General features: G+C 70.3%; 52 protein-coding genes and 1 pseudogene (1 of these 53 only partly in view). 35 read left to right on the top strand and 18 right to left on the bottom strand.

What is annotated here, in order from left to right; translation table 11 throughout:
- From GGQ91_RS05160 to GGQ91_RS05120, 9 genes are all read left to right on the top strand, one after another.
- On the top strand, positions 1 to 247 hold the end of the coding sequence (locus tag GGQ91_RS05160) for a hypothetical protein (RefSeq protein ID WP_182591517.1). 1,838 nt of this gene lie to the left of the window's left edge; 247 of the gene's 2,085 nt are visible here — the last part of the coding sequence; the start codon falls outside the window, past its left edge; it ends in the stop codon at positions 245 to 247.
- A 31-nt stretch (positions 248 to 278) separates the two neighbouring features.
- Positions 279 to 536: a hypothetical protein gene (locus tag GGQ91_RS05155; RefSeq protein ID WP_182591516.1), complete on the top strand. Its 258-nt coding sequence runs from the start codon at positions 279 to 281 to the stop codon at positions 534 to 536.
- Entirely contained in the window at positions 533 to 883 is a 351-nt protein-coding gene (locus GGQ91_RS05150; protein ID WP_182591515.1) for a hypothetical protein, read from the top strand. Before GGQ91_RS05155 ends, GGQ91_RS05150 begins: the two co-directional genes overlap by 4 nt.
- Positions 884 to 887: 4 nt before the next feature.
- Positions 888 to 1,151, top strand: coding sequence for a hypothetical protein (locus tag GGQ91_RS05145; RefSeq protein WP_182591514.1), 264 nt, complete (start codon positions 888 to 890; stop codon positions 1,149 to 1,151).
- 7 nt (positions 1,152 to 1,158) lie between these two features.
- The gene (locus tag GGQ91_RS05140) at positions 1,159 to 1,902 is read left to right on the top strand and encodes a hypothetical protein (protein ID WP_182591513.1); all 744 of its coding nucleotides are present in this window, start codon (positions 1,159 to 1,161) and stop codon (positions 1,900 to 1,902) included.
- A 36-nt stretch (positions 1,903 to 1,938) separates the two neighbouring features.
- On the top strand, positions 1,939 to 2,604 hold the full coding sequence (locus tag GGQ91_RS05135) for a glycoside hydrolase family 19 protein (RefSeq protein WP_182591512.1): 666 nt from the start codon (positions 1,939 to 1,941) through the stop codon (positions 2,602 to 2,604).
- 2 nt (positions 2,605 to 2,606) lie between these two features.
- Positions 2,607 to 3,017: a 3TM-type holin gene (locus GGQ91_RS05130; RefSeq protein WP_043384555.1), complete on the top strand. Its 411-nt coding sequence runs from the start codon at positions 2,607 to 2,609 to the stop codon at positions 3,015 to 3,017.
- A gap of 94 nt (positions 3,018 to 3,111) precedes the next feature.
- Positions 3,112 to 3,450 (top strand): hypothetical protein, encoded by a 339-nt coding sequence (locus tag GGQ91_RS05125; RefSeq protein ID WP_043351545.1) that lies wholly within the window; start codon positions 3,112 to 3,114, stop codon positions 3,448 to 3,450.
- A 1,035-nt stretch (positions 3,451 to 4,485) separates the two neighbouring features.
- Positions 4,486 to 4,761 (top strand): hypothetical protein, encoded by a 276-nt coding sequence (locus GGQ91_RS05120; RefSeq protein ID WP_182591511.1) that lies wholly within the window; start codon positions 4,486 to 4,488, stop codon positions 4,759 to 4,761.
- Positions 4,762 to 4,876: 115 nt separating this feature from the next.
- Here GGQ91_RS05120 and GGQ91_RS05115 read toward each other — a convergent pair whose 3' ends face one another.
- Together GGQ91_RS05115 and GGQ91_RS05110 are read right to left on the bottom strand one after the other, a co-directional pair.
- Positions 4,877 to 5,182: a hypothetical protein gene (locus tag GGQ91_RS05115; protein ID WP_182591510.1), complete on the bottom strand. Its 306-nt coding sequence runs from the start codon at positions 5,180 to 5,182 to the stop codon at positions 4,877 to 4,879.
- A gap of 917 nt (positions 5,183 to 6,099) precedes the next feature.
- Positions 6,100 to 6,870 carry a class I SAM-dependent methyltransferase gene (locus tag GGQ91_RS05110; RefSeq protein ID WP_182591509.1) on the bottom strand — a complete coding sequence of 257 codons (771 nt, stop codon included), beginning with the start codon at positions 6,868 to 6,870 and terminating at the stop codon, positions 6,100 to 6,102.
- Between the two features lie 380 nt (positions 6,871 to 7,250).
- Here GGQ91_RS05110 and GGQ91_RS05105 point away from each other — a divergent pair, with 380 nt between their 5' ends.
- A complete protein-coding gene (locus GGQ91_RS05105) occupies positions 7,251 to 7,517 on the top strand; it encodes a hypothetical protein (RefSeq protein WP_246410583.1) in 267 nt (88 codons plus the stop codon).
- Between the two features lie 3 nt (positions 7,518 to 7,520).
- Here the strand turns inward: GGQ91_RS05105 and GGQ91_RS05100 are convergent, their stop codons facing one another.
- Both GGQ91_RS05100 and GGQ91_RS05095 read right to left on the bottom strand, forming a co-directional pair.
- Positions 7,521 to 7,772 carry a hypothetical protein gene (locus GGQ91_RS05100; protein ID WP_043350800.1) on the bottom strand — a complete coding sequence of 84 codons (252 nt, stop codon included), beginning with the start codon at positions 7,770 to 7,772 and terminating at the stop codon, positions 7,521 to 7,523.
- Between the two features lie 16 nt (positions 7,773 to 7,788).
- Positions 7,789 to 8,034, bottom strand: a complete 246-nt coding sequence (locus GGQ91_RS05095; protein WP_182591508.1) for a DUF6894 family protein — start codon at positions 8,032 to 8,034, stop codon at positions 7,789 to 7,791.
- A gap of 151 nt (positions 8,035 to 8,185) precedes the next feature.
- Here GGQ91_RS05095 and GGQ91_RS05090 point away from each other — a divergent pair, with 151 nt between their 5' ends.
- From GGQ91_RS05090 to GGQ91_RS05070, 5 genes and pseudogenes are all read left to right on the top strand, one after another.
- Positions 8,186 to 8,380, top strand: coding sequence for a hypothetical protein (locus tag GGQ91_RS05090; RefSeq protein ID WP_342462038.1), 195 nt, complete (start codon positions 8,186 to 8,188; stop codon positions 8,378 to 8,380).
- Positions 8,359 to 8,604: pseudogene (locus GGQ91_RS05085) on the top strand (LexA family protein); the annotation flags it as partial. The gene GGQ91_RS05090 and the pseudogene GGQ91_RS05085, both read left to right, overlap by 22 nt.
- 580 nt (positions 8,605 to 9,184) lie before the next feature.
- Positions 9,185 to 9,514 carry a hypothetical protein gene (locus GGQ91_RS05080; RefSeq protein WP_124263042.1) on the top strand — a complete coding sequence of 110 codons (330 nt, stop codon included), beginning with the start codon at positions 9,185 to 9,187 and terminating at the stop codon, positions 9,512 to 9,514.
- 31 nt (positions 9,515 to 9,545) lie between these two features.
- Positions 9,546 to 9,800 (top strand): hypothetical protein, encoded by a 255-nt coding sequence (locus GGQ91_RS05075; RefSeq protein WP_236961604.1) that lies wholly within the window; start codon positions 9,546 to 9,548, stop codon positions 9,798 to 9,800.
- A 35-nt stretch (positions 9,801 to 9,835) separates the two neighbouring features.
- Positions 9,836 to 12,403, top strand: a complete 2,568-nt coding sequence (locus tag GGQ91_RS05070) for a CheR family methyltransferase (protein WP_182591506.1) — start codon at positions 9,836 to 9,838, stop codon at positions 12,401 to 12,403.
- A 1,085-nt stretch (positions 12,404 to 13,488) separates the two neighbouring features.
- Here the strand turns inward: GGQ91_RS05070 and GGQ91_RS05065 are convergent.
- A complete protein-coding gene (locus tag GGQ91_RS05065; protein WP_158713268.1) occupies positions 13,489 to 13,635 on the bottom strand; it encodes a hypothetical protein in 147 nt (48 codons plus the stop codon).
- A 560-nt stretch (positions 13,636 to 14,195) separates the two neighbouring features.
- Here GGQ91_RS05065 and GGQ91_RS05060 point away from each other — a divergent pair.
- From GGQ91_RS05060 to GGQ91_RS05035, 6 genes are all read left to right on the top strand, one after another.
- On the top strand, positions 14,196 to 14,627 hold the full coding sequence (locus tag GGQ91_RS05060; protein ID WP_182591505.1) for a helix-turn-helix domain-containing protein: 432 nt from the start codon (positions 14,196 to 14,198) through the stop codon (positions 14,625 to 14,627).
- Positions 14,628 to 14,882: 255 nt separating this feature from the next.
- Entirely contained in the window at positions 14,883 to 16,454 is a 1,572-nt protein-coding gene (locus GGQ91_RS05055) for a putative bifunctional diguanylate cyclase/phosphodiesterase (RefSeq protein WP_053610277.1), read from the top strand.
- A gap of 254 nt (positions 16,455 to 16,708) precedes the next feature.
- Complete coding sequence (locus GGQ91_RS05050) at positions 16,709 to 17,374, top strand: SCO family protein (protein ID WP_075380308.1); 666 nt, start codon at positions 16,709 to 16,711, stop codon at positions 17,372 to 17,374.
- An 88-nt stretch (positions 17,375 to 17,462) separates the two neighbouring features.
- Positions 17,463 to 19,052, top strand: coding sequence for an OpgD/OpgG family glucan biosynthesis protein (locus GGQ91_RS05045; protein WP_182591504.1), 1,590 nt, complete (start codon positions 17,463 to 17,465; stop codon positions 19,050 to 19,052).
- Between the two features lie 119 nt (positions 19,053 to 19,171).
- Entirely contained in the window at positions 19,172 to 19,402 is a 231-nt protein-coding gene (locus GGQ91_RS05040; protein ID WP_043353127.1) for a hypothetical protein, read from the top strand.
- A 4-nt stretch (positions 19,403 to 19,406) separates the two neighbouring features.
- Entirely contained in the window at positions 19,407 to 19,778 is a 372-nt protein-coding gene (locus tag GGQ91_RS05035; RefSeq protein ID WP_182591503.1) for a hypothetical protein, read from the top strand.
- Positions 19,779 to 20,337: 559 nt separating this feature from the next.
- Here the strand turns inward: GGQ91_RS05035 and GGQ91_RS05030 are convergent.
- Complete coding sequence (locus GGQ91_RS05030; protein ID WP_043353123.1) at positions 20,338 to 21,057, bottom strand: Crp/Fnr family transcriptional regulator; 720 nt, start codon at positions 21,055 to 21,057, stop codon at positions 20,338 to 20,340.
- 427 nt (positions 21,058 to 21,484) lie between these two features.
- Here GGQ91_RS05030 and rpoN point away from each other — a divergent pair, with 427 nt between their 5' ends.
- The 4 genes from rpoN (at position 21,485) to GGQ91_RS05010 (ending at position 27,804) form a co-directional block, all read left to right on the top strand.
- On the top strand, positions 21,485 to 23,059 hold the full coding sequence (rpoN, locus tag GGQ91_RS05025; RefSeq protein ID WP_182591502.1) for an RNA polymerase factor sigma-54: 1,575 nt from the start codon (positions 21,485 to 21,487) through the stop codon (positions 23,057 to 23,059).
- Between the two features lie 74 nt (positions 23,060 to 23,133).
- The gene (gene glmU / locus GGQ91_RS05020; RefSeq protein ID WP_053610270.1) at positions 23,134 to 24,510 is read left to right on the top strand and encodes a bifunctional UDP-N-acetylglucosamine diphosphorylase/glucosamine-1-phosphate N-acetyltransferase GlmU; all 1,377 of its coding nucleotides are present in this window, start codon (positions 23,134 to 23,136) and stop codon (positions 24,508 to 24,510) included.
- A gap of 147 nt (positions 24,511 to 24,657) precedes the next feature.
- Complete coding sequence (gene glmS / locus GGQ91_RS05015; protein ID WP_043380577.1) at positions 24,658 to 26,484, top strand: glutamine--fructose-6-phosphate transaminase (isomerizing); 1,827 nt, start codon at positions 24,658 to 24,660, stop codon at positions 26,482 to 26,484.
- Positions 26,485 to 26,652: 168 nt separating this feature from the next.
- Complete coding sequence (locus GGQ91_RS05010) at positions 26,653 to 27,804, top strand: M20 family metallopeptidase (RefSeq protein WP_182591501.1); 1,152 nt, start codon at positions 26,653 to 26,655, stop codon at positions 27,802 to 27,804.
- Between the two features lie 195 nt (positions 27,805 to 27,999).
- Here GGQ91_RS05010 and GGQ91_RS05005 read toward each other — a convergent pair whose 3' ends face one another.
- The 5 genes from GGQ91_RS05005 to GGQ91_RS04985 form a co-directional block, all read right to left on the bottom strand.
- A complete protein-coding gene (locus GGQ91_RS05005) occupies positions 28,000 to 29,130 on the bottom strand; it encodes a serine hydrolase domain-containing protein (protein WP_043380573.1) in 1,131 nt (376 codons plus the stop codon).
- A 144-nt stretch (positions 29,131 to 29,274) separates the two neighbouring features.
- Complete coding sequence (locus GGQ91_RS05000) at positions 29,275 to 30,252, bottom strand: FAD:protein FMN transferase (RefSeq protein ID WP_182591500.1); 978 nt, start codon at positions 30,250 to 30,252, stop codon at positions 29,275 to 29,277.
- On the bottom strand, positions 30,249 to 32,402 hold the full coding sequence (locus GGQ91_RS04995) for a 4Fe-4S binding protein (protein WP_343066756.1): 2,154 nt from the start codon (positions 32,400 to 32,402) through the stop codon (positions 30,249 to 30,251). Before GGQ91_RS04995 ends, GGQ91_RS05000 begins: the two co-directional genes overlap by 4 nt.
- A 340-nt stretch (positions 32,403 to 32,742) precedes the next feature.
- Positions 32,743 to 33,750 (bottom strand): YVTN family beta-propeller repeat protein, encoded by a 1,008-nt coding sequence (locus tag GGQ91_RS04990; protein WP_043351755.1) that lies wholly within the window; start codon positions 33,748 to 33,750, stop codon positions 32,743 to 32,745.
- A complete protein-coding gene (locus GGQ91_RS04985) occupies positions 33,747 to 34,982 on the bottom strand; it encodes an ABC transporter substrate-binding protein (RefSeq protein ID WP_043387968.1) in 1,236 nt (411 codons plus the stop codon). Before GGQ91_RS04985 ends, GGQ91_RS04990 begins: the two co-directional genes overlap by 4 nt.
- A 218-nt stretch (positions 34,983 to 35,200) precedes the next feature.
- On the opposite strand from GGQ91_RS04985, the gene pedF reads away from it, so the two are divergent.
- The 9 genes from pedF (at position 35,201) to GGQ91_RS04940 (ending at position 43,991) form a co-directional block, all read left to right on the top strand.
- Complete coding sequence (gene pedF / locus GGQ91_RS04980; protein ID WP_236961383.1) at positions 35,201 to 35,629, top strand: cytochrome c-550 PedF; 429 nt, start codon at positions 35,201 to 35,203, stop codon at positions 35,627 to 35,629.
- Entirely contained in the window at positions 35,619 to 36,479 is an 861-nt protein-coding gene (locus GGQ91_RS04975) for a substrate-binding periplasmic protein (RefSeq protein WP_053610267.1), read from the top strand. The genes pedF and GGQ91_RS04975 overlap by 11 nt, the downstream gene beginning before the upstream one ends.
- 493 nt (positions 36,480 to 36,972) lie before the next feature.
- A complete protein-coding gene (locus tag GGQ91_RS04970) occupies positions 36,973 to 38,742 on the top strand; it encodes a PQQ-dependent methanol/ethanol family dehydrogenase (protein WP_053610266.1) in 1,770 nt (589 codons plus the stop codon).
- Positions 38,743 to 38,917: 175 nt separating this feature from the next.
- Positions 38,918 to 39,577 (top strand): response regulator, encoded by a 660-nt coding sequence (locus GGQ91_RS04965; protein ID WP_043353911.1) that lies wholly within the window; start codon positions 38,918 to 38,920, stop codon positions 39,575 to 39,577.
- A gap of 391 nt (positions 39,578 to 39,968) precedes the next feature.
- The gene (locus tag GGQ91_RS04960; protein ID WP_081948821.1) at positions 39,969 to 40,460 is read left to right on the top strand and encodes a MarR family winged helix-turn-helix transcriptional regulator; all 492 of its coding nucleotides are present in this window, start codon (positions 39,969 to 39,971) and stop codon (positions 40,458 to 40,460) included.
- Positions 40,457 to 42,508 (top strand): FUSC family protein, encoded by a 2,052-nt coding sequence (locus tag GGQ91_RS04955; protein WP_182591499.1) that lies wholly within the window; start codon positions 40,457 to 40,459, stop codon positions 42,506 to 42,508. Before GGQ91_RS04960 ends, GGQ91_RS04955 begins: the two co-directional genes overlap by 4 nt.
- Complete coding sequence (locus GGQ91_RS04950) at positions 42,505 to 42,714, top strand: DUF1656 domain-containing protein (RefSeq protein WP_043355775.1); 210 nt, start codon at positions 42,505 to 42,507, stop codon at positions 42,712 to 42,714. Before GGQ91_RS04955 ends, GGQ91_RS04950 begins: the two co-directional genes overlap by 4 nt.
- Positions 42,711 to 43,637, top strand: a complete 927-nt coding sequence (locus GGQ91_RS04945) for an efflux RND transporter periplasmic adaptor subunit (RefSeq protein WP_182591498.1) — start codon at positions 42,711 to 42,713, stop codon at positions 43,635 to 43,637. The genes GGQ91_RS04950 and GGQ91_RS04945 overlap by 4 nt, the downstream gene beginning before the upstream one ends.
- Positions 43,638 to 43,703: 66 nt before the next feature.
- Positions 43,704 to 43,991, top strand: a complete 288-nt coding sequence (locus GGQ91_RS04940; protein ID WP_043757663.1) for a hypothetical protein — start codon at positions 43,704 to 43,706, stop codon at positions 43,989 to 43,991.
- 76 nt (positions 43,992 to 44,067) lie between these two features.
- On the opposite strand, the gene GGQ91_RS04935 is transcribed toward GGQ91_RS04940, so the two are convergent.
- From GGQ91_RS04935 to GGQ91_RS04910, 6 genes are all read right to left on the bottom strand, one after another.
- Positions 44,068 to 45,540, bottom strand: a complete 1,473-nt coding sequence (locus tag GGQ91_RS04935) for an NAD-dependent succinate-semialdehyde dehydrogenase (RefSeq protein ID WP_182591497.1) — start codon at positions 45,538 to 45,540, stop codon at positions 44,068 to 44,070.
- Positions 45,533 to 47,545 (bottom strand): acyl CoA:acetate/3-ketoacid CoA transferase, encoded by a 2,013-nt coding sequence (locus tag GGQ91_RS04930; RefSeq protein WP_043387975.1) that lies wholly within the window; start codon positions 47,543 to 47,545, stop codon positions 45,533 to 45,535. Before GGQ91_RS04930 ends, GGQ91_RS04935 begins: the two co-directional genes overlap by 8 nt.
- Positions 47,546 to 47,920: 375 nt before the next feature.
- Positions 47,921 to 49,051 carry a class III poly(R)-hydroxyalkanoic acid synthase subunit PhaC gene (gene phaC, locus GGQ91_RS04925; protein ID WP_182591496.1) on the bottom strand — a complete coding sequence of 377 codons (1,131 nt, stop codon included), beginning with the start codon at positions 49,049 to 49,051 and terminating at the stop codon, positions 47,921 to 47,923.
- Positions 49,044 to 49,874, bottom strand: coding sequence for a poly(R)-hydroxyalkanoic acid synthase subunit PhaE (locus tag GGQ91_RS04920; RefSeq protein ID WP_182591495.1), 831 nt, complete (start codon positions 49,872 to 49,874; stop codon positions 49,044 to 49,046). The genes phaC and GGQ91_RS04920 overlap by 8 nt, the downstream gene beginning before the upstream one ends.
- 179 nt (positions 49,875 to 50,053) lie before the next feature.
- On the bottom strand, positions 50,054 to 51,229 hold the full coding sequence (locus tag GGQ91_RS04915) for an iron-containing alcohol dehydrogenase (RefSeq protein ID WP_182591494.1): 1,176 nt from the start codon (positions 51,227 to 51,229) through the stop codon (positions 50,054 to 50,056).
- A 43-nt stretch (positions 51,230 to 51,272) separates the two neighbouring features.
- Entirely contained in the window at positions 51,273 to 52,925 is a 1,653-nt protein-coding gene (locus tag GGQ91_RS04910; RefSeq protein WP_053610259.1) for an acetolactate synthase large subunit, read from the bottom strand.
- A 263-nt stretch (positions 52,926 to 53,188) separates the two neighbouring features.
- Between GGQ91_RS04910 and GGQ91_RS04905 the strand changes: the two genes are divergently transcribed.
- Complete coding sequence (locus GGQ91_RS04905) at positions 53,189 to 54,673, top strand: DUF2252 domain-containing protein (protein WP_081948867.1); 1,485 nt, start codon at positions 53,189 to 53,191, stop codon at positions 54,671 to 54,673.
- Positions 54,674 to 54,696: 23 nt separating this feature from the next.
- Here GGQ91_RS04905 and GGQ91_RS04900 read toward each other — a convergent pair whose 3' ends face one another.
- Positions 54,697 to 55,635, bottom strand: coding sequence for a LysR substrate-binding domain-containing protein (locus GGQ91_RS04900; protein ID WP_182591493.1), 939 nt, complete (start codon positions 55,633 to 55,635; stop codon positions 54,697 to 54,699).
- Between the last annotated feature and the right edge of the window lie 390 nt (positions 55,636 to 56,025).

Here is a 56,025-nt window from a genome sequence, read left to right as displayed (position 1 = left end):
CCGGGCGATCGGCCCGGGCGGCGCGGGCCGCGCGGGCCTGATCCAGCTCAGTCCCCTGGGCGACCTCGTGCTGCCGCCCCACCGGGGCAGCGGCGTCAACGTCGTCGACACGGCCGGGTCGGTCGCGCTCCAGGCCGCCGCCGGCCTGTTCAAGGTCAACGCCGACGGCAGCGGCGCCCGGCCGGTCACCTACGGCGCCCCCGACAGCGCCGGCGCCGGCTACCGGGCCCTGCGCGTCCCGAACTGACCGCTCCGCAATCCGCAACCGGAGATTCGCCATGGCCCAGCTGATCGAGACGGCCGAGCAGCACGTCGCGCTGCATCTCGGGACCCTGACCGCGCAGAACTTCGCCCTCGCCTGCGCCCTGGAGCGGCGCGACCGGCTGCTCGCCGAGGCGCAGGCGCGGATCGACGCCCTGGAGGCCGAGCTCGCCGCGTCGAAGCCGTCGGCGATTGACCCGAAGGAATCGGTGGAGCGGAGGCCGCGATCAGCCGACGCCGGCTCTGCCCCGACGGACGCCGGCCGCGCCCCGTGAGCCCGGCGCCGCTCACCTACGCGTGGCGGATGGCGCGGGCCGACGCCGCGCCGCTCGGCCTGATCCTGCGGGGCCTCGACGTCGCGTCCGGGCAGATCGTCCCGCTGCCCGCGGGCGGGCAGGTGATCGCCTGGAGCGTCGGCCTGCCCGGCCGCCCGCGCGCGCTGACCACGGAGGCCGGCGGCGGCCTCGCGACGGATGCCGACGGCGTCCTGCGCTTCCCGCTGGCGCAAGCCGACCTCGCCGGCGCCGCCCCACGGGCCGCGATGCCGGTGGTCGTGCGGATCCGGGAGGGCGACGGCACCGGCCGCACCGTCCTGCTCGGCACCCTCGAACTGCTGGACTGAGCCGATGACCGTGGAGACCACACCCGCAGCCGACCTCGCCCAGCGCTTCGCCGGGCGGGTGATCGAGTCGGTGATCCCGTACACGGTCGAGGTGGTGCTGCCGTTCTCGACCGGCACCGTGACCGAGGCGCTCGCCGCGATCCGCGACGGGGTCGACGGAAGCCGCAACACGCTGCGCCTGCTGTCGGACGCGCTCGACGCCAGCGCCGGCGAGACCCTGCGCGCGGCGGACGCGCAGGCCTTCGTCGACGCGCTCCTGTTCGGTTGAGGCCCCGATGAAGAGACCCCTGTTCGGCGGCGTCGCCTTCGCGCCGGCGCAGCGCACCCTCGACTTCTCGGGCGTGGCCGGGTTCGACGTGCGGGCGTTGCTCGCCGTGATCGACCTCAGCCGGTCGGCGCTCCTCTACGCCGCCGGCAAGCCGGGCTGCGGCTACACCGCCCTCGACGGCTCCGTGCTGACGCTGGCGGTCGACACCACCGAGATGGCGGCGTCGGACACGCTGCTCGTCCTCTACGACGACGGCACCGCCGTCCTGCCGACGGGGGCGGCGATCGCGGCCCGGCAGCCGGCGTTCGGCACCGCCGGACGTGCGAGCCCCGACGTGCTCTCGGTCCAGGGCGTCGCGGCCGGCACGCCGATCCCGGTGGCGCTGGTGGCGCAGGCCCCGGGCGAGGGCGGGGCGATCGCCCGCACCGCCTACGCCGCGTCCGCGGCGGCGGCCGGCCAGCTCGTCAAGGGCGCCCCCGGCCGCGTGCTCACGCTCACGGCCTGGAACGGCGACACGGCCCCGGTCTGGGTGAAGCTGTTCGACACCGCCGCGCCGCCGGGCTTGGGCACGGATGCGGCGGCCTGGGAGGCGATGGTGCCCCCCGGCGGCACGCTCGTCGTGCCCTTCGGCGCTCTCGGCCTGTCCTTCGGCGCCGGCATCGCGGTCGGCTTCTCCGGGGCGCAGGGCCGCACCGACGCCACCGCCCTCAAGGCCGCGAACAAGGCGGGCGTCAGCCTCGCCCTGGCGTAGCCGCTTCCCCTCCACCCGGACCCTCGTGAGGCCGACATGACCGCTCCCCTCGTGCGGGCGACCTTCTTCGCGCGGCTGCGCGCGACGGGGTTGCTCGGCGCCACCCTCGCGCAGACCGAGGTCGACGGGCTGACCGGCCTCCTCGACGCCTGGGAGCGCCTGGGCTGGCCCGCCGATCTCCGCCACGTCGCCTACACCCTGGCCACCGCCTGGCACGAATGCCGGCTGAACCTGTCGATCCGCGAGGACGGTCTCGGCCGCGGGCATCCCTACGGCGTGCCGGTGGACGGCCGGGTCTATTACGGCCGCGGCGCCAGCCAGCTCACCTGGCTCGACAATTACCGGCGGTTCGGCCGGCTACTCGGCCTCGACCTCGTCGGCGATCCGGACCTGGCGCTCGTGCCGGAGACGAGCGCGGCGATCCTGATCGTCGGCGCGCGCGACGGCCTGTTCCGCCCCGGCCATACCCTCGCGCGCTACTTCGACGGCGGCACCGACGATCCGGAGGGCGCGCGGGCCATCGTCAACGGCGACGGCGCGCGGAACGGCGCGCGGATCGCGGGCTATCACGCCGTCTTCCTCGCCTGCCTCCAGGTGGCGTGCGCCGCCGCGCCGCTATCGACCGCCCCGGCCCCGCCAACGACCGCCTGGTGGCCGCGCCTGCGCGAGGCCGTCCGCCGCAACATGCAGAAGGGGGCCTGACCATGGGGTTCCTCGCCCTCCTGCCGGCGCTGCTCGGCGCGCTCGGTCCGATCCTCCAGAAGGTGCTGCCCGACGAAGGGCAGCGCCTCCAGGTCCAGCTGGAGCTGCAGAAGGCCCTGATCGAGCAGCAGGACGATCTCGGCCGGGCCATGGCCGAGGTGATGAAGGCCGATGCGGGGTCCGAGAGCCCGCTCGCCCGCAACGCCCGACCGATCACCGTGCTGTGGGCACTGGCGATGATCACCTGGGTGGGCGTGGTGGCGCCGATGATCGGCCTGCAGGTCGAGGTTGTGGCGGCGCTCAAGGGCGTGCCGGCCGAGCTGTGGTCGCTGCTGACCGTCGGGATCGGCGCCTACATGCTGGCCCGCTCGGTCGACAAGATCGTGCCGCAGGTGCTCGGGCCGAAGGGCTGAGCCTCGCGGCCGCGGGCGCGCCCCGATGACGGACGAAACCCCGCCCCGGGCCCGGACGGCGCGGCCGGGCCGCGGCGAGCGAAGGACCGGACCCATGGCCGACCATCTGCCCGAATGGATCGGGCGCCTGATCGAGCGCGTCGAGGCCACCGGCCGCCAGATGGATGCGCTCGGGGGCAAGCTCGACCGGATGGACGAGAAGCTGGAGGGCGTGGCCTACCGGCGCGACATCGAGCACTTCGTGGCGCGCGACGAGATCGAGCGGCGGATCGACAAGGCGGTGGACGGGGCGAAGGCGGAAGCCGCCAAGGGGCTGGCCGAGGTCGCCGGACAGGTGCGCGACCTGCGCAAGATCGGCTGGGGGCTGGCCTCGGCGGCGCTGCTGGCCTTCGGGGGGATCGTGCTGGCGAAGATCGGACTGGCGGGGCGTTAATGGGGGGCTCGATGCCGATAGGGCCGTCAGGCGCGCTTCGATCCAGCCTTGTTTCGCTCACCGATCAAGGTGCCCGCGGAATGATATCAAGCTCGCGAGCGTTGATCATCTGATAGCGACATTGCCTCGGCATCGCGGCGCAGAGCGTTTTTTGTGATTTTGTCGCCGGTCGCAACCACTTCAATGATCTCACGCAGCACAAGAACGAGGAATTATATTGGAACAGTGAGTGAAGCCGTCGAGTTTGTTTAGGCGACGGACGCATGCCCGCGGACGTGGCCAGGGATACGCATTTGTTCAACGTACCGACACTCACCGCCGGTCTATTCGCAGCCAGCATGTTTCTCACACCTGTCCAGGCATTCGCGGCTCAGTTTGGCATCGGAGCTGTCCCCGAGGCGGCGAACACGGTCCAGGACGTCCAGTATGGCTATGGCGGAACCCGTTTCGGCCCCAACTTCGGCGGTGGTCGCCGCGGCTATGGTGGCCCGCGCTTCCGCGGCCGCGGTGACGGTTACAGGCGGGGGTACGGTCATGGCTACGGGCGCGGACATGGCCAAGGCTATGGGTACGGGCGCCGAGGGGGTTTCTGACACTTCCCGCTAAGCTGAGCCACGCAAGCCCGCCCGGTCCTCCGGCGCGGGCTTCTTTGTACGCTGCTGCAGGCTACCGGCCCCGCAGGAAAAAGAACCAGATCAGAATGAGGACGGGGATCGGCACGCCTAAGAGCCACAGCAGGCTACCAGTCAGCATGTCTTACTCCATGAACTGATCGGGCAATCCGCGGGCCACTCTGCTGTTCCTCGGCCGCTGGTCGGCGTTGGCAACCCCTACTGCGACTTCGTCAGAGCCAAGGGCGGTCGATGGAGAACGTGGATCGAAGCGTCCGCGAACGCGTGTTGCTGTTCATGTCTGGCGTGCGCGGGCGCACACCGGTGTATCGTCGCCCCACCCATGCCGGATCGATTGCGCGCAATCCGAGTTGCCGAACGCTACAGGAGTTTCCTGCCGCACCCATTCCGTCAGGAGATCAGCATGAACAAGCTTGCTTTCGGCGTCGTTGTGATCGCGGCCATGGCAAGTCCGGCTTTCGCCCAGGTGATCGAGACCCCCACCAGCACCACCGTCATCGTGCCGCCTGGCGCTCCCGGTGTCGTAACGCGCCAGCCTGGCTCGACGGGCGATGAAGGCGCTGCAACCTATTCGCCCACTGGCCGCGCGGCCGACGGCATCGCTACGGACTCTGCGGCGGCCGGCAACGAGGCGCAGCCCTCGCGCATTGGCTCGACCGGCAGCGGTGGCGGGAAATAGTCAAGTCGCCGCAGCTTAGGAACGACCTTTGCCACAGTCGCGACGCGTTCGTTCCTGAGTCCACGAACCTCCTCGGCCCGCCCAGCCTCACGCTGTGGCAGGCTTCTCTTTATCCTCAGCGCGTCACCGCCTCGATGTCGTCTTCATAGATCGAATCCGGCTGGCAGGCGTGCCATTCCATTTTTCCCTCAGCTTGTCCCTTCCGGCCATAACAGTAGCCGGCCTGAGCAAGGCGGCCGCTGAGCCGATCGCGGAGCCGGCACTGTTCCCGTATGATGGCCGGATCTCCAGAGCCCTCGCAGGCCTGCGCGGCCTTCACCTCAGCCGTCAGCAGCTCGGGGACAGTCGGAAGCTGCTGCTGAGCTTGCGCCCCATCGGCGGCGGCGACGAGAGCGAGGGTGGCGAGGGCGGCTGCCTTCATTCAAATGTGCGATGCCTCACTGATGTGCTTCGAGCCACAGCGTACTCCGAAGCGTGCGTTAGGCGGAAAGCGTAGGTTGTCCGCCGCGGATCTGACGGATGTCTACTCGCATCACCGCCGCCTCGGTCAACCTAGGAGGCGCTCTGCATCGGCGCGCGGTCGCCCTAGCCAATATCCGATGGTTCCGTGCTTTGGCTCGACGCGCTGTTCGTGACGGCGGCCCGCAGGCTCATCTGCGCGCCGCTAACGCTCATGCTGCAGCCCGCATCATACTGCGTCAAGCGAAGCGTGAAGCTATGGTCAGCCGGATGGCCCGCGATGCTCTCGCACTTGATCAATAGCTTACCTACGGCCGCCCGCCTTCAGAGCCTCTTCCACGAGGCGGCAGTTGGGATCAGTGCGACGGCGCAAGCCCCTCGATGCTGTGTCGGTAACGCTCCATTCCCTTCTCGTCCGGCATAGCCCCTTCATGCTCGCATTCCTGCTCGATGATGAACGACGTCGCGTTTTGCGGCCCCGCCTGCGCCGTCCGTGAGGCAATGAGCCCACGGCTTGCGACGCTCTGCCCGCCTCTTCCCGGACCAATCTTCAGCCTCGCCGCCGCGCTGGGCTGCTTCGTGCCCCGATACCCGGTGCGGTACTATCCTGAGCCCGGCCGGTATGGCCCGGTGACCGCCGCGGACGTCCTGAGCCCGAGCCGCCTTGCGTATCGGCCCGGCCCAGACGTTGGTGAGATCAGGCTCTCCCTGTCCAGGGAGCCTATCGGGGCCTGGCGAGCCGGTGCTCCAAATGGGGGACGGCCCCCAGATCGCGCCCGTTTGATAGCCCCGGCTTCGGCCGAGGCACTCTTCTTTGTTTCAGTTCCGCCGGCAGCCGCCGCGTGGCGCTTTCACTGTGACGGCCCCTTAGCCGCAGCCCTAGGCCTTGTAGAGCACGAGAGCGTCTTGGCCCGCGTCGGTCGCTGACGATGGGAACAGCCCAGACCATGATCCGAACAGGATCGGGTATCGAAATTTGAGTTCGCTCGCCTCGACGATCTGCCTGACCTTCGGCACGGTGTAAGCAACAGCACCCATCGGGTGAACAGGATCGTTGATGAAGCAGCCATCGGCGTAAAGATGCTCGAAGCGCAGATCGAAAATCGTCCGGTTCGTCGCACGCGCCGATGCGGCGATTTCGTCGTTAATGATGAAGAAGGTGGCGAAGACCAACCCGCCCGGCTTCAATACCCGCCTGAATTCCTTGAGGTAAAATGAGATATCATGTTCTGCCATGTGCGTGAACACCGACCACAATATTATTCGATCGATCGAGTCTGATGCGCAAGGAATTTCGAACTCGTCCAGGGTTCGTGTTCCATGAGGATTGTGCAACTGGTCCTTGATATCGAAATGTACGAATTTGAAATTTGAATACTTTGCGTTAATATTTTCGTTGCACCAGTTGATTGATCTTTCGATGATGTCAATGCCAAGATATCTGCTTTGATCACTCAGGACCTTCGTCAATGGAATGGCATCGCGACCAATGCCGCAGCCGATCTCCAAGACATTGTGCTTGCTATCAAGACGCAACATTTCCCTCAGGAGATATATATGACCGTCGGAAATAGCCTCGAAGCTGTCGGTCCCACCTCCCGTCATGTTCAATAGATCGATAGGGATATTGTAGCCTCTGAATTCGAACATGAGTTCTGCCAAATATCCAACATCGAACCAATTTCGGTTGCGACTGATAATACTGCTATACACTCACAGGGACATAGTTCCGCAAGCCTGAAATTGCGCATCCAACTCGGAGAGCACGCGGCGCGTGACCTTTAAGTCTCAGGTGGCTGACCCGTCCCGATCTCTGCGAGCAGATCGCATCCGGGCGGCATCACGAACCATCGCGCCGCGCAGGGTCCGAACCGTGTTCGCTCCTCGACAGGCCCGAGCCCCTGAAGCGCCCGCACCGACTTGATCGGCGCACCGTACTGCCCGCCACCTTCTGCTGGCGCGATCAAATCGCGCGCCTGTTCGAGGGCGCCTCGCCGTGCCGGTATCTCCTGCCGGCGAGATGGTCGGCGATGCGGACGAGCGCGCTGGCCTTCCTCGACCGGCACGGCGCAGAGGCGCCTCGGCTCGGCTGGACGGCCGAGCCGTTATTCGGCGGTCACCCGGAGCACGGCGTCCTGCGCGTCGTGTATGCGGGCACCCTGATGGTTAACGACCGGCCGGCGATCGCCGTGGAGCCCAACCGGATCGTGTTCGACCGCTTCTGCGTCGACCGGACCAAGCCGGGTCAGACCTGGGGACCGCCGGTCTGGGAGTTCGCCGCCAAGCGGCGCGGCTGACGCTCAGCCCTGCAGGCTCTCGGCGAAGTCGTCCGGCACCTCGCCCCACTGGCCGAGGATCGTGACGCCCTCCAGTTCGCCGGTCTCGTCGTCGGCCACCACCTTCAGCGCCGCCGCGCCAGGCATCCGCTTGGCCAGGGTCTCGGCCTTCTTCAGCGCGCCGCTCTCCGTCTGCGCCGGCTCCTGGCGGGCCGGGCGCAGGCGCTTGCGGTGGATCTCGAACGGCTGCACCACGAAGCTGGTCGTCATCGCCATGGTGCGGCTCCCGTCCTTACGCCGACTTGCTGCCGACCCGTACCGCAGTGAACGCGCGGAACAGCACGGGCCGGCCTGCGGCATCGCGCACGTCCACCGACCACACGGTCCAGTCCTGACAGCCGCCCCCCTCCATCAGGCCCAGCGCCACCCGGTCCGCGTGCTGCCGGATCTCGCGGATGCTCGACAGCCACCGCCCCTGCAGGTCGAACACGGCATCACCGCCTCCCAGGCAGTGGAAGCGATAAAGCCTCCGCGGCATTGGCGTTTTCCCGACCTCTCCACACGTGCCCACTGCGATCTCCGCGGGATCCGACACGGCCATTGAACCACGCCCCACCATCGGGCTTTGTTCCCGATGTGTTCTAGTCGAGGTTGTGATCCGGATGCATGCCCAACGGCACGAACCGTCTGTGGAGATCCGTCTGTCCGAGGCCGAGGTGATCGCCCTGGCCTATCACCGGGCCGCCTCCGGCGATGCCTGGGCCGCCCTCGTTCGGGCGGTGGAGGATGCGCTCACCGACCTGCAAGACGCCGAAGCGCGCGTGCTCGCCCAGGGCCGGCTGATATCCCGCGGATACGCGCGATGCCGCGCCGGGACGGCCTGAGCCCCGTGCCGATCCACCCGATCGACGTGCTGCTGGTCGAAAGCCCCGACGCCGTCCGCGTGCCCCTGATCGGGCAGGCGCTGTGCGCCGGCTTCCCGTCGCCCGCCGACGATTTCCTGGAGGGCGCGCTGGAGCTGCCGCGCTGGCTCGTGCCGAACCCGCCCGCCACCTTCCTGTGGCGGATCAGGGGCTCGTCCATGGAGGGCGCCGGCATCCACGACCGCGCCTCGCGCCACTGTCGCACTCTCCGCGTGCGTCGGCGCGCTGGACCGGACACGGTCCGCTGATGGCGGCTCTGGACGCCTACAACGCGCGCTGGGGCCGCGGCGCAATGGTGCCGGCGCGGGCGGAGCTGGAAAGCCGGCGCTGCGCACAACGTTCGGGATACGGGCACCGGGCTACACGACGCAGGTGGAGGGAGCTGCCGGTGGCGTACGCATCGGGTGCGTGCCATCCGTCTTCACGACGGTTTGGGGTGGATTTCTGCCGGTCCGTTTTCGGGCGGTTTGGCGATGTATGAGACATCGCCGTCCCACCCGTCCTCGACCCTAGGCAAACCCTGGAACGGTCCGCTTTGCGGTGGTTGGCGAAGAGGTGACCTGGAAATTTGACGCGTATCCTCGCATCCCTTCGCCTCATGCGAAAAGCTGGAAGAACCAACTTATGATGGATGCTGACGATTGATCCCTCTTATTGCGATCGAAATCGATCTTCGGATTGATGCACCCAGAAATTGAGTGCACGATACCAGGCTCCGCGCTGAAGTCGTCCACGCGCGGGCATGCAGTGCAACTCGGAGCGCCCATGACCGACCGCCCTCACGCAGATCGGTACCTTGAGGTTGCCCGTGAGCTGCGTGCGGCAGCCGAGGAGACGCGGCGGACGCTCCAGGCTTCCCGCGATCTCGTGCGGCGCGCCCGCGAACAAGACACCGCTCGACCGCAGGCACCCAATGAGAGCGACCACCCAGGCCCCTCGAAACGGTTGGTAACAAGCCTGATCGATGCCTACGAGGCCGCGGAAGACGATACCGACACCCAGACCCGCCTGCTTCTCGGGCGTGTGCTCAATCATGTCGGGCGTCGCGTCGCTGGCGTGATTGGACCGCGGTCGGCCGGGATCGCTATGCATTGATCGACGCGACGCAGGGATCGGCGGAAAGGTCATGATGAACGGTGACGATCCGCAAGACGACGCCCGCGGCTCTCTATTCCGCATCGCCCAGACCCTGGGCGTCCCGGTCGCGACCTTTCTGACGCCCGATCCTGCCGATATGCCGGCAATCGAAACTGTCGATGAGGGCGCGAATCATCTCGCCGAAGCGGTGGCGCTGCTGCGGTTGTTCGTGCGGCTGAAGAGCCCCGAGGCCCGGGCACGCTGCCTCGCCTACGTCGTGCAGGAAGCCACGCACCAAAGTTGATCCGCGCGGCCATCCTCGACGTTGGGCGAGAACGCATGATGCCGGGACCCAACGAACGGCGCGGCCTCGATCCGAAGGTTCAGAACGCGGTGATAGATCAGGACCACTTTCCGATCGTCGGCATCGGTGCATCCGCGGGCGGCATCGAGGCGATGCGGGGCTTCTTCCGCGGAGTGCCGGAGACGCTCAGGGCCGCCTTCGTCGTCGTCACGCATCTCGGCCGGGAGCACAAGAGCCTGCTCCCGGACGTGCTGGCGCGGCTCACGCCGCTCAAGGTCGAGGCCGCCGCCGACGGTGTGCCGGTCGAGCCGGGCACCGTCTACGTCATGCCGCCCGGTTGCGTCATGGGCATCGCGAACGGCCGGCTGACCTTGACACCGCTCGGGGCGGCCCGCGAGACCAAGCCGATCGACATTTTCCTAACCGCCCTGGCCCTCGACCAGGGCGAGCGCGCGGTCGGCGTCATCCTGTCCGGCGGCGACGGCGACGGCGCCATCGGCGTCAAGGCGATCAAGGAGCACGGAGGCCTGACCCTGGCCCAGACCGCGGATGGCTACGGCCCCGAGACCGCCGACATGCCGCTCAGCTCGCTGCGGACCGGCTTCGTCGATTTCGGCGAGATGGCCGAGCATATGGGCGACCGGATCGCCGCGCATGTCGCTGCGCACGTCGCCGCCGCGCCGGACGCGCAGGTCGACGCGGTCCCGCGGGAGCACGACGCCGAGTTCCTCACCGAGATCTTCACCATCCTCCGCCGGCAGGTCGGCCACGACTTCTCGGGGTACAAGCCCAGCACCTTCGTGCGGCGCCTGCAACGGCGCATCAGCGTCGTCGGCGCGGCCGGGCCGGACGGCTACCTCAAGCTTCTGCGTGCCGACCCGGCTGAGGTCGGGGTGCTGTTCCGGGACCTGCTGATCGGCGTGACGAACTTCTTCCGCGACACCGCGGCCTTCGAGGCCCTGACCACCCAGGTCATCCCCAAATTGCTCGACGCACGCGCGGCGACCGATGTCGTACGGATCTGGGTGCCGGCCTGCTCGACCGGCGAGGAGGTCTACTCCCTGGCCATCCTCCTGCGCGAGCACATGCTCACCCTGGCGGATCCGCCGCGCGTGCAGATCTTCGCCACCGACATCGACGAGCGCGCGCTCACAGTCGCGCGGACTGGCCGCTACCCGAGCGCCTACCTGTCCGCCGTCTCTTCCGAGCGGATCGCGCAGCACTTCGTCGTCGAAGGCGACAGCGCGGTCGTCGCGAAGGCCGTACGCGACCTGTGCACCTTCGCCCCTCACAGCGTGCTGCGGGACCCGCCGTTCTCACGCCTCGATCTCGTCTCCTGCCGCAACCTGATGATCTACCTCGGCATCGAGGCCCAGCAGCAGTTGTTGCCGGTGCTGCACTACGCCCTGCGTCCACGCGGCTACCTGTTCATCGGCATGTCCGAGAACGTGACGCGGTTCGAGGACCTGTTCGAGACGATCGACAAGCAGCACCGCATTTTCCAGGCTCGCGACGCGATCCCGCCCGTCCGGTTGCGGCCGATATCCGGGGCGGAACCGCCGATCTTTGGGAGTGTGGGCCAGGCGCAGCGGCGGAACGTGACGACGCACGCGGCCCTGCGGCACGCGGTCGAGACGCAGATGCTGTCCGAGTTCACGCCGCCCCACGCGGTCGTGACGCGGACCGGCGAGGCCGTGCACTATTCGTCGCGGATCGGCGATCACCTCGAGGTCGTGCCTGGCCAGCCGACCCGGGAGCTGGCCGCGATGGCGCGCAAGGGCCTGCGGCTGGATCTCCGGACGGCCCTGCGCGAGGCGATCGAGGGCAACACCCTGGTCGTTCGGGACGGCATAGGCGTCGAGCTGCCGGACGGCCGTTTCCAATCGATCTCCCTGGTGGTCAAGCCGCTGAACACGCCCGGCGCAATCGAGCCACTGTTCCTGGTCGTGTTCAAAGAGGCCGCCGCACCCTTGGAGAAGGAACGCCAGCAAGCGCTCGAGGCGAACGAGCGGGACACGGCGCTCCAAGGCCTGGAGCGCGAATTGAGCGTCACGCGCGAACGGCTTCAAGCTGTGATCGAAGAATACGAGACCTCCCTTGAGGAGCTCAAATCCTCGAATGAGGAACTCCACTCCGTCAACGAGGAGATGCAGGCCGCCAACGAGGAGCTCGAGGCTTCGAAGGAGGAGACGCAGTCTCTGAACGAGGAGCTTCAGACGGTGAATTTCGAGCTCGCGTCCAAGATCGAGGCCATCGACCAATTGATCGACGATCAGGCTACGCTGTTCGAGGGCATGAACGTCGCGAGCGTGCTATTGACGTCGGATCTCCGCATTCGCATGTTCACCAGCGCAGCGGCGCAGATCTTCGGCTTGCAGCCGAGCGACGTCGGCCGGTCCCTGCGCAACTTCTCGGCGCCGATCCCCCTGACATGGCTGCTGGACGAGATCCCGGCGGTGCTGAGGGCAAACCGGCCCTCCGAGCGGATAGTCGAGGGGGCGGACGGGGCGCGCTACAGGGTCCGGTTGATTGCCTCGTCCCGCAAGGGCAGCCAGATGCCCGGGATTGTCGCCAGCTTCACGAACTTGCTGGAGCAGGAATGACCGGCCGGTCCGCACGCCGTGCCCAGGATGTCGGCTGCCAGCACGCCGGCGTGACCGGACACGGTCGACCGAGTGATCGCGGAGAGGGTCGGCACGGCTTTGCAGGGCCCGGCCGTCTCGTGTCCTCGGTAAGAGCGGATCGCATCGCCAACCAAGGCTTGAGGTCGGATGTCCTGTTCAGGGCGATGAGACGGGGGCCGCTTGCTGCCTCGAGCGCAAGTTGCCCGTCCGCCGACGAATGACCGGTTTCGGACAAGGCCGAGGGTGATCGGGGCGGCCGGCTAGGGTTGCAAGGGGCCTTCAGCCGAGCGTCTCACACCGTAGCGATTCAGGTTCAGCGCCGCATTCCCTTCATCGCGGCATCACTTACCTCAGGCGGATCTCGCCACATTGGGAACGCTCGCAGTCCGGTCTCACACCAATGCGATTCGTTTGCAGCGGGGCCAGAAAACGCTGTTTTTTCAGTACGCTTCTAGTCCGGCCGTTGGCAAAATTGTTGTGGAATTTCAACGGGCACGGCCAAACTGGGGGACAGGGGGTCGTCGGTTCAAGTCCGGCCACTCCGACCATTTTTCTTCTGCGACGCTCAGCCGGTCGCGGACTTTCTGTAGCGGCCGCCGTGCCCGCAGGCTCCCTCCATCAAGCCCGACCGAAGTGACGCAGGACGAGCGGCTCGCTCCGGGAGAGCGGAACGCCGCGCGGCTGCGATCGGACCGTGCGTCCGGCGACGAGGGCAATGCCGACCAGGCCGACCGATCCGGTCATCGCCACGGCTACGCACCACCAGAAGGCGACATCAAGCATGGCTGCTCATTAAGCTCCGACTGAGTTCGGAACTCTCGAGCCGCAGGGTAAACGGACGCTTAAACATCTGCTCAACTGAGGATTGTTTATCCCGGTGACCGCCGGGCCGCACGACTGAACCCTCGTCACGGGTTGGGCGGCCCGGATTCAACGGGACGCGAGCCGTGAGGGTCGCGACGCGACATCCCCGCTCCGGTCAGCCTCCGCGCCCCGCCTGCAGGGTTGAGGCAGAGGGTCGCAGGGCGCACGCGCCGGCGCCCAGGCGGGCACCCGGGACGCACTCAGCCGATCCGCCGCGTCGACTTGGCCGCAGCGAGTTTTCGCAGGATTCGCCGGATATGGGCGCGCAGGGCCGAGGTCTCGGCCATCGCATCGGCCCGCAGGACGGAATCGGCAGTCTCCGAGAGGGTGGTCAGAGAGTCGGTCATCGACGCGGGCGCTGTGAATGGACGGCGAACCTACCGCTGGGGTCGGTCAATGAATACATCATTTCATAGATTTCTTTATCTCAAATTTAAAGTGTTCACCCCGCCACATAGGGAAAATCCCGACACCGGCACGGTCCTTGAGCGCGGCTTCAGCGGGCTCATGATCCTCCTGCCGCACCATTAAAGTCCTGAGACGGCACGGTCGGCACCATCCCGGCTACGTCGCCGGCAGTTTCCGCGCCTGATCAGCCCGGTCCTACGCAATTCAACACCTCAGTACTCTTCATCGCTTCCGATTTCCGCTAAATCGTCGCCCGAATAGACTCAGAGTCTCGGTCGATAGCGTTTCGAGGCTGATCTAAACCGCTATTCATTGGAGCCGACAACGCGGCGTGCGCGCGACGAATGGCCCAGCCGCGCCCGGCCAATGGCCAAGGTATGCGTCCCACGCAGACTTGGCACGCGCAACTTGTTGGTGCACTAAGCATTTCTCGGTTGTGTTTTTCGCCGCCACGGCGAGTTAACTCGCGATCAATCCACCACGCCGAAAGCTCTCATCCATGTCATCCTCCCCGAAGCCCAAATCCGCCACCGACGCCGACCGCACGATCGGCGGACGCATCGCGGCGCTCCGGGTGGCGCAGGGGCTGAGCCAGACGAATCTCGGCCAAGCGATCGGCGTCAGCTTCCAGCAGGTTCAGAAGTACGAGAAGGGCCGCAACCGCATCGGTGCCGGCCGTCTCCAGGCCATCGCCGACCTGCTGAAGGTGCCGGTGGATACCTTCTTCGCCGATCTGCAGGAGAGCGGACGGGATAAGGCCGGACCTGCGGCCCTGTTCGATGATCCGAAGGTGCTCGAACTGGTCCTGGCCTTCACCAGCATCCCCGACGAGACGACCCGCAGCGGCATCCTGTCGATCGTCAAGGCGGCCGCCGCCCTTCAGGAGAGCCGCGCGAGTGCGCAGCGCGCGGAAGCCGCGGCCCCGGAGTGAGGGCGCCGGTCCGGCACCCCGAACCGGCGAAACGTCCGGACGGTCGCCGTTCGGGCCGCCGGCGGGATCCAGAGAAGGCGGCGACCCTGCCGACGGCATGATTCGACAGGCGCGATAGAGATACGCGCCTTAATTCAAATTAAACCAAGACCTTCGTGCGCAACGATGTAAATAGCCGACCACATTGGACATGACATTTACGCCGCCTTAGCGGACAGCATGCTTCAAGATCGTTTCGGGAACCGGGTCCAGAACATGCCGATCGAGACGCCGACCACGTGGGGTCGCGGCGAGCTTTACGAGACCCTGTGCCTGCTCGTTATCGGCGTCGGGATCTGGTTCGTCGGCGTCACCCTCGGGACCTTCGACTACCTCAACGGTCTTGTTGCCGCCTACAACCTCACCGACCTCCTGCTGCTGGCCGCCTGCATGGGCGTCGCCCAATGCGGCGCCAGCATCCGCAAGTCGATCATCCTCCGCCGGCTGATGCTCGAACGCGCCGCCGCCGCCGCGCAGGCCGAAGCGATCGCTCGACATGACGGGCTGACGGGCCTCGCGAACCGTCGCCGCTTCATCGATGCCGTGGAGCGCGCGCATGCCTCGGCTACCGGGGATTCGGCGGTGCTGCTGATCGATCTCGACCGGTTCAAGCCGGTCAACGATCTCTACGGCCATGCGGCGGGCAACGCCGTCCTGTGCGCCGTGGCCGAGCGTCTCCAGCAGCTTGTCCCGCCGGGCGGCCTCGCGGCTCGGCTGGGCGGCGACGAATTCGCCATGCTGGTCCCGCTGCGCTACGAGAGCGAGGGACTGAGGCGCCTCGCCCAGACTGTCATCGCGCGGATTGCCGAGCCGGTGACGTGGAACCAGAACGACCTCAAGGTCGGCGCGACGGTCGGGGTCGCCGCGGTATCGGCCGACCATGGGGATGCCGACGCGGTGCTGCATGCGGCCGACCTCGCGATGTACCAGGGCAAGAAGGACGGGCGCGGCAAATTCCGGTTCTTCCGCAGCGCCATGGACGCGGAGCTGCGCGCCCGGGCCCGCATGGAGACGGAGCTCCGCAGCGCCATCGAGACCGGGGCGATCGAACCCTTCTACCAGCCGGTGGTGTCCTTGCCCGAGCGGGAGATCGTCGGCGTCGAGGTGCTGGCGCGCTGGCGCCATCCGACGCGCGGACTGGTCGCCCCCAGCGAGTTCATCCCGGTGGCGGAGGAGACCGGGATGATCGGCGATCTCAGCTACAACCTGATCCGTCGCGCCTGCCTGGATGCCCGGGCTTGGCCGCCCCACCTGATCCTGGCGGTCAACATCGCTCCGCAGCAGTTCCAAGACGCGTGGCTCGCCCAGCGGATCCTGGGGATCCTGACCGAGACCGGCTTCCCACCGCAGCGCCTCGAGGTCGAGATCACCGAGAGCGCCCTGATCCAGGACCTGGAAGCGACCCGGATGACCCTGCTGTCGCTGCGTGAGCTCGGGGTGCGCATCGCGCTGGACGATTTCGGCACCGGCTATTCGAGCCTGTACCACCTGCGTGAATTGAAGTTCGACAAGCTGAAGATCGACCGCAGCTACGTCGACGCGATCACGATGAGCGACGAGCGGGCCAAGCTGGTCGATGCCATCATCAAGCTCGGGGCGAGCCTCGGCCTCTCCACCACCGCCGAGGGGATCGAGACGGACGCGAGTTTCGACTGGCTGTCCGACCAGGGCTGCCAATTCGGCCAGGGCTATCTCTTCGGTCACGCCATGCCGAAGTCCGAGATGGACGAGATCCTCGCCACCGCGCAATCCGCGCTCCCGCTTCGGCCTCTGGCGCAGGCCTCGTAAGGGCAGTTGGCCGTCCGAGCGTCGCGGCCTCCCGTCGGCTGGCCCGAGCGGGTGGTCCCCGGGACGGCCAGGCTTCGGGGCGGCGCTCCGGCCCCTGCGACGCGCGGCCTCGCGCCGCTCCGGGTGGCCGACCGAAGCCTGGCCAACCGGCTCGGCCCGGACGTAAGACTGGCGCGGCACGGCGCGCCGCGGCCTCACGCCGGTCGACACGAACCCCATATGGGCAGTATCGACGCGCCGTCGCAGGTCACAGCATGGCACCGAGCCCCCTCGCACTCATCGCCTCCGCCGCCCTCGTTGCCGTGGTCGCCACCGGAACCGGGGCGATCGTCCTGCAGCAGGGCTCGCGGTTCAGCCATCCCCGAAAGGTGGGCGGCCCGTTCACGATGGCGGATCTCGAGGGCCGCCCGGTGACTGAGGCCGACCTCCGCGGCAAACCGGCCGTCCTGTTCTTCGGCTTCACCCACTGCCCGGATGTCTGCCCGACGACGCTCGCCACCCTGTCGACCGCCCTCGGCCGGATGGGCCGCGATGCGGATCGCCTCAACGTCGTCTTCGTCACCCTGGACCCGCAGCGCGACACGCCCGACACCCTGCGGGACTATCTCGCCTCCTTCGATCCGCGCATCCGCGGCTTCGTCGGCACGCCCGAGCAGGTCGCCCGCATGGCCGACGCCTATCACGTCGCCTACAAGCACGTGCCGACTAAGGACGGCGACTACACGATGGAGCATTCCGCCACCGTGGCGCTGTTCGACAAGTCCGGCCGCATGGTCGGCGAGATCGGCTACGGCGAGGACGAGGCCAGCGCCTTCGCCAAGCTGATAACCCTGGCGCTGCCGGGCCAATGCCCGCCGGGGGGCGGCGCCAATCTCTGGGCCACCGACGGCAGCACCGGCAGCTGCGGCCCGCGGAGCTGAGCTGCAGCCCGGGAAATTGCGCCGTGGCGCCCGCGTGGCTAGAGGGCGGCGCGGGTCGCGAGGCCCGGCCGAATCCGGGGGTCCCAGCTTGATCACGCGCCGCGTCCTGACTGCCATCGGGCTCCTCGCTCTCGCGCCGTTCCCCGGCCTCGCCAGGGCCGCCTCCGGGGGGCCGCGCCTCGCGCCGCCGGAACCCATGGATCTCGACCGGCTGAACGCTCTCGCCCGGACGCTGCGGGACCGGCCCTATGCGCCGCCGCCCGAAGCCCCGGCCTTGGCCGCCCTCGACGCCCTGACCTACGGACCGCTCCAGGAGATCCGCTACCCGCCGGGCCACGCGCTGTTCGCCGAGAGCCCGTACCCGGTGACGTTCTTCCACCTCGGCAACTTCTTCCGCCACCCCGTGAAGGTCTATGCCCTGGAGGGCGGACAGGCGCGCGAGGTGCTCTACGCCCACGACCTGTTCACCTATCCGGCCGGCAACCCGGCCAAGGACGTCCCGGACGGGGCGGGCTTCGCGGGGTTCCGCTTCCAGAAGGCGCCCGCCGGACAGCCCGGCGACGACGGCGACTGGCTGGCCTTTCTGGGGGCCTCCTACTTCCGCGCCGCCGGAGACGGCGCGCAGTACGGCGCCTCGGCCCGGGGCATCGCCATCGACACCGCGCCGGCACCGGGCAGAACCGAGGAATTCCCGGTCTTCACGCGCTTCTACGTGAGCCCGGCCGCGGACGGCGCCGTGACCGTGCTGGCGCTCCTCGAAGGTCCGAGCTTGACGGGCGCCTACCGCTTCGTCGCCCGGAAGGAGCCGCATGTCGTCATCGACGTCGCCTGTACGGTCTACATGCGCAAGTCGGTGGAGCGGTTCGGCATGGCGCCCCTGACCTCGATGCTCTGGTACTCGGAGGGCATGAGCCGCTTCCTCGCGAGCGACTGGCGGCCCGAGGTGCATGATTCCGACGGTCTGCTGATGCAGACCGGGGCCGGCGAGCTGATCTGGCGGCCGCTCAACAACCCGCACCGCCTCAGCGTCAGCGCCTTCGCGGACCGCGCTCCGAAGGGCTTCGGCCTGCTCCAGCGCGACCGCGCGTACGAGAACTACATCGACGACGGCTTCGAGGAGAACAGGCCCGACATCTGGGTCGAGCCGCAGGGCGACTGGGGCCGGGGCAGCGTCCAGCTCGTGGAGATCCCGACCCATCAGGAAACCGACGACAACATCGTCGCCCTCTGGGTACCGGACGACCCGCCTCAGGCCGGATCCGACCGCAGCTTCGCCTACCGGCTGCGCTGGACCGTGGAGGAACCGGTCGCCACCGATCTCGCCCGCTGCGTCGCCACACGGGCCACCAAGGCCGCGTGGCTCGCGGACGGGGACCGGCGCCCGGGCCGCGCCAATCTCGTGCGGCAATTCGTGCTGGAATTCGCGGGTGCGGCCCTGTCGGGCCTCAATCCCGAGACGGCCACGGTGGCGTTGACCCTGTCGCGCGGCAGCGCCGAGGAGGTCGGCGCCACCTGGGCGCCCTACGGCAAGCCGAGCCCCTGGCGGGTCTTCTTCAAGGTCTATGCCGAGGGCCCGGAGCCCGTGGAGATGCGTCTGCAGCTCAAGTCCGGAGACCGGCTGCTCTCCGAAACCTGGGCCTACCGGTACGACCCGCAGGCGCCCGGCACGGTGCTGTGAGCCGGGCGCGGCGGATGCGGGATGCGGCGCGTGGGTCTTGAGGGCCGCAGGGCCTGCGCCCATGTCCGTCTGCGTGCCGCTTCGCCCCGCACAGGCCCCCCGCCGCATCCGAGACCGTCATGACCGGCGAGGGACCGCCCGGCCCGCATCTTCCGGAGGCGCTGACGCGGCTCCTCAAGGCGCCCAGAGCAGCGATCTGGCCGACGCCGGAGGACCGCCATCGCCTGCGCCCCGGCCGGCCGAGACCCCGCCAGCCGAGCCGCGCCGTGCTGGGTGTCTGGATCTGGGCAATCCTCTACAACGTCCTCGGCTTCGCGATCCTCGCGGCCCTGTGGTGGACGATGCGCTGACCCGATGAGCCGATTTGCCCTGATCACCTGCCGGACACTCGTCGCGGCGGCCCTGCTGCTCGGCCCGGGCGTCCGGCCCGGCGCGGCGCAGAGCCCGGGCGATGCGCTCAACGCCGATGACGGCACCGGGGCGGTCAAGGTCTGCTCGCCCGTGGCGATGCCGCGCTGGCGCTCCATGACCCCGGTGCCCAAGACCTGGACGTTCCTGGACTGCATGGGCTTCTCGGGCGAGATGGGCGCGACGCACTTCCAGCTCGGCTGCCTCTTCGCCAACGTCACGCCCCACGCCCAGAAATACGCCTGGGGCGCGATGGTGCCGATCGAGAAGTCGGCGATGGCCAAGGCCCAGCCGCCGGTCCCGAACTGCGGCTGGTAGAGCCGGGTCTCGCCCGTCGACCTCCTGGCCGATCCGGCGTGCGGGCGGGTCAACGCGGAAGAGGATGGCACCGAGCGGGCTTCCGGGCCCGCGTCGCCTGCACCGCGCCGTCCTCTCCGACGGCCGGCCGGTCAGCCCTGAGGCGGAGCGGGGCCTGCCCGGTTTCGCCCGGCACTGCCGCCGCCGCGCGACAGGCCTGGTGACGATCGCCGAATCGCGGCCCTTCCGCGGTGCGGGACAGCCGGCCCTGGCGACGTCCCGTGCAAGCACGCCTGGAGGTCCGAGGGGCATGGGCCGGTCTGAGGCCGGCGGCTGCCCGGCCCGGTCCAAGCCGGTCCGACGCGGATTGCGGGGCAGAGACGGCGATCGCGGTGCGGACAGGGCCGCGTGTCCCTGACAGCGGGCCACCGCCTACGCGGCGGAACGCGGCGCATCGGCACCGATACCCGGCCGGCCTCTCTCCGGTGGGGACGTGACCGGCGCGTCGGCACGCCGCGGACCTGGCGTTCGGATACGGTCGGTATCACCGATGAACCGGCCTCGTCGGCGCAGAGGTGCCTTACGCCGGCGAATCCTCAGACCGCCGCAGCGGGCCGATCAAGCGCTCGTATTCGGTTTCGGCCGGCCCGTAGGTCTGGCCGGCGGCCTCCTCCAGGCGGGCACGGCTCAGGACCCGGATCCGCCCGCGCCGAGCCCGGATCAGGCCGGCCCCCTCCAGCGTGTGGATCGCCACCGTGACGGTCGGGCGACGCACACCCAGCATGATCGACAGGAACTCATGCGTCACGGACAGGTCGTCGCCGTCCTGACGGTCGTGATACATCAGCAGCCACCGCGCGAGCCTTTCCTCGGCAGGCGCCCCCGCGTTGGCGATGGCGGTCTGGGCCACCTGAACCAGGAAGGTCTGGACGTAGCGCAGAAAAAGAGTGCGCAGCGAAGCGCTGGCTTTCACCGCGTCGCGCAGCGCCGGCACCGCGATCCGGTGCCCGTGACCGGCAACCTGCATGAAAAGTTGGTACGGGATCGTGTCCGTCCCCAGCAGCAGCGCCGGCGTCGCCATGCCGTCGCGGCCCACCAGGCCCACCTCGATGCGCCCGCCCTGGTCGAGCGTCGACACCATGGAACACAGGCCGGTGTCGATGAAGATCGCGTACGGGATCTCGGCCGCCGGTTCGACGAGCACATGGCCCAATGGGAGGTCGATCGCCTCGAGATGCGGTCCGAGCAGCGCGCCATCCGCCTCGGATAGGGCAGCCAGAAGACGGTTTTGGTGTCGCATCGGCCGCAAGCGTACGCAGAATTCGGCATTGGCACGCCAGCTCAAGTCCGCGAGCCATTGTGCCCAGGGAGCCATGCTCGGATCATCGGACAATAGCGAGCGGATATCGCATCCCGTCGCGGAACCGTCCGCAACCGAACAAAGCAACGCGCAGCTTAGTCGGACATCTCGGCAGACACGCCGGGATAAAGGGGAACACAGCGGCCCCCGAGACCTGCTCTCAGACTGACCGTGGCCTCCTGGCGATGGAGCGGGAGCGCCACACCCCCGGAACTTCAGCGCAGTTGCCAACACGCCTGTGCAAGGCCGCGCTTTGACCCGCGCCACAGATCGGGCTAGAGAAGGCCTGGCGGAGCAAGCAAGAACCATGCCGTGAGCAGCGTGGCTCAGGCTGGCGAACCGCGCCGGAAGGGCATCGAGGCCTCACATGAGTTTGGTGCAACGGCTGGAAGTGCGTCAGGGCCAGGCCCTGGTGATGACGCCGCAGCTTCTGCAAGCGATCAAACTCCTGCAATTGTCGCAGCTCGATCTCGCGGCCTATGTCGAGGCCGAGCTGGAACGCAATCCGCTGCTGGAGCGCGCCGAGCCGGAACTGCCCGGCCCCGGCGAGACCTCCGAATCGAGCGGCCATTCGGACGATGCCTCCTCCGACGGCCTGGAGGTTACGGAACCCGAATCATGGCTGTCCGCCGACCTTAACCCGAGCCGCGGCGAGATCGAGAGCGATTTCGACACGCGCCTCGACAACGTCTTCCCGGACGAGACACCGGTCCAGGCGCGCGAGGCGGGTGGGGGCGACATGCTCTCGCTGACGCCGCCGCCCTACGGCAGCACCGGGGGAAGCTTCGACGCCGAGGCGCCCGATTTCGAGGCGACCCTCACGGCCGAGACCTCGCTGCGCGATCACCTCGCGGGCCAGCTCGATCTCGCGACCCGCGATCCCGCCGAGCGGCTGATCGGCGGCTTCCTGATCGACGCCGTGGACGAGGCCGGCTACCTGCGCGAGACCGTGGCGGACGTGGCCGAGCGGCTCGGCGCCGACCCCGCCCTCGTCGGCCGGATGCTGGCGCTGGTGCAGACCTTCGATCCGCCCGGGATCGCGGCCCGCGACCTCGCCGAATGCCTCGCGATCCAGTTGCGCGAGCGCGACCGGTTCGACCCGGCGATGCAGGCGCTGGTCTCGCGTCTGGACCTCGTCGCCAAGCGCGATTTCGCGGCTTTGCGCCGGCTCTGCGGCGTCGACGACGAGGACCTCGTCGACATGCTGGGCGAGATCCGCCGCCTGGATCCGAAGCCGGGCCGCGCCTTCGGATCGAGCGCCGTCGAGGTTCTGGTTCCGGACGTGTTCGTGCGCGCCGCGCCGGATGGGTCCTGGCTGGTCGAGCTCAACAGCGAGGCGCTCCCCCGGGTCCTGGTGAACCAGAGCTACTACGCCCGCGTCTCGCGCAATGCCGCCGCGGAGGGCGACAAGGCCTTCCTGTCTGAGGCCCTGCAGAACGCCAACTGGCTGACCCGCTCGCTGGAGCAGCGGGCCCGCACCATCCTCAAGGTCGCCACCGAGATCGTCCGCCAGCAGGACGGGTTCTTCGTCCACGGCGTCTCCCACCTGCGGCCCCTGAACCTCAAGACCGTGGCGGAGGCGATCGGCATGCACGAATCGACCGTCTCGCGAGTCACCTCCAACAAGGCCATCGGCACGAGCCGGGGGACCCTGGAGATGAAGTACTTCTTCACCGCGGCGATCCCCGGTGCGGCCGGCGCGGCCGCGCATTCCTCCGAGGCGGTGCGCCACCGCATCAAGCAGCTGGTCGACGGCGAGACGCCGGACGACGTGCTGTCCGACGACGCGCTGGTGCAGAAGCTGCGCGGGGAGGGCGTCGACATCGCCCGACGCACGGTGGCGAAATACCGGGAATCCCTGCGGATCCCGAGCTCGATCGAGCGCCGCCGCGAGCATTTCGCCCACGGTTCGGGCCAGCACGCCGCCCTGGCGCTGCGCTGATCGCCCGGATGGGGTTGCGCCGGGCGCGCGTCCGGCCCATCCGTCGTGCCGTTTGCTCGACGCCTGGACCTGCGATGACCCCGACCGGAACGCCCCCGCGCAGCCTCACCGCCATCGTGCTCGCGGCCGGGAAGGGCACGCGGATGCGCTCGGACCTGCCGAAGGTCCTGCATCGGATCGCCGGGCGCAGCATGCTCGGCCATGTCCTGGCCGCCGTACAGGCGGCGGGGGCGGGCCGGATCGCCGTGGTGGCCGAGCCCGGCCGCGACGACGTCGCCGCCGAGATCGCGCGGGCGGCCCCCGGCGCCCGGGTCTTCCCGCAGGCCGAGCGCCTCGGCACCGCCCACGCGGTCCTGGCCGCCCGGGAGATCCTGGCCGAGCCCGACGACGACGTGGTGATCGCCTTCGGCGACACGCCCCTCGTCTCGGCCGAGACCTTCCTGCGCCTCCGGGCGCCCCTGGCCGACGGCGCCGCGGTGGCGGTGCTGGCCTTCGAGACGGCGACGCCCACCGGCTATGGACGGGTTCTGACCGAGGGCGACCGCGTCCTGGCGATCCGCGAGGAGAAGGACGCCAGCGCCGCAGAGCGGGCCGTGACCCTGTGCAATGCCGGGCTGATGGCGCTCGCCGGACGGCACGCCCTGGCGCTGCTCGCCCGCATCGGCAACGACAACGCGGCCGGCGAGTACTACCTGCCCGACGCGGTGGCGCTGGCGGTGGCCGACGGGCTTCCGGTCACGGTCGTGCCGGTGGACGAGGCCGAGGCGCAGGGCGTCAACGACCGGGTGCAGCTCAGTGTTGCGGAAGCCGCCTTCCAGGCGCAGCTGCGTCGCACCGCCATGCTGGGCGGCGCCACGCTGATCGCCCCCGAGACGGTGTTCCTCAGCCACGACACGGTGCTGGGGCGCGACGTGATCGTGGAACCGAACGTGGTGTTCGGGCCGGGCGTGCGGGTGGCGGACGGGTGCACCGTGCGCGCCTTCGCGCATCTCACCGAGACCAGCCTGGAGGCGGGGGTGAAGATCGGGCCGTTCGTCCGGTTGCGCGGTCACGCCGTGCTGGAGGCCGGCGCGGAGCTCGGCAATTTCGTGGAGCTGAAGAACGCCCGGATGGGTGCCGGCGCCAAGGCCGCGCATCTCACCTATCTCGGCGACGCGGAGATTGGGGCCAAGGCCAATATCGGCGCCGGCACGATCACCTGCAATTACGACGGCGTCCTCAAGCACAAGACCACGATCGGCGCGGGCGCGTTCATCGGCTCGAACTCGGCGCTGGTGGCCCCCGTCACGGTGGGGGAGGGCGCCTACGTGGCTTCGGGCTCGGTGATCACCGACGACGTGCCGGCGGACGCCATGGCGGTGGCCCGCGGCCGGCAGGCGGTGAAACCGGGCTGGGCCGGGAAGAAGCGCGCGGCGCTGCAGGCCGAGAAGGCGCGACGCGGGAAGAGCTGAGGCCCGACGGACCGAACGGGCCGGGGCTGGCCCTGCGCCGCCCCGATCCGGTACAAGTCGCGTTTGGCCCCGCATGAAGCGGGGCGGCCTGGACCTTGCGCAAGACCCTCGCGCGGCCAGCCGGGCACGACAGCGAGAGACACACCCATGTGCGGCATCGTCGGCATCGTCGGGCGCGACGCGGTGGCGGGACAGGTGATCGAGGCCCTGCGCCGGCTCGAATACCGCGGCTACGACTCCGCCGGCATCGCCACCCTGGAGCACGGCCGGCTGGCGCGCCGCCGGGCCTCGGGCAAGCTCGTCAACCTGGAGGCCAAGCTCGCTGAGGAGCCGCTCACCGGCACGCTCGGCATCGGCCACACCCGCTGGGCGACCCACGGCCGGCCCAACGAGACCAACGCCCACCCCCACGCCACCGCGCGTCTGGCCGTCGTCCATAACGGCATCATCGAGAATTTCCGCGAGCTGAAGCAGGAGCTCGAGGCCGACGGCGTCGTGTTCGAGACCGAGACCGACACCGAGGTCGTCGCCCAGCTCGTCAGCCGCAACATGGACCGGCAGATGGGCCCGGTCGAGGCCGTGGCCGCCGCCCTGCCGCGGCTGCGCGGCGCCTTCGCGCTGGCCTTTATCTTCGCCGGCGAGGAGAACCTGCTGATCGGCGCCCGCCACGGCGCGCCGCTGGCGGTCGGCTTCGGCCAGGGCGAGACCTATCTCGGCTCCGACGCCCTGGCGCTCGCCCCCTTCACGGACGCCATCACCTATCTCGACGAGGGCGACTGGGCGATCCTGAACCGGGCGGGCGCCGAGATCCGGGACGCCTCGGGCGCCACGGTGGAGCGGCCCCGGCAAAAGATCGCCACGCAGGCCTACCGGATCGACAAGGGCGAGTACCGCCACTTCATGGCCAAGGAGATCCACGAGCAGCCCGAGGTCGTGGGCCGCACGCTCGCCCACTACGTCGACATGGCGCAGGGCCGGGTCGTGCTGCCCGAGTCGCTGCCCTTCGACTTCGCCAAGCTCAGCCGCGTCTACATCACCGCCTGCGGCACCGCCTTCTACGCCGGCCTCGTCGCCCGGTACTGGTTCGAGCAGGTGGCCCGCCTGCCGGTGGAGATCGACGTCGCCTCCGAGGCCCGCTACCGCGAGGCGCCCCTGGAGAAGGACGGGCTGACGCTGGTGATCTCGCAATCGGGCGAGACCGCCGACACCCTGGCCTCCCTGCGCTATGCCAAGAGCCAGGGCCAGCACACGCTGAGCGTCGTCAACGTGCCGACCTCGACCATCGCGCGGGAATCCTCCGTGGTGATGCCGACGCTGGCCGGGCCGGAGATCGGCGTCGCCTCCACCAAGGCGTTCTCGTGCCAGCTCACCGTGCTGCTGTGCCTCGCCATCGCGGCGGGCCGCGCCCGCGGCACCCTCGACGCGGCGGGCGAGCGTCGGCTGGTCGACGCGCTGATCAAGGCGCCGGGCCTGATGGCGGAGGCGCTGACCCACGAGGCGGCGATCGAGGGCCTGGCCCGGGAGGTCTCCAAGGCGCGGGACGTGCTCTATCTCGGCCGCGGCACCAGCTACCCGATGGCGCTGGAGGGCGCGCTGAAGCTGAAGGAGATCAGCTACATCCACGCGGAGGGCTACGCGGCGGGCGAGCTGAAGCACGGCCCGATCGCCCTGATCGACGAGAGCGTGCCGGTGATCGTGATCGCCCCGCACGACGCGGTGTTCGAGAAGACCGTCTCGAACATGCAGGAGGTGGCCGCGCGCGGCGGCCGCATCGTGCTGATCGGCGACGCGAAGGGCGCGGCCGAGCACGGCCTCGACACGCTGGCGACCTTCACCATGCCGGCGGTCAACGCCACCGTGGCGCCGATCGTGTACGCGGTGCCGATCCAGTTGCTCGCCTACCACACGGCGGTGTTCATGGGGAAAGACGTCGACCAGCCCCGGAACCTCGCCAAGTCGGTCACGGTCGAGTAGGCGCACCGCCCCCCGTCCGGGCTACGGATGCGCGGCGCCGTCCTTGCCTACCCGGCGAGGCACCTTCGCCGCGGGAAACCGGGGCTCGCTCGAAGCCGGCCCGCAACACACCGCGCACGCTGGCGGGCGCGGCGACCGGGTCCCATCACCCTTGCCCAGGATCGATCCATGACCGCACGCGACGCCGACGTTCTCCAGTGGCTCGACGGGCAGGAGGGCGCGATGCTGTCGCTCCTCGAGGAGCTGGTGAACATCGATTCCGGCTCCTACGACAAGCCGGGCGTCGACGCGGTCGGCATCCGCATCGCGGAGTTCCTCGCCGGCCACGGCATCCCGGTCACGACGATCCCGGTGGAGGGCTACGGCGACGCGGTGAAGGCGAGCGTGGCCGGGTCCGGCGGCGGCAACCGGCCGGTCGTGCTCATGGGCCATCGCGACACCGTCTTCCCGAAAGGGGAGCCGACGCGGCGGCCGTTCCGGGTCGCCGACGGCCGCGCCTACGGGCCCGGCGTCGCCGACATGAAGGCGGGCCTCGTGATGAACGCCTTCGTGCTCGCCGCCTACCACCGGGCCGGCGGCGCCCCGGTGCCGCTCGTCGGCCTGTTCACCAGCGACGAGGAGATCGGCTCGCCGGCCTGCCGCCCGATCATCGAGGAGACCGCCCGAGGCGCCCGCGCGGTGCTGAATTCCGAGCCGGGGCGGCCGACCGGCAACGTCGTCACCGGCCGCAAGGGCGGGGTGTTCATGCATCTCGAGGTGCTCGGCAAGGCGGCCCATTCCGGCGGCAACTACGCCGACGGGCGCAGCGCCATCCTGGAGCTCGCCCACAAGACCGTCGCGTTCCACGCCCTCACCGACCTCGACCGCGGCACCACGGTGAATGTCGGCCTGATCGCCGGCGGCCAGTCGGTGAACACCGTGGCGCCCCGGGCGACCTGCGAGATCGACCTGCGCTACGTGACCCCACCCGACCGCGAGGCGGCCATGGGCCGGATCGCCGCGATCGTGGCCGGATCGACGGTGCCGGACACCACCGCGCATCTCACCATCAAGGGCGAGTTCCTGCCGCTCGTGCAGGACGACGCCTCGCGGGCGCTGTTCGAGACCTATGCCCGGGTGAGCGCGCAGGGCGGCCATCCCGTCACCGGCGAGTTCGCCGGCGGCTGCGCCGATTCGGGCTTCACCGCCAGCGTCGGCTGTCCCACCCTCTGCGCGGTGGGCCCGGTGGGCGGCAAGGCCCACTCGCTCGAGGAGTACCTGGAGGTGGGAAGCCTCGTGCCGCGGGCGCGCGCGATGGCCGAGACCATCGCGGCGCTCTGACGATTCAGAGGCCGACCGTCGCCAGCCCGGCCGCGCCGCGGCGGTCGCCGTCTCCGGGCGGACGCCGCGGCGCCGGACGCGCCTGTCCGTTCGAGGCGCAGGCGGCGGCCAGGATATCGCGGCCGGCCGCCAGATGCGGCCGGTGCTCAGGAGCTTCGGCGATCACGTCCTGGGCCGCTAGCGCCGCCGGCGCGCCTACGGGCGCAGGGCCGCCACGAGGCGCAGCAGGAACCCGTCGAGGGCCGCCTTGTCGATCCAGCGCAGCACCGCGACGAGGTCATGCTCGGGATCGCACCAGATCACGTTGTTGCCCGCCCCGAGGGCGCTGAAGGCCGAGGCCGGCAGTTGCGGCCTGGCGGCCGCGCCGCGGTTCAGCCACCAGAGGTAGCCGTAGCTGTCCAGCGTCGGGGACGGCGTCAGCATGGCGCGGATCCAGCGCTCCGAGAGGAGCTGCCGCCCGTTCCAGGCGCCGCCGCGGGCGACGAGGAGGCCGAAGCGGGCGTGGTCGTCGGCCCCGATGAACAGGCCGCCGCCCCAGTGGCCGCCGCCGGGGACCGACTGGACCCGCGCGCCCGCGACCTCGACCCAGGCCGTGTCGTAGCCGTGCCACGCCCAGTCGCGGGAGGCGCCGATCGGATCCATGATCCGCTCGCGGAGCACCTCCGGGAGGGCCCGGCCGAAGCGGCGCATCAGGCCGTACGACAGCAGGTTCACCCGGACGTCGTTGTACTCGTAGTAGGTGCCCGGGCGCCGCAGCGCGCGGGCCTCGCCCTTGCGGCTGTTGTCGGCGCCGGGGCCGATCTGCCGGAAATGGTCGACCTGATCGGACTTGCCGAACAGCGTGCCCTGCCACTCGCTCGATTGCTGCAGGAGGTGGCGCCACGTGATCGCGCCATTGTGCGGGCCGTCGAGCAGCGGGTCGGGGACGCTGTCCCGCACCGGCGCGTCGACGTCGGGGATCAGTCCGTCGTCGTGGGCGAGGCCGGCCAGCACCGCGAGGTAGCTCTTGGCGATCGAGAAGGTCATGTCCGGGCGGGCGGTGTCCCCCCAGGCGGCGACGCGCCGGCCGCCCTTCAGGATCACGCCAGCCGGGCCGCCCCGCGGACGCACCGGCCCGTCGATGGCGCTCCAGGGCCCCGTCTCGTTCCACTCGACGATCCCGACGTAGCGCCCGTCGGGATAGTACAGGCTGCGCGGCCACGCGCTCTCGTGGGCCTCCGCGAAGGCGACCGCGTCCGCGAGCCGCCCGGCATCGAGCCCCGCCGCACCCGGGTCCTGCTCGGCCCAGTCCTGCGTCGGCCAGTACGGCCCGGTCGCTTCGGTCACGCGCGTTCTCCCGACGGTCCTCTCCGGTGCGGACGCATGCAGGGCCTGCGCCGCGGATCGGACCATCCGTAGAGCCATCGCCCCCGCGGGGGCAGAGCGCGTGGCGCGGTTCGGGCCTCGCCCCGCGCACCGGAGCCGGATGTGTCAGCCCTTGCCGGTGAAGCGCACGGCGCAGCCCGGACGGGCCGCGACGAGGCCCGCGCCGCGCGCGCGGCCGAGGACCATGCAGGCCGTCGACAGCCCGTCGGCGGCGAGCCCCGTCGGCGCGGTCACCGTTACGGACGACAGGGCGCGCGGCGACCGGCCGGTGGCCGGATCGAAGATGTGATGGTCGGCGCGGTCGTCCGAGAAGCTCATGTTGTAGTCGCCCGAGGTCGCGGCGAAGCCCGTGAACGGGGCGATGACGGCGGCGACCGCGCCGGGATGGCGGGGATCGGCCAGCCCGAGGCGCCAGGGCGTGCCGTCGGGATGCGCGCCGGCGGCGCCGAACTCGCCGGTATCCACGAAGGCATCCGCGATCCCGCGCGCCCGGAGCGCCGCCATGACCTGGTCGGCGGCATAGCCCTGGACCAGGGCGTTCAGGGTCAGGGCCGTCCCGGGCTCCAGGACGACGCGGTCCGTCCCCACCTGCACTCGCTGCCAGCCGACCCGCGCCAGGGCCGCGCGCAGGGCTTCCGCCCCGGGGCGCTCGCCGCGGGCGGCGGCCTGGGCCCAGACCGGCCAGAGCGGCTGGACTGTCGGGTCGAAAGCGCCGCCGGTCTCGGCCGCGAGGGCGAGGGCGAACCGCAGCAGGACGACGAGGTGCGGGTCGGGGGCCTCGAGAACGCCATCGCGATTCAGCCGCGCCAGGGCGCTGTCGGACCGGAACAGGCTGGCGGCGTCCTCCACGGCGCGCATCGCCGCGAACCCGTCGCTCAGCGCCGCCTCGATGGCGGATGGGTCGGGCCCCGCGGCGGTCAACGCCACGGTGGTGCCGAAGGCGAGGCCGGCGCGGGTGCGCAGCGCCAGCCCCCTTGACGCCGCGTACGCGCGGAACGCCGCGACGCCGCCGAGCGCGGCCAGCCCCGCGGCCCCGACGAGCAGCCGGCGCCGGCCGGGCGCGAAGTGGACCGGCGCGCTCATCCGACGGTCACCGGCCGGGGCGCGGCGCGGCGGCCCCGCTTGCGCGCCACCACCTCCGGCACGCACTGCCCGGGATCGTGGATGATCGTCACGCACTCCATGCACTGGAAGCACTCGGCGTAATCGACGCGGCCGGAGGGCGCGATGGCACCGTAGCGGCAGCGGACCTTGCAGAGCTGGCAGGGCGAGCCGCACTCCGCCCGGCGCGGGATCCAGTCGAGGATCCGGACCCGCCCGAGGAGGGCGAGGCCGGCGCCGAGCGGGCACAGGTAGCGGCAGAAGCCCTTGAAGACGAACAGGTTGAGGACCAGCAGCCCGGCCGCGTAGGCGACGAACGGCCATGCCCGGACGAAATACAGGGTGATGGCGGTCTTGAACGGCTCGACCTCGGACAAGGTGTCGGCGAGGGGCGACCCCGCCGCGGCCGCGCCGAGGATGCCGGCGAGGACGACGTATTTCAGCGACCGCAGTGCCCGGTCGAGGCCGGGCGGCACCGCGACCGGGCGGATGCGCAGCGGCCGGGCCAGCAGCCCGACGAATTCCTGGAGCGCGCCGAAGGGGCAGAGCCAGCCGCAGAACGTGCCGCGCCCCCAGGCGACCAGGGCAACCAGCGCGAAGGCCCAGAGCACCAGCGAGGGCGGATCGTAGAGCAGGAAGGCAAGGTCGTGGGTCACCGTGGCGGCCCGCACGAGGCCGACGAGGGTCACGATCGACAGCTGCGCCTGCGCGAACCAGCCGACGAAGCCGAGGGTCAGCGCCAGGAAGCCGAGGCGGAAGAGGGCGAAGCGGCGCCGGTCCGCCACCAGCCCGCGCTGTCGGCTCAGGACCGGCACCAGCACGGCGAGCATTAGCCCGATCAACGCGAGTTCGGGCGCCCGGGCCCGCCAGGGGTCGGTCCAGCTCGGCCCGTCATCCGGCCGGATCCGGGTGAACAGGTCGGCGGGGAGGGCGGTCTCGACCGTGAAGGTCCGGGCGATCTTCTCGGACAGGATCTGGCCGCGCTCGCGGACGATCGTCTCGGTCAGCACCCACGGCGCGGACGGGTCGAACCCGGCGGCCTGGTCGATCCGCAGGATCGTCCAGGGTCCGGGCGGCAGGCCCTCGGCGAGGCCGGCCCCGCGGCGCTCCACCGCCATGTCGCGGGCATTCACGATTAGGCCGCCCTGGCTGATCGCCAGCCTTTCGGGAACGGCGCCCAGGACGAACCGGTCGCCGACCGGGTTCTCGGGCGCGTCCTCCGGTCCGGCGCTGATCACCATCACGGCGTGGTTGCCGGGGCCGAGTTCGTGCATCAGCGCGTCGTAGCGGGTCGGCCCCAGCAGGTTGCGGCCGATCGCGGGCGGGTCCAGGGCGGCGACGTACAGGTCGGTCAGGGCGGCATCGGGCGGTCCCTCGGACGGGTCCGCCACGCCCGTGCCCCTGAAGGCCGACGCGGCGTCGGCGTTCGTCACCGTCAGCCGCCTCACCCAGCCGCGGGCGAGGAGGTCCGTCAGGGCCAGGGGCTCGTAGAGATCGGGCCTGGCCTCGACTTTCAACCCGACATTGGCCGCCCCGAAGCCGAGTTTCGCGCGGGCGACCGCCAGGGCCGAGGCGAGGATCGACTGGTTGATCACCCGGGTCGAGGCGGTGGCCATGGAGATGCCGTCCACCGTGGTCTGGGGCGCGGCGCCGGCGGCCCGCGCGTTCGGCCGGCCGACCCGGATCGCCTGCCGGGCCGAGAGGCCCGCATACTGCTCGACGAAGGCGAAGAGCGGCTCCGGGCCGAGGCCTTCGAGGAAGACCGGCTCGTGATGCGAGAGCACCGTCACGTCCCGGAAGGTGCCGTCGGGGGCGAGCGCGATCAGCAGGTCGGGGGGCGTGCCGCCGAAGCCGGGGATCGGCGCGAGATCGACGGATTCGAAGGCGTAGGCGAAGACCTCGTAGGACCCGGCCTGCTGCTTCAGGATGGGCCAGACCGGGAGCCTGTCGTCCTTCTCGCCGACGACCAGCGGAGGCGGGAAGTGTCGTTCGAGGCCGGCCCGATCGAGCTGGCCGGCGGCGGCGGGGTGCGCGACCAGGACAGCGAGAAGCAGCAATGCGGCGCGCAGGAGCAGGCCCGCGCCCCGGCCGCCACCCACCGCGGCCCGGGGCGCGGGCGGGCGCGGAGACACCTCGCCCCGCAGCGGCCGCCCCTTACGCCTGCCTCTGCCCCTGGCAGCGTCGGTCACGCGTCCGGGTTGAGCACGGCCGCTGGCGGCAGAGCGCGACGGGCCCCCTCTCCCGTGCGGGAGAGGGCTGGGGTGAGGGATCGGAACGTCCAACATGGAGCACGCCGTCGACGTTCGGGTCCGCTGCGCCTTATCCGGATGCCGCACGTCCCTCACCCTGTCCCTCTCCCGCACGGGAGAGGGGACCCGCGCTCCGTCCCGTAGCCGCGTCGCCGCTGCCGATGCGTGGATCCGATCGCCCTCACGGGAGCGGGTGATGCGGCCATGCGCAATCGCGGAAGATTCACGGCACCGCACCGGCGGCGCGCCCGTCCGGCGCCTGCGCGGGCGTCATCGGCCGCGCCGCCGCGCCCCAGGGGAAGCGGCCGACCTTCACGGTCTTGATCGGCTTGAACGTCGCGGCGTCGATCACCGTCACGTCGCCGGAGACGCCGTTGGTGGCGAAGAGCCGCGTGCCGGCCGCGTTCAGGGCGAGCTGCCAGACCCGGCGGCCGACCAGGATGTAGCTCTCGACCGCATAGGTCGCGGTGTCCACCACCGCGACCCGGTCGGACGGCCCCAGGGCCACGAAGGCGTGGCGCCCGTCCTTCGAAAGCTGGATGCCCACCGGCTGGATCCGGTCGGCCGCGATACCCTTCACGGCGAATTCGATCGTCCGCATCACCTGGCGGGTGGCGACGTCGATCACCGACACGGTGCCGCCGATCTCCGAAGATGCCCAGAGCCGGGCCCCGTCCGCCGTGAAGGCGGCGAAGCGCGGCCGCTGGCCGACCGGCGTGGCGTCCACCGCCGCCAGGCTCTTGGTGTCGATCCAGTGGACCATGTTGGTGGTCTCGGAGGTCGTGACGGCGGTGCGGCCGTCCGGGCTCACCGCGACGCCTTCCGGCTCGATGCCGACATCGATCTGCGCCAGCACCTTGCGGCTCTGCGCGTCGACCACCGTGGTGGTGGCGTTCTCCTCGTTGGCGATGAACAGCGTGCGCCCGTCCGGCGCCAGGGCGAACTGCTCCGGATCCTCGCCGGAGGGCAGGTTGTGCCGCACCTCGCCGGTATCCGGATCGATCACCTGCACGGCGTCGGAATCGCTGGCGCAGACGTAGAGGGCCCGCCCATCCTGCGAGAAGGTCAGCCCGCGGGGCCGACGGCCGACCGGGAAGGTGCGCAGCACCTCCAGGCTGTCGCCGTCGATCACCGAGACGGTGTTGTCGCGCTCGTTCGAGACGAAGATCTCCTCGGCCCGCGCGGGGCCTGCGAGGCAGAGGAGCAGCGCGAGGGCGGCGGGCCGGCTCATCCTGGTGTCCCCGAGAAGGCGCGGCAGGCACTCTCGGGCTCGTCGAGGCCGAGGGTGTCGAGTTCCGTGCGGTGGTGGAGGAAGCCCTCGATCGGCGCCGTCGCGGTCACGGCCCCGGGCCAGAGCAGGAAGACCGGCTGGCGCAGCTGCCCGTCCCAGGCACGGAAGCTCAGGGGGCGCCCCTTGAAGCCGCCGATCTCGAAGCCGGGCGCCGTCAGGGCGGCGCGGACCGTCGCGGGATCGGCGCTGCGCGCCTTCACGGCCGCCTCGCCGACCGCATGCACCGCCATCCAGCCGGCCCAGTCGACGGGCCGCATGGCGCGGCCGGCGAGCTTCCGGAACCGGCCCTGGAGCTGCACGGCGGCCCAGGCTTCGACGGGGCGCCCCCAGGCGGCCGGCGCAAGGCCCTGGGTGCCGACCAGGGGGCGGGGGGAGGCGGTGTTGTAGTTCAGGCTCGCGCCGAACGCGCCCGCCTCGTCGGCCACCGCGACCACGTCGTGCTCGGGCCCGCGGGTCGGCAGGGCGAACTCGCGCAAAGCCGTGTCGCGGACGTCGCCGCCCTGCGGGTCGTAGCGCGACTCGGCGACGATCCGCGCGCCGAACTTCCGGGCGCTGCGCCTCAGCGCCTCGGCGTAGAGCGCATCACCCGGCGCCGGCCCGGTCACCAGCAGGATCCGGGACCAGCGCTTGAAGGCGAGGAACTGCACCAGCGCGTCGGCCAGCATGGCGCGGGACGGCAGGACGTGGAGCAGGTTCCGCCGGCAATCGGCGTCGCGCAGGCGCGTGTCCGGGGCGCCGATGTTGAGGAGCACGCTGCCCTTCGCCTCCGGCAGGTCGGCGAGGGCGAGGACGTCGGCGGCCGGCGCGTTGAGCACCACGAAGCGGCGGTCGGCGAGATCCCGGAAGGCCTGGCGGATGTCGTCGCCCGGCTCGACCACCTTCGCGTCGAGGCCGAAGCTCAGGCCGAGGAAGCGGCCCGTGGCGTTCGAATCCTTCAGGCCGAGTTCCGCGCCCTTCGCCCCCTCATCGGCGGGGATCGGATCCTCGTTGTTCAGCGGCACCGGCCGCTCGACCCGCCGCTCCAGGTACTGGATCGTCAGGGGCGGACCCGCCGGCGCGGGCGCGGCCCGCCCGGGCGAGACCGGCGCGAGAGCCGCCAGGACGACGGCCAGCCGCAGGGCGGCCTGCGGCCCTCCGCGTTTCCTGGCCCGTCGCGCACCGGAGGACACCATCCCCGCCCGTTTCCTCCAGCCCCGCGTCCCTTGTCGTTGAGCCGGAGTCTAGAAGCGGAGTTGTGCCCGCCGATATTGGACCAAGGTGCACCCATCAATCATGATGCAGTGCAACACAAGTCGTGGATGGCGATCAGCCTATAGATCCGTACCAAAGCATAATGGGTCCGCTGCCCGAACCTTGCTAACCCTCGTCCAACAACGAGGGGAGGCGGCGGATGCGCACCATGAAGACGGCGGCGGGCGGCATGCTCGCGGCGCTGGGGCTGGCCCTCGCCGCCGGCAGCGCCCTCGGACACGGCGACGTCCAGCCCCAGCCGGTCAACACCGACGGCCTGAAGCCGCTCGGCACCGAGTGGGTCGCCGAGAACCCCTACAAGGGCGACAAGCACGCCATCGCGATCGGCGCCTCGGGCTTCAATCAGAACTGCGCCCGCTGCCACGGCCTGGAGATGATCTCCGGCGGCCTCGCCCCGGACCTGCGCTACCTGCCGCAGGGCAAGGAGGGCGACGAATACTTCGTCGAGCGCATGAAGCACGGCGCCGTCATCAACGGCGTGACCAAGATGCCGGCCTTCGACGGGGTGATCTCGCAGGAAGGCCTCTGGGCGATCCGCAGCTACATCGAGTCGAAGCATGAGGAGTAGCGCGCGGCTCCTCCTCGCCTGTGGATTGCTTCTGGCCCTCCGGTTCCAGCCGGAGGCGGCCGCGCGCCCGCTCGATCAGGTCGTGGCGGACGGTACCCTGCGGGTGGCGGTCTACGGCGACAACGCGCCGTTCTCCGACGCGGGGACGGGCAAGGCCCGGGGTATCGATGCCGATCTCGCGCAAGCCATCGCCGACAGGCTGAAGGTGAAGCTCGACCTGCGCGTGGTCGATGCCGGCGAGAACGTAGATGGCGACCTGCGCCTGAACCTGTGGCGGGGCGATCTCGCCGGCACGCCCCTCGCCGACCTGATGCTGCACGTGCCGACCGACCGGCAGCTCGCCCTGCGCAACGAGCAGGTGTTCTTCACCGCCCCGTATGTCGAGCAGGAGATCGCCTTCGCGTACCGGAAGGACGCCCTGGAGGGCTTCGACAGGCTCGACGACATCGGCGACAGGACCGTCGCCCTGGAAGGCACCAGCGCCGCCGACCTGATGCTGCTGACCGCGCAGGGCGGTCGCTTCCGCCCGAACCTGAAGCATTACAAGAGCTTCGCGGAGGCCGCGACGGCCTATCTCGCCGGCGAGGCGCCGATCCTGGCGGGCACCCGCGCGGCGATCGAGGCCGCCCTGTTCGCCGCGAAGGCCCCGAAGGACGACAACCCGATCGCCACGATCCCCTCGACCGGGCTGGTGAAGACCCGCTGGGAGATCGGCGGCGCGGTGCGCACTGATTCCCGCGACCTCGCCTACGCGGTCGGGGACGCGATCACGGCGCTGAACGCGGACGGCGGCCTCAAGGCGATCTGCGAGACCTACGGCGTCACCTACACGCCGCCGAAGGGGTACTGAGCGGCGCTGAGCCGCTCTCCGGCGGAGGACGATGAGGGGAAGGAGAAATCACTGTCCGAAGCCGGATCTCCAAGTCTCAACGGCATCCTGAGGTGCTGCGCAGCAGCTTCGAAGGAGATCTGCAGGGATGTCCCGACCATCTGGAGGTCTCCTTCGAGGCCTTCACTGTGCTCCGGCGCCTCAGGATGTGGTCGTGGGTCGGATCTCAGCGTCCCTCGAACGGCCCGTTCGAGACCGGCGCGTCGAACGGACCCGGCCGTGCATTCCGTCCCCGACCGGCGCGCAGCGCCGGGGCGGCAGCTGTTCTTGATTCACCGAATACTTTCTTCTCGGCCATTGAACCGATTGTCTTATTGGACCAATGGCCAATAAGACTTTCCTGAGAACAGCGATAGCGTCGTTCTCCAAGGGGGCGCCCCGCGACTCGTGCGGCTCGCGCCGAAACCCGAAAGCTCCGGCCGCAGGGACCGGAGACGATCACGGAGGAGACGTCATGAGAATGCGGACCCGGTTCCTCGCCGCGGTGGGCGTCGCCGCCCTCGTGGCGGGCGGTGCCCTGCCGGCCATGGCCCAGGGGGTGAGCGAGCAGGACATCATCAACGACGCCAAGACGCCCGGCGACGTCGTCACCTACGGCCTCGGGCCGCAGGCCCAGCGGTTCAGCCCGCTGAAGACCCTCAACCGCGACAACATCAAGAGCCTCGTGCCGGCGTGGTCGTTCTCGTTCGGCGGCGAGAAGCAGCGCGGCCAGGAGAGCCAGGCGCTGGTCAAGGACGGCATCATCTACGTCACGGGCTCGTATTCGCGCATGTACGCGATCGACTCCCGCACCGGCGAGAAGAAGTGGGAATACGATGCCCGCCTGCCGGAGGGCATCCTGCCCTGCTGCGACGTGGTGAACCGCGGCGCCGCCCTCTACAAGGACAACGTCTATTTCGGCACGCTCGACGCCAAGCTCGTCGCCCTGAACACCAAGACCGGCAAGGTCGTCTGGCGCAAGGACATCGACGACTTCAAGGCCGGCTACAGCTACACGGCCGCCCCGATCATCGTGAAGGGCAAGATCATCACCGGCGTGTCGGGCGGCGAGTTCGGCGTGATCGGGCGGATCGAGGCCCGCGACGCCGAGACCGGCGAGGTGGTCTGGAAGCGCCCCGTGATCGAGGGCCACATGGGCGAGCTCAACGGCAAACCCTCGACCATGACCGGCAAGGTCAACGAGAGCTGGCCGGGCGACATGTGGAAGTTCGGCGGCGGCGCCACGTGGCTCGGCGGCACCTACGACCCCGAGACCAACCTGATCTACTTCGGCACCGGCAACCCGGGCCCGTGGAACTCCTGGCTGCGGCCGGGCGACAACAAGTGGACCTCCTCGCGCCTCGCCCTCAACCCCGACAACGGCGAGATCGTCTGGGGCTTCCAGACCACCCCGCACGACGGCTGGGACTTCGACGGCGTCAACGAGTTCGTGCCGTTCGACCTGAACAAGGGCGGCAAGACCATCAAGGCCGGCGCCACCGCCGACCGCAACGGCTTCTTCTACGTCCTCGACCGCACCAACGGGAAGTTCATCTCGGCGACGCCGTTCGTCGAGAAGATCAACTGGGCCAAGGGCATCGATGAGAACGGCCGCCCGATCTACAACGAGGAGAACCGGCCCGGCGACCCGAGCAAGGCCCAGGGCGACGACAAGAAGGGCAAGTCGGTCTTCGCGGTGCCGAGCTTCCTCGGCGGCAAGAACTGGATGCCGATCGGCTACAGCCCCGACACCAAGCTGTTCTACGTGCCGTCCAACGAGTGGGGCATGGATATCTGGAACGAGCCGGTGAACTACAAGAAGGGCGCCGCCTATCTCGGCGCCGGCTTCACCATCAAGCCGGTCTTCGACGACCATATCGGCTCGCTCAAGGCGATCGACCCGACCTCCGGCAAGGTCGTCTGGGAGTACAAGAACAAGGCCCCGCTCTGGGCCGGCGTGCTCACCACCGCGGGCAACCTCGTCTTCACCGGTACCCCGGAGGGCTTCCTGAAGGCCTTCGACGCCAAGACCGGCGAGGAGGTGTGGAAGTTCCAGGTCGGCACCGGCGTGGTCTCCTCGCCGATCACCTGGGAGCAGGACGGCGAGCAGTGGGTCGGCGTCGCGGCCGGCTGGGGCGGCGCGGTGCCGCTCTGGGGCGGCGAGGTCGCCAAGTCCACCGCCGGCATCAACCAGGGCGGCAGCTTCTGGGCGTTCAAGCTGCCGAAGACGGTGGCGGCGCGCTGACGGCGCGCAACCGAAAGCGTGTCGGCCTTCCCGGGCCGGCACGCCTGGGCCTCGGGGCGCGGCGTTCGTCTCAACACCCGCTTGCGCCCCGGGGCCGCATCAATCACCCTTCGGACCTCCCGCCCGCGGGTTCGGCGGATCCTGTGAGGATCTCGAGCGAAGGACCGAGGTCTGCGTGAATCTCCTCATCGTCGACGACCACCCGCTGTTCCGCGACGCCCTGGCGGCCACGATCCGCCTCGCGCATCCGGACGCGGTCCTTCACGAGGCGGACGGGATCGAGGCGGCCTGCGCGGTGCTCGCCGCGAATCGCAGCATCGACCTGACACTCCTCGACCTCTCCATGCGGGGCGTGACCGGCTTCGACGGGTTGATCACCATCCGGGCGAGCTTTCCGCGGATCCCGATCCTGATCGTCTCCGGCCACGAGGATCCGCGCATCGTGCGCGAGGCGCTGCAGCACGGCGCGGCGGGCTTCGTCCCGAAGGCCATGGACAAGGCGACGCTCACCCGGGCGATCACCGAGGTGATGCGCGGGGCGCTGTTCCTGCCGCCGGGTCTCGCCGAGGCCACGACGCCCGCACCACGGAGCAAGAAGGCGCCGCTCCCCGAGCGCCTCGCCCGGCTGACGCCGCAGCAATTGCGGGTGCTGATGATGATCCGGCAGGGCAAGCTCAACAAGCAGATCGCTCACGAACTGCAGGTCGGTGACTCGACCGTGAAGGCGCACGTCTCGGAAATCCTGCGCAAGCTCGAGGTCATCAGCCGGACGCAGATCGTGATCGATACGGCGTCGCTGGACTTCGACCAGATCCACAACACGCATCCGGCCTGACGGCGCGGCTGCGAGACCGCGACGCCTCTGATCGGCGCCCCCCGCTCCACCTCATCCTGAGGTGCCGGAGCGCAACGGAGGCCTCGAAGGCGGGCTCCAGCCAGCCGCGCGATCCCCGGAGCCCGCCTTCGAGCCCCGCTGGCGCGGGCACCTCAGGGTGAAGGGGCGGGATGGAGTGGCCCGCTCACCGTTCCGCACACGTGCGTGCCGGACCCTGAGCTGCATTCCGCTGACGCTGCACACTCCCGCGACGAGGGACGTGCCCATTCGTTGCCCGCAACCCTGACCGACCACGATGTCACCCTATCCAAATCGATATGATGCTATCTATCAGTATGTGAACTGATTGATCCGGCGTCTTCGCTGGGTCCTCGCGGCGGGCGATCAGACCGTGACCGACATCGACGATCCCAGGACGCGCGAGCGGCTGCAGCAGGCCATCACGCACGCGTTGCTGACGACGGGACGCCACTGGCGGCGCGCCGCCAACAATGTCGCGGAGGCGCATGGCCTGTCCGACGCCACCGCGCACCCGCTGATCATCATCGGTCGGATGGAAGAGGAACCGCGCCAGAACGTCCTGGCGGAGGCCGTCGGCATCGAAGGCCCCTCGCTGGTCCGCCTCCTCGACCAGCTCGCCGTCGCCGGGCTGGTGGTCCGCCGCGAGGATCCCTCCGACCGCCGCGCCAAGGTGCTGGGTCTGACCCCGCGCGGACGGCAGGTCTTCGAGGAGATCGAGGCGGCGCTCTCGACCCTGCGCGCGCGGGTCTTCGCTGAGGTCGACGACGCCGATCTCGAAGCGAGCCTGCGGGTCTTCGCGGCGCTCCAGCGCTACGGGCGGGAGGCCGCCGCGGCCGCCCCCGAGCTGGAGCCGGCGTCGTGACCCTTCCCGGATGGCGCGACTGGGCGTTCGCGCTGAAGACCTACGCGGCGGCGATGCTCGCCCTGTTCCTCGCGCTCTGGATCGACCTGCCGCGGCCCTACTGGGCGGTGGGCACCGTCTACATCACCAGCCAGGTCCTCTCGGGCGCGACGCGCGCGAAGGCCGTCTACCGCGTCGGCGGCACGGTGCTCGGCGCGGCGGTGAGCGTCGTGCTGGTGCCGAACCTCGTCAACGAGCCGATCCTGCTGAGCCTCGCGGTGGCCCTCTGGGTCGCGCTCTGCCTCTACGTCTCGCTCCTCGATCGTACCCCGGCGAGCTACCTGCCGATGCTCGCCGGCTACACGGCGGCGCTGATCGGCTTCCCCGCCGTCGAGGATCCCGGGGCGATCTTCGACACCGCCGTGGCGCGGGCCGAGGAGATCTCCCTGGGGATCCTCTGCGCCAGCCTCGCCGCCACGCTGATCCTGCCGCAATCGGCGGCCCCCCTGATCGTCGGGCGTCTGAATCTCTGGCTGGCGGAAGCCCGTGCGTGGATCCAGGGTGCCCTCGCGGCGGCCCGGGCACCGGAGGCTTCCGGGACGAGCCAGGGCCGGCGCCTGCGCCTCGCCTCGGACGCCCTCGGCCTCGATGCCCTCGGCCTCGCCCTGCGCAACGAAGCGACGGGTGCAGAGCGCGCCGCGGAGGCCTTCGCGCCGCTCCGGCAGCACATGCTGATGGTCCTGCCGATCGTCGCCGCCGTGGCGGATCGCGTCGAGACCTTGGAGCGGGCGGGCGCGCTGCCGGCGCGGGTCCGGTCGTTCCTGTCGGACCTCGCCGTCTGGCTCGCCGACGAGGCGGATGATCCGGAGCGCGCCGCGCATCTGCGCGGCCGGATCGACGGGTTCGAGCCGACCCTCGGCCGGAATCCGGACTGGACCACGCTGCTGCTCGCGAGCCTCGCGGCACGCCTGCGCGACGTCATCGACCTACGGCAGGACCTGCGGGCACTCCGTGGCCACCTTGCCGCCGGGACGCCGCCGCGGGCGCCGCTCGCCTTCGCCTACACGGCCCGGGTCCGGTCCATCCGCCACCGCGACCATGGGCTGGCGGCGTTCTCGGCCTTCGGGGTGTTCGTGGGCCTGCTGGTCTGCTGTGCGATCTGGATCGCCACCGGCTGGCCCGACGGATCCGCGGCGCCGATGATGGGCGCGGTCGCCTGCTGCCTGTTCGCCGCGCAGGATGATCCCGCGCCGCAGATCCTGAGCTTCACCAACTCGGCGCTCGTCGGCGCCCTCGGCGCGGGCTTCTACCTGTTCGCCGTGCTGCCCCTCGCCACCTCCTTCGAGATGCTGGCCCTGGCGCTCGCGCCGGCCCTGATCCTGTGCGGCCTGATGATGACGCAGCCGCGCACCGCCCCGATGGGCATGGGCGCGGCGCTGAACGGCGCGACGCTTCTGGCGCTCCAGAACGGCTACAGCGGCGACTTCGCGCCCTTCGCCAACGGGGTGATCGCCTCGGTGGTGGGCATGTGGGTCGGGGCGGTGGTCACCCGGCTGATCCGCTCGGTGGGCGCCGGCTGGAGCGCCCGGCGGCTCGTGCGGATCAACCGGCAGAGCCTCGCAGCCGCCGCGGACGGGCGCGGCACCGGCCACGGCCTCGAACTCGCCGCCCTGATGCTCGACCGCATCGGGCTGATCGCCCCGCGGCTGGCGACGCTGCCGGCCGAGACGTCGGCTTCCGTGGGCGACCTGCTGGCCGATGTCCGGGTGGGCATCAACCTCGTGGAGGTCCGTCGGGTGCGCCGGCGGCTGACGGGTCCGCCCCGGACCGCCGTCGACCGGGCCCTCGCGCTGGCGGCGCGCCAGCTCCGCGGCCGGACCGGCCGACCGGATTCGGCGCTCCTGGCGGCGCTGGACGACGGGCTTGACGCCGTCGCGGATGCGGCCCCCGCGCCGGAACGCCGGGCCGCCCTGATCGGACTCACCGGCCTGCGCCGCGGGCTCTTCCCCGACGCGCCGGCCTACCGGGCGGCGCCCCCCGCGCGGGACGACCGGGAGATGGCGGCATGATGGGCGAGATCGACCTCTACGGCGTGTTCGTGCCGGGCCTCGCGCTCTGGATGGCCATCGCCTTCGCGCTCAGCCTGCCGCTCCGCCGTCTCCTGTCGGCGACCGGCTTCTACCGCCTCGTCTGGCACCGGCCGCTCTTCGACCTCGCCCTCTACGTCGTCCTGCTCGGCGGCGTCGTGACCCTCGCCCACCGGACCCTGCAATGACCGCCCTGTTCTCCGTCCTCGGCCGCCTCCTGGTCACCCTCGGCGTGGTCGCCGCGGCGCTGATCGTCGGCCTCGGCCTGTGGGATTACTACATGGATGCCCCCTGGACCCGGGACGGGCGCGTGCGCGCCGACGTCGTGGCGGTGGCCCCCGACGTGTCCGGCCTCGTCACCGAGGTGCTGGTGGAGGACAATCAGGTCGTGCGGAAGGGCGACGTCCTGTTCCGCATCGATCCGGACCGGTTCCGCATCGGGCTGCGGCAGGCGGAGGCGATGGTGGAGGGCCGCAAGGCCACCGCCGAGCAGACCGCCGCCGACTATGCCCGCTACAGCAAGCTCTCCGACGCGGCCGTCTCGCAGCAGAAGGTCGAGGCCACCAAGGCCGCCGACCTGTCCGCCCAGGCGGCCTACGAGCAGGCCCTGGCCGACCGCGACCTTGCCAAGCTCAACCTGGAACGCTCGGCGGTGCGGGCCTCGGTCAACGGCCGGATCACCAACATGGAGCTGCGTCCGGGCGCCTACGTCACCACGGGCCGCGGGGTCATGGCGCTGATCGACCGCGACACCGTCCGGATCGAGGGCTATTTCGAGGAGACCAAGCTGCCGCGCATCCGCGTCGGCGCGCCGGTCACCGTCCAGCTGATGGGCGAGGACGGCGTGCTCACGGGCCGCGTGGCGAGCATCGCGGGGGGCATCGGCGAGACCGGCCGCAGCGACGCCACCAACCTGCTGGCGAACGTCAACCCGACTTTCTCGTGGGTGCGGCTGGCCCAGCGCATCCCCGTGCGGATCACCCTCGACGGCGGCCCGGCGGACCCGCGGCTGGTCAGCGGCCGGACCGCGACGGTGTCGATCGCGCCGTCGGCGGGCGGGGAGGCCCTGCGCTGGCCCTGGACGGCGTGGCGGGAGGCGCTCGCCCGCTAAAGGCGACCGAACATTCCCGGCGCCGCCGGGTTGCCCTGACACGACCCACCATTGTCAGGAGTCCCCATGAAGACGATCCTCGCCCTCGCCACATCCCTCGTGCTCGCCACGTCCGGCGCGGCGCTGGCTCAGGCCCCCCAGACCGGCGGCGCCAACCAGGGCAACGTCAACAAGTCCGGCGCGGTGGGCGGCACCGGGACGGGAGCCGGCTCCATGGAGAGCACCGGCTCTACCGGCGCCGGCATGGCACCCGGCACCAGCGGCGGCCCGCGCGTCAGCACCCCGGGCGCGCCCGCCGGCAGCAGCTCGGGCAACGGCGCCACGGGCAGCGGCGCGGCGCCGAGCGGGAAGTAAGACGCACCGGTTCTCCCTCCTCCGCGGGGGAGGGAGAACCAATCAGGCCCCGATCCGGGTCGACGTGGGCCCGGCCCTACGCGCCGAGGCCGCCCACGCAGAGGTACTTGGTGTTCAGGTAATCCTCGATGCCCTGGTACGAGCCCTCACGGCCGAGGCCGGATTCCTTCACGCCGCCGAAGGGCGCCACCTCGGTGGTGATGATCCCCTCGTTGATCCCGACCATCCCGTATTCCAGCGCCTCCGCGACCCGGAAGGTGCGGCCGAGGTCGCGGGTGTAGAAATAGCAGGCGAGCCCGTACTCGGTGTCGTTGGCCATGCGGATCGCCTCGGCCTCGTCGCGGAACCGGAACAGCGGCGCCAGCGGCCCGAAGGTCTCCTCCCGGGCCACCGCCATGGCGGGCGTGGCGCCGGTGATCACGGTGGGCTCGAAGAACTGGCCGCCGAGCGCGTGCCGGTGGCCGCCCGCGATCACCCGGCCGCCCTTCTCGAGCGCGTCGCGGATATGCGCCTCGGTCTTCTCCACCGCGGCCATGTCGATCAGCGGCCCCTGGGCGACGCCGTCCTCGACGCCGTTGCCGACCTTCAGGCGGTTGGCCGCCTCGGCCATCTTCTCCGCGAAGGCGTCGTAGATGCCGTCCTGCACCAGGAAGCGGTTGGTGCAGATGCAGGTCTGGCCGGAATTGCGGTACTTGGCGAGCATCGCGCCGGCCACCGCCTTGTCGAGGTCGGCGTCGTCGAACACGATGAAGGGTGCGTTGCCGCCCAGCTCCATCGAGACCTTCTTCACCGTGTGGGCGGCCTGCTCCAGCAGCACCTTGCCGACCTCGGTGGAGCCCGTGAACGTGATCTTCTTGACGAGCGGATTGCCGGTCATCTCGGCGCCGATGGCGCGGGCCGAGCCGGTGAGGATCGAGACCGTGCCGGCGGGGAAGCCGGCGCGCTCGCACAGGACGCCCCAGGCGAGGCCCGAGAGCGGGGTCTGCGAGGCGGGCTTGATCACGATCGGGCAGCCGGCGGCCAGAGCCGGGGCGATCTTGCGGGCGATCATCGAGGACGGGAAGTTCCACGGCGTGATCGCCGCAACGACGCCGACCGGCTCCTTGGTGACGAGGATCTTGCGGTCGCCCCAGGGGGAGGGGACCACGTCGCCGTAGACGCGGCGCGCCTCTTCCGCGAACCACAGCACGTAGGCGGCCGACATGGCGACCTCGCCGCGGGACTCGGTCAGTGACTTGCCCTGCTCGGCCGTGAGGATCTGGGCGAGGTCCTCCTGATGCTCGGTAACGAGCGCCGCGAGCTTGCGCAGCAGCACGGCGCGCTCGTTGGCGGTCTTGGCGCGCCAAGCCGGGTAGGCCGCGTGGGCGGCCTTGATCGCCTGGGCCGTCTCAGCGGCGCCGGCATTCGGCACCCGGGCGATCAGGGCGCCGGTCGCCGGGTTGGTGACGTCGATGCTGCCGGAGCCGGCCTTCGACCATGTGCCGCCGATCAGGCAGGCATCGACCAGCAGGGCGCGGTCCATCAGGGCGGGGGTCTCGAACTCAGGCATCCAACGGTTCCTTCGGCGGCTGCGATCTGTCGGGCTGGGACAGGCCGGGGCGCGGCTTGAGGGGCACGCTCTGGGCGGTGTTCCGCGCCTGCGCCTCGGCTTTGGTCTCGAACACATGGGGAGCCAGATCGCGGCTCGCCAACGAGGCGCCGAGTTTCAATCGCAGGAACGCGCTCGTGGTGTACCGCGACGCGGTCTCGTAATAGCGGTTCTCGAGATAGGCGATCGCCGAGAAATAGGCGTCGCTCACCGTCGGGTCGATCTCGAACCCGTCGTAATTGGCGATCAGGTGGACCTTGCGGCCGATCTCCTGGCAGGCGCGCTCGTATTCCCGGCGCACCAGCTCGACGTCGTCGATGGTCCGCACCTGGAAACCCTCCAGGTTCGAGAACAGGATGTTGCGCTCCGGGTCGTAGCTGATCCGCTCCGACAGCGAGAGGCCCAGCAGCCAGGGCTCCAGGGCCATCACGGCCTCGCGGAACAGGCGCGGATCCATCGGTTTCGGGTCCTGCACGATGGGCGCGAAACCCATCTGGCCCAGGATGTCCCGCGCGACGTCGATGCCCGGCGCGACCTCCACGAGCTCCATGCCGGCCCGCGTCCGCCGGAAGACGCAGCGCTCGGTCACGTAGAGCACCGGCTGGCCGCGCTCGGCCGCGTAGGCCCCCGAGAAGGTCACCTGCTCCACCGCGGCGATGAACTTCCGGGAGCGGCCCTCGGTGAGGATCCGGATGCCGCCATCCTCCACCGCGACCTTGAGCCCGTCGGCCGTGAAGGTGCCGGCGAAGACGAGGCTCTTGGCGTTCTGCGAGATGTTGATGAAGCCGCCCGCGCCCGCGAGCCGCTTGCCGAAGCGGCTGACGTTGACGTTGCCCTCCGCGTCGCACTGGGCGAGGCCCAGGCAGGCGAGGTCGAGGCCGCCGCCGTCGTAGAAATCGAACTGCTGGTTCTGGTGCAGCACCGCGGCCGGATTCAGGGCGGCGCCGAAATCGAGCCCGCCCTGCGGCAGGCCGCCGATCACGCCGGGCTCGGCGGTGAGCGTCAGGTATTTCAGCACCCGCTCCTCGGCGGCGACCGCCGCGACGCCCTCCGGCATGCCGATGCCGAGATTGACCACGCCGCCCGGCGGCAACTCGAAGGCGCAGCGCCGGGCGATGACCTTGCGGGCATCGAGCGCCATGGGGGCGATCCGGTCGAGGGGCACCCGCTGGCGGCCCGTGAAGGCGTGGTTGTAGGGCGTGCCGTAGGTCTGGCGGTGGTTCTCGGGCTGGCTGAGCACCACGCAATCGACCAGCACGCCGGGCACCTGCACCTCGCGCGGGTTGAGCGAGCCGGCCTCGGCCAGCCGCTCCACCTGCGCGATGACGAAGCCGCCCGAGTTCTTCGCCGCCATGGCGGCGGCGAGGTTGTCGAGGGTGAGCGCCTCGCGCTCCATGGTGATGTTGCCGGCGGGATCGGCCGTGGTGCCGCGGATCAGCGCGACGTTGATGGGAAACGCCTTGTAGTGGAGCCAGGATTCGCCGCCGAGCTCGACCACGCTGACGAGGTCCTCGTGCGTCACGGCGTTGAGCTTGCCGCCCTCCAGCCGCGGGTCCACGAAGGTGCGCAGGCCGACCTTGGTGATGTGGCCCGGCGTGTGGGCCGCGATCTCCCGGTAGAGGTGCGAGACCACGCCGAGCGGCAGGTTGTAGGCCTCGATCAGGCCCTCGACCGCCATGGCGCCGAGCTTCGGCACCAGGGCCCAGTGGCCGCCGACGACGCGGCGGACGAGGCCCGGGAGCGCCAGCCGGTTGAGGCCGCGCTCCTTGCCGTCGCCGGGGGCGGCGGCGAACATCAGACCGAGCCCGTGCGGGCCGGCGCCGGATTCGAAGCGGCGTGCGAGCGCCAGGATCAGCTCGTCGGGCGTGCCGATGCCGACGAAGCCCGACACCGCCACCATGTCACCGTCCTGCAGGATGGCGACTGCCTCGTCGGCGCTGACGATCTTGTTCTTCAGGCTGCCCATCGGGTGATCCTCGGCGCCCGGGATGCGGCCGGAGCGGCTGCGCTCGCCCTTCTCCGGGAAGCGACGATGTCCATCGGCCCGGATTGAACGCTGGCCTCCGCGGCAGATCGCGAGGCGCCCCCTCTCCCGTGCGGGAGAGGGTCGGGGTCAGGGACGGGCCGCGTCAGGATGGAGCACGCCCTCGAAGCGCCGTCAGGTCGCGCCTTTATCGGACGGACCTGATCCCTCACCCTGTCCCTCTCCCGCACGGGAGAGGGGACCCGCGCTTGATCCCGCCGCCGCGGCGCAGCGCACGATGGGTGTGTCCAGTCGCCGTCCCCACAGCGGGGGGAGGGGAGGGGCGTCCTGCTCATCGAGAACCGTCGGGCCGACATCCTACCCCCGCTGGCCGAGCCAGTCGGCGATGCCCGACCCAAGCAGCTTCTGGGCCTTGCCGCCGACGAACACGCCGACATGGCCGCCGGGCAGACCCATCTCGGTGTAATCCGCGGTGCCGATCCGGTCCTTCAGCGCCTGCGAAGTGGCGGGCGGGATGATGTGGTCGTCCTGGGCGAAGACGTTCAGCACCGGGCAGGTGATGGCCTTCAGATCCACCGTCCGGCCGCCGAGCTCGAAGGCACTCTGGACCAGCTTGTTGTCCTGGTAGAGATCCTTCAGCCACTGCTTGGCCGCCTCGCCGGGATGGTCCGGACGGTCGGCGATCCACTTCTCCATCCGCAGGAAGTTCAAAAACTTCTTCTTGTCGTCGAGGGCGTCGAGCAGGTCGAGGTTGTACTTCGTCAGGGTGCGCATCGGCGTCATCATGGAGAACACCGAACCCATGAAAGCGCCGGGCAGGGAGCCCTGCGCGTCGATCAGCCGGTCCACGTCCTCGGGCGTCAGCGAGCGGGTCCAGACGTTGATGAAGCCGTGGCCGGCGCGGGCATCCCGGGCATCGGCATGGAAGTCGATCGGCGTGATGGTCAGCACCATCGCGTTGACGGTCTCGGGGTAGAGCGCCGCGTAGCAGGTGGTGAAGACCCCGCCCTCGCAGATCCCGAGCAGGCTGATCCTGTCGCGCTTCGCCGCCTCCTGGATGACGGCGACGCACTCGGCGAGGTAGCCGTCCACGTAATCGTCGATGGTGACGTAGCGGTCGGCCCGGCCGGGATTGCCCCAATCGACCACGTAGAGGTCGAGGCCGAGGTTCAGCAGGTTGCGGACCAGCGAGCGGTCCTCCTGCAGGTCGGCCATCGTGTAGCGGCCGATCAGGCCGTAGACGATCAGGACCGGCGGCAGGCCCTTGCTCTCGGCGAGGGGCCGGTAGCGGTAGAGCCGGACCTTGTCCTGGCTCCAGACCAGATCCTTCGGCGTGGTGGCGATCGCGACGTCGGCGTCGCTGACATCGGCGAACAGCTTGGCCCCCTCGCTGATCCGGCGGCCGAGGGTGCCGACCTCGGCCAGCAACGCGGCGGGGGTGAGATTCAGCGGAGCGGCCGGCCCCTTCGGGCTTTCCTGGTCAGCCATGGGCTTCCTTCCCGACCTCTGAACCACCTGCCTTCGCGACCTTGCCGGCCTGCCGGCGCTCGCGGCGGAGCGCCCGCACCTCGCGGCGCAGCTCGGTGAGGCTCTTGTGGACGTCGTCGAGCTCGGCCCGGGTCGGCTGGCCGTAGAGCTCGGACAGGAAGGCCGCGACGTCCTGCTGGGCGAGCCGCAGATCGGTGGAGGCCCGCAGCACCGCCCGCTGCGAGGCCAGGAACTTGTCCGAGCGCTGGACCTCCAGCAGGACCGCGTTGGCGGTCTCGATCCAGCGCGTCATCATCTCCCGGGCGGAGGCGAAGCTCTCGCCGCGCTCGGCGCGGGCATTGGCCTCCTGGGCGAAGGTGCCGGCGGCGCGGGTCCAGGCGTCGAGCATCACGGCCTGATGCTCGCTCTGCGCTCGCCGCAGCGTCGCCCAGGCGGTGAACAGGGCCGCGTAGCGTCGCTCGGTCTGCCACAGGTCGGCGAGCTGCGGGCCCTCGGCCATGCGGGTCAGCGCGGCGTCGAACTCGCCCGAGCCGCCGAGCCAGGCCTGGGGATCGAAGATCCGGGCGAGCACCGCCCCGGCGGTCGGGTCCGGCGCCCCGGGGCCGCCCTGGAGCGATGTCGCGAGTGTCTGCGAGAGGGTGTTGGCGGCGGTCCAGGCCTCGGAGAGCTTGGACTGGGCGGCGGCCATGCCGGCGAGATCGGGTGCCGGAAAGGTCGGCCAGCCGAAGCCGGGCGCGGATGGCCCCAGACCCTGCGTGAAGAAGCCCGTGCCCGCCCGGGTCCAGAACTCGCCCATCGCCCGGAACGCGTCGAACTGGTCCATGCTGGCGTTTCTCCTCACAGCCCTAGGGCTGAAACGTCGCCTCCGTCCTTGCGAGCGGAGCGAAGCAATCCAGCAGCGTCTCGCTCGGCGAGGTCGCGCTGCCCTGGGTCGCGTCGCTGCGCTCGCGATGACGGCGTGGCCGGGACTGGCCGAGCGGCAGTCCAGCGCCGCTTCCGCCCTCACGCCGCCGGGCGTGCCTCGCCCAGCGCCTCGGCGTAGATCGCGAACGCGTCGTCGTAGGTGACCTCGCGCGGGTTGTTCACGAGGAGCCGCGTCTGCTTCATCGCGTCGGAGGCCATGCGCTCCAGATCCCGCCGGGCGACGCCGACCTCGGCGAGGGACGCCGGAACCTTGCAGTCGCGGCAGATCGCGTCGAGGCTCTCCACGAAGCGCTTGGCGGCCTCGGACGGCGGCAGATCCGCGGCCGCGGGATCGAGGATCGGCGCCAGCTCGGCGTAGAGCGCCTCCGCGTGCGAGAGGTTGAAGCGCATCACCCCCATCAGCACGAGCGCGTTCGAGAGCCCGTGCGGCACGTGGAAGATCGCCCCGACCGGGTAGGCCAGGGCGTGGACCGCCGCCACCGGCGCGTTGGCGAAGGCCATGCCGGCGAGCATCGAGCCGAGCAGCATGCCGGAGCGCGCCTCGAGATTCGCCCCGTCCGTGCAGGCGGTGCGGATGTTGGCCGAGAGCAGCGCCAGCGCCTGCTTGGCGAGCTGGTCGGAGATCGGGTTCTTCTTGTTCTTGCTGGTGAAGGCCTCGATGGCGTGAACCATGGCGTCGATGCCGGTCGCCGCGGTGACGTGCGACGGCAGGCCGAGCGTCAGCTCCGGGTCGAGCACCGCCCAGTCGGGCAGGAGTTTCGGGGCGACGACGCCCTTCTTCTCGGTGGTCGGCGTCGTGACGATCGAGATCGGCGTCACCTCCGAGCCGGTGCCGGCCGTGGTCGGCACGAGGATCAGCGGCAGGCGGTCGCCCGTGGCGAGGCCGACGCCGTAGATCGCGTCGAGCGGCTCGTCGGACTTGGCGAGATAGGCCACGAGCTTGGCGGTATCGAGCGCCGAGCCGCCGCCGATCGACAGGACCAGATCGGTCCCGAGCTCCCGGGCGCGCTTGGCCGCCGCCTCGATCACCGTGGAGGGCGGATCGGCCACCACGTCCTCGTAGACGTCGAGGCTGACGCCGGCCGCCGCCAAAGCCGCCTCGGCGGCCTGGGTCAGCCCGGCGCCGCGCACGCCCTTGTCGGTGACCAGCAGGACGCGCTTCGCCCCGAAGCGGCCGACGATCTCGGGCAGCTTCCTGGAGGCGCCGGCCTCGAACAGCACGTTCGGCGTGGTCTGGAAGGTGAACGGGTTCATCGCGCTGCCCTGTCTTGGTCCCGACCCAACTGCGACACCAGCCTCACTCGGCCGGCTCGAAATCCTTCACCTTGGCGCGCAGCTCGTCGACCAGCACGCGGGTGTTTTCGGAATAGTCGATCGGGACCGCCACGAGGTGGACGCCGCCCGCCGCGAAGGCCCGGTCGAGGGTCGGCACGAGGTCGTTGACCGACTCGACCCGGTGGCCGGTGGCCCCGTACGACTTGGCGTAGAGCACGAAATCCGGGTTGCTGAAGGTCATCCCGTAATCGGCGAACTTGTCGACCGCCTGCTTCCAGCGGATCATCCCGTAGGCCGAGTCGTCCAGCACCAGCACCACGAGGTTGAGCTTGAGGCGGACCGCGGTCTCCATCTCCTGGCTGTTCATCATGAACCCGCCGTCGCCGCACACCGCCATGACGCGCCGGTTCGGGTAGAGCATCGCCGCCATCATGGCCGAGGGCAGGCCCGCGCCCATCGTGGCCAGCGCGTTGTCGAGGAGCAGCGTGTTGGCGACGTAGGTCCGGTAGTTCCGGGCGAACCAGATCTTGTACATCCCGTTGTCGAGGCAGACGATGCCGTCCTCGGGGATCACCCGGCGCACGTCGCGCACGAGCCGCTGCGGCGTCACCGGGAAGCGGTCCTCGCCGGCCCGGTCGGCGATGTGGTTGAGGATGTGCTCGCGCAGGTGGAGCAGGGCGCCGGCGTTGGGGAGCTTGCCGTCGAGTTGGTCGGCGAGCAGCTTCAGGGTGGGGCCGAGGTCGCCCACCACCTCGGCGTCGGGATAGTAGACCTGCTCGACATTGGCCGGCATGTAGCTGATGTGCAGGACCTTCTGGTCGTGCTGGCCCATGAAGAAGGGCGGCTTCTCGATCGTGTCGTGGCCGATGGCGATGATCAGGTCGGCCCGGTCGATCGCCTCGTGGACGTAGTCGCGCTCGGAGAGCGCCGCCGTGCCCATGTAGAGGTTCGTGCCGCTCGCCACCGTGCCCTTGCCCATCTGGGTGGTGAAGAACGGGATCTGGGTCCGCTGCACGAAGCCGCCGAGTTCGCCGGTGGCCCGGGGGCGGCTCGCGGCGGCGCCCAGCATGATCAGCGGGCGCTCGGCCTTCAGGATCATGGCGGCGGCGCGCGCGATGGCGGTGGGATGGGCCACCGGGATGTCGATCGGGTGCGAGGGCACGAGGTGGGCCTCGGCCTCCTCGGCCGCGATGTCCTCGGGCAGCTCCAGCAGCACCGGGCCCGGCCGCTCCTCGGTGGCGACCCGGAAGGCGTCGCGCACGATGGTGGGGATCGAGGAGGCCGAGACGATCTGCCGGGCCATCTTGGTGATCGGCTTCATGGAGCTGATTACGTCGACGATCTGGAACTTGGCCTGCCGCGACGACAGGATGCCCTTCTGGCCGGTGATGATGATCATCGGCATCGCGCCGAGATGGGCGTAGGCGGCGCCGGTGGAGAAGTTCAGGGCGCCGGGACCCAGGGTCGAGAGGCAGACGCCGGGGCGGCCGGTGAGGCGGCCATGGGTGGCGGCCATGAAGCTCGCCGCCTGCTCGTGGCGGGTCAGGATCAGCTCGATCTTGGAGTTGCGCAGGGATTCGACGACGTCGAGATTCTCCTCGCCGGGAATCCCGAAGATTCGGTCGACCCCCTCGTTCTCGAGGGCGGCGACGAGGAGATCTGAACCCTTGGGCATGCGAAGTCTCGCTGATGCAACGGCGTTCCCGGAACGCCCCGTCCACTTCCGGAACTCTGATCGCGACGCTGTGAACGGCCCGGCACCCGGAAACGCCCCGCGAATACTCGGTTCGTTAGAGGGCTCGCCTATAGAGTGGTCAAGGGCCGTTCAGGCCCGGGACGTCACAGAGCGGGGCCGATGCTACCGTATGGAAATCGCTCCCGGCGCGGGAGGGAGACCCGTACGGCCGCGACCGCCCTGCATGCCGCGATGGGACATCGATGGATCGCATCGAGAGCGACAGGACTGCCCCGGAAACCGGCGTCTCCGACGCCCCGGGTATGGACTCGGTGCTCGCGCCGGTCGCGGAGTTTCCGCGGATCGACCTCCGCGTGGGCGTCGAGGCCTGGGACAAGCGCCGCAAGGCCGGCAAGCGGCTGCGTGCCGAGGTGCCCCATGCGAGCCAGGCCACGCTGGATCCCGGTCCGGACCGGCCCGACCCGATCGCCCTGATCGAGGCCGCGCATAAGGGCCGTCAGCCGCATCTGATCCCCTTGCGGGTCGCCCGGATGGCGTCCTCGCCCTTCGCGTTCCTGCGCGGGGCCGCCCATGTCATGGCCTGGGACCTGTCGCGCGGGCCGCGCAGCGGCATCGACGTGGTGATGAACGGCGACGCGCACACGGACAATTTCGGCCTGTTCGGTACGCCGCAGCGCGACGTCGTCCTCGACCTCAACGATTTCGACGAGGTCACGATCGGCCCGTGGGAATGGGATCTCAAGCGCCTCGCGGCCGGCCTCGCGGTCGCCATCGCGGATGCGGGCGCGCCGGCGGCCGAGCGGCGCGCTTCCGTCATGGAGGCGGTCTCCGGCTACCAGCACACGATGCGGCGCCTGGCGCCGCAGGGCTCCCTCGACGTCTGGTACCAGACCACGCGTGCCGACGCGCCGCACATCGCCGGATTGCAGATGGATGCCGAGGCCCGGGCCGTGGTGCGGCGGGCCGTCGACAAGGCGCGGCGGCGGAACAACCGCAGCCTCCTCGCCCAGGTCGCCGAGCGGCGCACCGACGGCAGCTGGCGCCTGCAAACCGATCCGCCGATCCTGACGCCCGTGGACGAGGCGACCCGCGAGGGCGTCGTCACCGGTCTGGAGCGCTACGCCGAGACCCTGCCGCGGGAGCGGCGCTTCATGCTCGACCGTTACCACGTGGTCGATGTCGCCCATCGGGTCGTCGGCGTGGGCAGCGTCGGGACCCGCGCCTACCTGGCGCTGCTGTTCGGCAATTCCGACGCGGACGCACTCTTCCTCCAGGTCAAGGAGGCGGTCCGTCCGGCGCACGCGCCGTACCTGCCGCGGGTGCCGGCGCCCTTTTCCGGGCACGAGGGCGAGCGCGTGATCTACGGCCAGCGCCTGCTCCAGGCGGTGGGCGATCCGCTGCTCGGCTGGACCAGCATCGCGGGCCGCCCGTTCTACGTCCGGCAGATGAAGAATCTGAAGGGCGCGATCCCGCTGGCGCGGATGTCCGGCGCGCCGCTCCTGACCTTCTCGTACGCCTACGGCACGCTCCTCGCCCGCGCCCATGCGCGGACCGGCGATGCGGCGGCGATCGCCGGCTATTGCGGCAGCGGCAAACACGACGACCTCTGCGCGGCGATCGCCGACTGGGCCGCGGCCTATGCGGAGCGCAATGCGGCCGATTTCGCGCTGTTCCGCGCGGCGATCGCGAGCGGCCGCCTGGAGACCGCGGACGATCCCTGCCTGTGAGCGCCAAGCTGTGAGCGCCGAACTCAGAGGATGCCGGGGGCGGGCGGTTCGTGGGCCAGCCGGACCAGCAGATCCCGGAGCCAGCGATGGGCCGGGTCGTGGTCGTACGAGGCGTGCCACAGCATCGACACGGCCACGTCGTCGAGGGGCACCGGCACGGGGCTGACGCTGAGCGCGAGAGCGTTGGCGAAGGAGGTGGCGAGCCGGGCGTGCATCGTGGCGATCACCGGCGCCGCCCGGACCATGAACGGGACGACGAGGAAGCGCGGGGTCGTCACCGCCAGGGTGCGCGAGCGGCCGATCAACGCGAGGGCGTCGTCGACCACCCCGTGGGCGGTTTCGCGCAGGGACGTCAGCACGTGGGGGAAGCGCAGGTAGTCGTCCAGCCCGATCGGCGGCTCCAGGCCGATCAGCGCGGCGTTGAACAGCACCACGTAGCTGTCGCGGTAGAGGAGGCGCTGCTTGTGGTGGAGCTGCCCCTCGGAGAACAGGCCGATGGCGAGATCGACCTGGTCGGCGTCGAGTTCGTCGAGGATCCGGGTCCGGTCGACCGAGCGCAGCAGGAGCCGGATGCCGGGCGCGTCCCGGCGGAGCTGCGCGATCAGCCGCGGCCCGAGCAGCGCTTCGACGCTGTCCGGCAGGCTCACCGTGAAGCTGCGCTCGACGGTGGCCGGGTCGAACCGCTCCTCCCGATGCACCAGCGCCTGCACCTGCCGGAGGGTGGCCCGCAGCGGCTCGGCGATCTTGAGGGCGCGGGGTGTCGGCCGCATCCCGTCCGGCGCCCGGGTCAGGAGTTCGTCGTCGAACAGGCGGCGCAGGCGGGCGAGGCTCGAACTCATCGCCGACTGACCGATCCCCACCCGTGCGGCCGCCCGCGTGACGCTGCGCTCGTCGAGCAGCGCATCCAGGGCCACCAGCAGGTTCAGGTCGATCCGGCTGAGATCGATATGGTCAATGGCCACGGGCGGCGCGATCGATGAGGATTCGGACCGCCGACATAGCAGACGCGGCCGCTTCCCCGTCATCCCGGTGTTGCTGCGCGGAGCCCGGGATCCGGACGCGCCGACCGCGGCACCGGATTTCCGGCGCGCCCGCGGCGCCCCGGAATGACGGCTCGGCGGCGGGCGGGAGTCCGCGGCGGACAGGCCCTGTCCCGCCTGCCGCGCCGCCCGCATCTTGACAATGTTCCTATTTTGTGCTTCCTGACCGCACCTGTCCGCGGCGGCCCGGGAGCGATCCCGGGGCGTCCTTCGGGGGCCCGCCCGGTGGCTGACCGGGCGGGTCCGGGGGCGGGGCGGCGCCCGCGTCGGTGGCTTTCAGCCGCCATCGCCCCGGGCGGCGGACCGGTGCGG

Origin of the sequence: Methylobacterium fujisawaense (genome assembly GCF_014138435.1) — a bacterium.
Classification (GTDB): Bacteria; Pseudomonadota; Alphaproteobacteria; order Rhizobiales; family Beijerinckiaceae; genus Methylobacterium; species Methylobacterium fujisawaense.
The sequence above is the reverse complement of the archived record's forward strand: the minus strand, read 5'-3'. Positions and strand labels throughout refer to the sequence as shown.

Excerpts from the sequence above, each read along its gene's own strand:
- GGQ91_RS05155 (WP_182591516.1), top strand. The coding sequence starts at position 279 with ATGGCCCAGCTGATCGAGACGGCCGAGCAGCACGTCGCGCTGCATCTC.
- GGQ91_RS05145 (WP_182591514.1), top strand. The coding sequence starts at position 888 with ATGACCGTGGAGACCACACCCGCAGCCGACCTCGCCCAGCGCTTCGCC.
- GGQ91_RS05140 (WP_182591513.1), top strand. The coding sequence starts at position 1,159 with ATGAAGAGACCCCTGTTCGGCGGCGTCGCCTTCGCGCCGGCGCAGCGC.
- GGQ91_RS05135 (WP_182591512.1), top strand. The coding sequence starts at position 1,939 with ATGACCGCTCCCCTCGTGCGGGCGACCTTCTTCGCGCGGCTGCGCGCG.
- GGQ91_RS05130 (WP_043384555.1), top strand. The coding sequence starts at position 2,607 with ATGGGGTTCCTCGCCCTCCTGCCGGCGCTGCTCGGCGCGCTCGGTCCG.
- GGQ91_RS05125 (WP_043351545.1), top strand. The coding sequence starts at position 3,112 with ATGGCCGACCATCTGCCCGAATGGATCGGGCGCCTGATCGAGCGCGTC.
- GGQ91_RS05120 (WP_182591511.1), top strand. The coding sequence starts at position 4,486 with ATGAACAAGCTTGCTTTCGGCGTCGTTGTGATCGCGGCCATGGCAAGT.
- GGQ91_RS05115 (WP_182591510.1), bottom strand. The coding sequence starts at position 5,182 with ATGAAGGCAGCCGCCCTCGCCACCCTCGCTCTCGTCGCCGCCGCCGAT.
- GGQ91_RS05110 (WP_182591509.1), bottom strand. The coding sequence starts at position 6,870 with ATGTTCGAATTCAGAGGCTACAATATCCCTATCGATCTATTGAACATG.
- GGQ91_RS05105 (WP_246410583.1), top strand. The coding sequence starts at position 7,251 with ATGCGGACGAGCGCGCTGGCCTTCCTCGACCGGCACGGCGCAGAGGCG.
- GGQ91_RS05100 (WP_043350800.1), bottom strand. The coding sequence starts at position 7,772 with ATGGCGATGACGACCAGCTTCGTGGTGCAGCCGTTCGAGATCCACCGC.
- GGQ91_RS05095 (WP_182591508.1), bottom strand. The coding sequence starts at position 8,034 with ATGCCGCGGAGGCTTTATCGCTTCCACTGCCTGGGAGGCGGTGATGCC.
- GGQ91_RS05080 (WP_124263042.1), top strand. The coding sequence starts at position 9,185 with ATGACCGACCGCCCTCACGCAGATCGGTACCTTGAGGTTGCCCGTGAG.
- GGQ91_RS05075 (WP_236961604.1), top strand. The coding sequence starts at position 9,546 with ATGATGAACGGTGACGATCCGCAAGACGACGCCCGCGGCTCTCTATTC.
- GGQ91_RS05070 (WP_182591506.1), top strand. The coding sequence starts at position 9,836 with ATGATGCCGGGACCCAACGAACGGCGCGGCCTCGATCCGAAGGTTCAG.
- GGQ91_RS05065 (WP_158713268.1), bottom strand. The coding sequence starts at position 13,635 with ATGACCGACTCTCTGACCACCCTCTCGGAGACTGCCGATTCCGTCCTG.
- GGQ91_RS05060 (WP_182591505.1), top strand. The coding sequence starts at position 14,196 with ATGTCATCCTCCCCGAAGCCCAAATCCGCCACCGACGCCGACCGCACG.
- GGQ91_RS05055 (WP_053610277.1), top strand. The coding sequence starts at position 14,883 with ATGCCGATCGAGACGCCGACCACGTGGGGTCGCGGCGAGCTTTACGAG.
- GGQ91_RS05050 (WP_075380308.1), top strand. The coding sequence starts at position 16,709 with ATGGCACCGAGCCCCCTCGCACTCATCGCCTCCGCCGCCCTCGTTGCC.
- GGQ91_RS05040 (WP_043353127.1), top strand. The coding sequence starts at position 19,172 with ATGACCGGCGAGGGACCGCCCGGCCCGCATCTTCCGGAGGCGCTGACG.
- GGQ91_RS05035 (WP_182591503.1), top strand. The coding sequence starts at position 19,407 with ATGAGCCGATTTGCCCTGATCACCTGCCGGACACTCGTCGCGGCGGCC.
- GGQ91_RS05030 (WP_043353123.1), bottom strand. The coding sequence starts at position 21,057 with ATGCGACACCAAAACCGTCTTCTGGCTGCCCTATCCGAGGCGGATGGC.
- rpoN (WP_182591502.1), top strand. The coding sequence starts at position 21,485 with ATGAGTTTGGTGCAACGGCTGGAAGTGCGTCAGGGCCAGGCCCTGGTG.
- glmU (WP_053610270.1), top strand. The coding sequence starts at position 23,134 with ATGACCCCGACCGGAACGCCCCCGCGCAGCCTCACCGCCATCGTGCTC.
- glmS (WP_043380577.1), top strand. The coding sequence starts at position 24,658 with ATGTGCGGCATCGTCGGCATCGTCGGGCGCGACGCGGTGGCGGGACAG.
- GGQ91_RS05010 (WP_182591501.1), top strand. The coding sequence starts at position 26,653 with ATGACCGCACGCGACGCCGACGTTCTCCAGTGGCTCGACGGGCAGGAG.
- GGQ91_RS05000 (WP_182591500.1), bottom strand. The coding sequence starts at position 30,252 with ATGAGCGCGCCGGTCCACTTCGCGCCCGGCCGGCGCCGGCTGCTCGTC.
- GGQ91_RS04990 (WP_043351755.1), bottom strand. The coding sequence starts at position 33,750 with ATGAGCCGGCCCGCCGCCCTCGCGCTGCTCCTCTGCCTCGCAGGCCCC.
- GGQ91_RS04985 (WP_043387968.1), bottom strand. The coding sequence starts at position 34,982 with ATGGTGTCCTCCGGTGCGCGACGGGCCAGGAAACGCGGAGGGCCGCAG.
- pedF (WP_236961383.1), top strand. The coding sequence starts at position 35,201 with ATGCGCACCATGAAGACGGCGGCGGGCGGCATGCTCGCGGCGCTGGGG.
- GGQ91_RS04975 (WP_053610267.1), top strand. The coding sequence starts at position 35,619 with ATGAGGAGTAGCGCGCGGCTCCTCCTCGCCTGTGGATTGCTTCTGGCC.
- GGQ91_RS04970 (WP_053610266.1), top strand. The coding sequence starts at position 36,973 with ATGAGAATGCGGACCCGGTTCCTCGCCGCGGTGGGCGTCGCCGCCCTC.
- GGQ91_RS04950 (WP_043355775.1), top strand. The coding sequence starts at position 42,505 with ATGATGGGCGAGATCGACCTCTACGGCGTGTTCGTGCCGGGCCTCGCG.
- GGQ91_RS04945 (WP_182591498.1), top strand. The coding sequence starts at position 42,711 with ATGACCGCCCTGTTCTCCGTCCTCGGCCGCCTCCTGGTCACCCTCGGC.
- GGQ91_RS04940 (WP_043757663.1), top strand. The coding sequence starts at position 43,704 with ATGAAGACGATCCTCGCCCTCGCCACATCCCTCGTGCTCGCCACGTCC.
- GGQ91_RS04935 (WP_182591497.1), bottom strand. The coding sequence starts at position 45,540 with ATGCCTGAGTTCGAGACCCCCGCCCTGATGGACCGCGCCCTGCTGGTC.
- GGQ91_RS04930 (WP_043387975.1), bottom strand. The coding sequence starts at position 47,545 with ATGGGCAGCCTGAAGAACAAGATCGTCAGCGCCGACGAGGCAGTCGCC.
- phaC (WP_182591496.1), bottom strand. The coding sequence starts at position 49,051 with ATGGCTGACCAGGAAAGCCCGAAGGGGCCGGCCGCTCCGCTGAATCTC.
- GGQ91_RS04920 (WP_182591495.1), bottom strand. The coding sequence starts at position 49,874 with ATGGACCAGTTCGACGCGTTCCGGGCGATGGGCGAGTTCTGGACCCGG.
- GGQ91_RS04915 (WP_182591494.1), bottom strand. The coding sequence starts at position 51,229 with ATGAACCCGTTCACCTTCCAGACCACGCCGAACGTGCTGTTCGAGGCC.
- GGQ91_RS04910 (WP_053610259.1), bottom strand. The coding sequence starts at position 52,925 with ATGCCCAAGGGTTCAGATCTCCTCGTCGCCGCCCTCGAGAACGAGGGG.
- GGQ91_RS04905 (WP_081948867.1), top strand. The coding sequence starts at position 53,189 with ATGGATCGCATCGAGAGCGACAGGACTGCCCCGGAAACCGGCGTCTCC.